This window comes from Stenotrophomonas sp. 82F1, from assembly GCF_056861525.1.
This window is the reverse complement of sequence record NZ_JBSPUD010000002.1, coordinates 259,434-315,256: the sequence shown is the minus strand read 5'-3', so window position 1 is coordinate 315,256 and position 55,823 is coordinate 259,434. Positions and strand designations below refer to the sequence as shown.

The 55,823-nt window shown below is 66.3% G+C and carries 55 protein-coding genes (2 of these 55 cut by a window edge); 26 read left to right on the top strand and 29 right to left on the bottom strand.

From position 1 onward, the window contains the following. Positions 1-1,388, bottom strand: the 5' portion of a protein-coding gene (gene proP, locus AC13GI_RS03810) for a glycine betaine/L-proline transporter ProP (protein ID WP_482995556.1). Its footprint begins 100 nt before the window's first position; the window shows 1,388 of its 1,488 coding nt (coding positions 1-1,388); its start codon is at positions 1,386-1,388; its stop codon lies beyond the left edge, outside the window. 596 nt (positions 1,389-1,984) lie between these two features. Between proP and AC13GI_RS03805 the strand changes: the two genes are divergently transcribed. Then, positions 1,985-2,401, top strand: a complete 417-nt coding sequence (locus AC13GI_RS03805) for a baeRF12 domain-containing protein (RefSeq protein ID WP_089235798.1) — start codon at positions 1,985-1,987, stop codon at positions 2,399-2,401. 4 nt (positions 2,402-2,405) lie between these two features. Beyond that, positions 2,406-2,729, top strand: a complete 324-nt coding sequence (locus AC13GI_RS03800) for a thioredoxin family protein (protein ID WP_482995555.1) — start codon at positions 2,406-2,408, stop codon at positions 2,727-2,729. Positions 2,730-2,827: 98 nt separating this feature from the next. On the opposite strand, the gene AC13GI_RS03795 is transcribed toward AC13GI_RS03800, so the two are convergent. Further along, positions 2,828-3,076 carry a hypothetical protein gene (locus tag AC13GI_RS03795; protein ID WP_099818616.1) on the bottom strand — a complete coding sequence of 83 codons (249 nt, stop codon included), beginning with the start codon at positions 3,074-3,076 and terminating at the stop codon, positions 2,828-2,830. A gap of 628 nt (positions 3,077-3,704) precedes the next feature. Between AC13GI_RS03795 and AC13GI_RS03790 the strand changes: the two genes are divergently transcribed. The 3 genes from AC13GI_RS03790 (at position 3,705) to AC13GI_RS03780 (ending at position 7,373) form a co-directional block, all read left to right on the top strand. Beyond that, positions 3,705-3,992: a hypothetical protein gene (locus AC13GI_RS03790; RefSeq protein WP_482995554.1), complete on the top strand. Its 288-nt coding sequence runs from the start codon at positions 3,705-3,707 to the stop codon at positions 3,990-3,992. Beyond that, on the top strand, positions 3,970-4,896 hold the full coding sequence (locus tag AC13GI_RS03785) for a hypothetical protein (protein ID WP_482995553.1): 927 nt from the start codon (positions 3,970-3,972) through the stop codon (positions 4,894-4,896). The genes AC13GI_RS03790 and AC13GI_RS03785 overlap by 23 nt, the downstream gene beginning before the upstream one ends. Positions 4,897-5,021: 125 nt before the next feature. After that, a complete protein-coding gene (locus AC13GI_RS03780) occupies positions 5,022-7,373 on the top strand; it encodes a GH92 family glycosyl hydrolase (protein ID WP_482995552.1) in 2,352 nt (783 codons plus the stop codon). 114 nt (positions 7,374-7,487) lie between these two features. On the opposite strand, the gene AC13GI_RS03775 is transcribed toward AC13GI_RS03780, so the two are convergent. Continuing rightward, complete coding sequence (locus AC13GI_RS03775; protein ID WP_099818614.1) at positions 7,488-8,231, bottom strand: SDR family oxidoreductase; 744 nt, start codon at positions 8,229-8,231, stop codon at positions 7,488-7,490. A 106-nt stretch (positions 8,232-8,337) separates the two neighbouring features. On the opposite strand from AC13GI_RS03775, the gene AC13GI_RS03770 reads away from it, so the two are divergent. Beyond that, on the top strand, positions 8,338-9,270 hold the full coding sequence (locus tag AC13GI_RS03770; RefSeq protein WP_482995551.1) for a LysR family transcriptional regulator: 933 nt from the start codon (positions 8,338-8,340) through the stop codon (positions 9,268-9,270). Here AC13GI_RS03770 and AC13GI_RS03765 read toward each other — a convergent pair. After that, a complete protein-coding gene (locus tag AC13GI_RS03765) occupies positions 9,262-10,101 on the bottom strand; it encodes a helix-turn-helix transcriptional regulator (RefSeq protein WP_482995550.1) in 840 nt (279 codons plus the stop codon). The genes AC13GI_RS03770 and AC13GI_RS03765 overlap by 9 nt on opposite strands. Positions 10,102-10,224: 123 nt before the next feature. Between AC13GI_RS03765 and AC13GI_RS03760 the strand changes: the two genes are divergently transcribed. Continuing rightward, positions 10,225-12,414 (top strand): TonB-dependent receptor, encoded by a 2,190-nt coding sequence (locus AC13GI_RS03760; RefSeq protein ID WP_482995549.1) that lies wholly within the window; start codon positions 10,225-10,227, stop codon positions 12,412-12,414. A 7-nt stretch (positions 12,415-12,421) separates the two neighbouring features. Here AC13GI_RS03760 and AC13GI_RS03755 read toward each other — a convergent pair whose 3' ends face one another. Then, entirely contained in the window at positions 12,422-12,898 is a 477-nt protein-coding gene (locus AC13GI_RS03755; RefSeq protein WP_482995548.1) for a MerC domain-containing protein, read from the bottom strand. Positions 12,899-12,930: 32 nt separating this feature from the next. Between AC13GI_RS03755 and AC13GI_RS03750 the strand changes: the two genes are divergently transcribed. The 8 genes from AC13GI_RS03750 (at position 12,931) to AC13GI_RS03715 (ending at position 19,560) form a co-directional block, all read left to right on the top strand. Further along, positions 12,931-13,464 (top strand): ZrgA family zinc uptake protein, encoded by a 534-nt coding sequence (locus tag AC13GI_RS03750; RefSeq protein ID WP_482995547.1) that lies wholly within the window; start codon positions 12,931-12,933, stop codon positions 13,462-13,464. Continuing rightward, the gene (locus AC13GI_RS03745) at positions 13,461-14,156 is read left to right on the top strand and encodes an ATP-binding cassette domain-containing protein (RefSeq protein ID WP_482995546.1); all 696 of its coding nucleotides are present in this window, start codon (positions 13,461-13,463) and stop codon (positions 14,154-14,156) included. The genes AC13GI_RS03750 and AC13GI_RS03745 overlap by 4 nt, the downstream gene beginning before the upstream one ends. Further along, positions 14,149-15,402, top strand: a complete 1,254-nt coding sequence (locus AC13GI_RS03740; protein ID WP_482995545.1) for an ABC transporter permease — start codon at positions 14,149-14,151, stop codon at positions 15,400-15,402. The genes AC13GI_RS03745 and AC13GI_RS03740 overlap by 8 nt, the downstream gene beginning before the upstream one ends. Beyond that, positions 15,399-15,953 (top strand): DUF3299 domain-containing protein, encoded by a 555-nt coding sequence (locus tag AC13GI_RS03735; RefSeq protein WP_482995544.1) that lies wholly within the window; start codon positions 15,399-15,401, stop codon positions 15,951-15,953. The genes AC13GI_RS03740 and AC13GI_RS03735 overlap by 4 nt, the downstream gene beginning before the upstream one ends. Further along, on the top strand, positions 15,943-16,569 hold the full coding sequence (locus AC13GI_RS03730; RefSeq protein ID WP_482995543.1) for a DUF3299 domain-containing protein: 627 nt from the start codon (positions 15,943-15,945) through the stop codon (positions 16,567-16,569). The genes AC13GI_RS03735 and AC13GI_RS03730 overlap by 11 nt, the downstream gene beginning before the upstream one ends. Before the next feature lie 46 nt (positions 16,570-16,615). Further along, on the top strand, positions 16,616-17,338 hold the full coding sequence (locus tag AC13GI_RS03725; RefSeq protein ID WP_482995609.1) for a hypothetical protein: 723 nt from the start codon (positions 16,616-16,618) through the stop codon (positions 17,336-17,338). 123 nt (positions 17,339-17,461) lie between these two features. Then, positions 17,462-18,994, top strand: a complete 1,533-nt coding sequence (locus tag AC13GI_RS03720; protein ID WP_482995542.1) for an MFS transporter — start codon at positions 17,462-17,464, stop codon at positions 18,992-18,994. A gap of 5 nt (positions 18,995-18,999) precedes the next feature. Continuing rightward, complete coding sequence (locus AC13GI_RS03715) at positions 19,000-19,560, top strand: TetR/AcrR family transcriptional regulator (protein ID WP_482995541.1); 561 nt, start codon at positions 19,000-19,002, stop codon at positions 19,558-19,560. A 7-nt stretch (positions 19,561-19,567) separates the two neighbouring features. Here AC13GI_RS03715 and AC13GI_RS03710 read toward each other — a convergent pair whose 3' ends face one another. Then, a complete protein-coding gene (locus AC13GI_RS03710) occupies positions 19,568-20,449 on the bottom strand; it encodes an AraC family transcriptional regulator (RefSeq protein WP_482995540.1) in 882 nt (293 codons plus the stop codon). A 106-nt stretch (positions 20,450-20,555) separates the two neighbouring features. On the opposite strand from AC13GI_RS03710, the gene AC13GI_RS03705 reads away from it, so the two are divergent. Beyond that, positions 20,556-21,092: a carboxymuconolactone decarboxylase family protein gene (locus tag AC13GI_RS03705; RefSeq protein ID WP_482995539.1), complete on the top strand. Its 537-nt coding sequence runs from the start codon at positions 20,556-20,558 to the stop codon at positions 21,090-21,092. A gap of 10 nt (positions 21,093-21,102) precedes the next feature. On the opposite strand, the gene fdhD is transcribed toward AC13GI_RS03705, so the two are convergent. Continuing rightward, positions 21,103-21,960 carry a formate dehydrogenase accessory sulfurtransferase FdhD gene (gene fdhD / locus AC13GI_RS03700; RefSeq protein ID WP_380651844.1) on the bottom strand — a complete coding sequence of 286 codons (858 nt, stop codon included), beginning with the start codon at positions 21,958-21,960 and terminating at the stop codon, positions 21,103-21,105. 212 nt (positions 21,961-22,172) lie between these two features. Here fdhD and AC13GI_RS03695 point away from each other — a divergent pair, with 212 nt between their 5' ends. Then, positions 22,173-24,458: an FdhF/YdeP family oxidoreductase gene (locus AC13GI_RS03695; protein ID WP_482995538.1), complete on the top strand. Its 2,286-nt coding sequence runs from the start codon at positions 22,173-22,175 to the stop codon at positions 24,456-24,458. Positions 24,459-24,468: 10 nt separating this feature from the next. Here the strand turns inward: AC13GI_RS03695 and AC13GI_RS03690 are convergent, their stop codons facing one another. Then, positions 24,469-24,903 (bottom strand): hypothetical protein, encoded by a 435-nt coding sequence (locus tag AC13GI_RS03690; protein ID WP_099818595.1) that lies wholly within the window; start codon positions 24,901-24,903, stop codon positions 24,469-24,471. An 80-nt stretch (positions 24,904-24,983) separates the two neighbouring features. On the opposite strand from AC13GI_RS03690, the gene AC13GI_RS03685 reads away from it, so the two are divergent. Continuing rightward, entirely contained in the window at positions 24,984-25,337 is a 354-nt protein-coding gene (locus AC13GI_RS03685) for a CopL family metal-binding regulatory protein (protein ID WP_099818594.1), read from the top strand. 121 nt (positions 25,338-25,458) lie between these two features. Next, on the top strand, positions 25,459-26,019 hold the full coding sequence (locus AC13GI_RS03680; protein WP_482995537.1) for a DUF411 domain-containing protein: 561 nt from the start codon (positions 25,459-25,461) through the stop codon (positions 26,017-26,019). A 268-nt stretch (positions 26,020-26,287) separates the two neighbouring features. Here the strand turns inward: AC13GI_RS03680 and blaL1 are convergent, their stop codons facing one another. Continuing rightward, positions 26,288-27,157: a L1 family subclass B3 metallo-beta-lactamase gene (gene blaL1 / locus AC13GI_RS03675; RefSeq protein ID WP_099818591.1), complete on the bottom strand. Its 870-nt coding sequence runs from the start codon at positions 27,155-27,157 to the stop codon at positions 26,288-26,290. Positions 27,158-27,406: 249 nt separating this feature from the next. Between blaL1 and AC13GI_RS03670 the strand changes: the two genes are divergently transcribed. From AC13GI_RS03670 to AC13GI_RS03655, 4 genes are all read left to right on the top strand, one after another. Then, positions 27,407-27,673, top strand: a complete 267-nt coding sequence (locus AC13GI_RS03670; protein ID WP_099818590.1) for a hypothetical protein — start codon at positions 27,407-27,409, stop codon at positions 27,671-27,673. Between the two features lie 14 nt (positions 27,674-27,687). After that, complete coding sequence (locus AC13GI_RS03665) at positions 27,688-28,860, top strand: low temperature requirement protein A (RefSeq protein WP_482995536.1); 1,173 nt, start codon at positions 27,688-27,690, stop codon at positions 28,858-28,860. Positions 28,861-28,946: 86 nt separating this feature from the next. Continuing rightward, entirely contained in the window at positions 28,947-29,381 is a 435-nt protein-coding gene (locus tag AC13GI_RS03660; RefSeq protein ID WP_100552615.1) for an EamA family transporter, read from the top strand. Positions 29,382-29,410: 29 nt separating this feature from the next. Continuing rightward, a complete protein-coding gene (locus AC13GI_RS03655; RefSeq protein ID WP_482995535.1) occupies positions 29,411-29,803 on the top strand; it encodes a DUF3224 domain-containing protein in 393 nt (130 codons plus the stop codon). Between the two features lie 22 nt (positions 29,804-29,825). On the opposite strand, the gene AC13GI_RS03650 is transcribed toward AC13GI_RS03655, so the two are convergent. From AC13GI_RS03650 to pip, 6 genes are all read right to left on the bottom strand, one after another. Beyond that, positions 29,826-30,467 (bottom strand): response regulator transcription factor, encoded by a 642-nt coding sequence (locus tag AC13GI_RS03650; protein WP_482995534.1) that lies wholly within the window; start codon positions 30,465-30,467, stop codon positions 29,826-29,828. Continuing rightward, positions 30,460-31,518, bottom strand: a complete 1,059-nt coding sequence (locus AC13GI_RS03645; RefSeq protein WP_380651895.1) for a sensor histidine kinase — start codon at positions 31,516-31,518, stop codon at positions 30,460-30,462. The genes AC13GI_RS03650 and AC13GI_RS03645 overlap by 8 nt, the downstream gene beginning before the upstream one ends. 214 nt (positions 31,519-31,732) lie before the next feature. Next, positions 31,733-32,470: an MgtC/SapB family protein gene (locus AC13GI_RS03640; RefSeq protein ID WP_099818571.1), complete on the bottom strand. Its 738-nt coding sequence runs from the start codon at positions 32,468-32,470 to the stop codon at positions 31,733-31,735. A gap of 25 nt (positions 32,471-32,495) precedes the next feature. Then, positions 32,496-35,255, bottom strand: coding sequence for a magnesium-translocating P-type ATPase (gene mgtA / locus AC13GI_RS03635; protein WP_482995533.1), 2,760 nt, complete (start codon positions 35,253-35,255; stop codon positions 32,496-32,498). A 63-nt stretch (positions 35,256-35,318) separates the two neighbouring features. Then, on the bottom strand, positions 35,319-35,618 hold the full coding sequence (locus AC13GI_RS03630) for a hypothetical protein (RefSeq protein ID WP_100552609.1): 300 nt from the start codon (positions 35,616-35,618) through the stop codon (positions 35,319-35,321). Between the two features lie 265 nt (positions 35,619-35,883). Beyond that, positions 35,884-36,831, bottom strand: a complete 948-nt coding sequence (gene pip, locus AC13GI_RS03625) for a prolyl aminopeptidase (protein ID WP_099818568.1) — start codon at positions 36,829-36,831, stop codon at positions 35,884-35,886. 148 nt (positions 36,832-36,979) lie between these two features. On the opposite strand from pip, the gene AC13GI_RS03620 reads away from it, so the two are divergent. Continuing rightward, positions 36,980-37,651: a TraX family protein gene (locus AC13GI_RS03620; RefSeq protein WP_482995532.1), complete on the top strand. Its 672-nt coding sequence runs from the start codon at positions 36,980-36,982 to the stop codon at positions 37,649-37,651. 10 nt (positions 37,652-37,661) lie between these two features. On the opposite strand, the gene AC13GI_RS03615 is transcribed toward AC13GI_RS03620, so the two are convergent. The 6 genes from AC13GI_RS03615 to AC13GI_RS03590 are packed head-to-tail and all read right to left on the bottom strand — an operon-like array spanning position 37,662 to position 44,916. Next, on the bottom strand, positions 37,662-39,017 hold the full coding sequence (locus tag AC13GI_RS03615) for an AMP-binding protein (protein WP_482995531.1): 1,356 nt from the start codon (positions 39,015-39,017) through the stop codon (positions 37,662-37,664). Further along, positions 39,014-39,595 carry a hypothetical protein gene (locus AC13GI_RS03610; RefSeq protein WP_482995530.1) on the bottom strand — a complete coding sequence of 194 codons (582 nt, stop codon included), beginning with the start codon at positions 39,593-39,595 and terminating at the stop codon, positions 39,014-39,016. The genes AC13GI_RS03615 and AC13GI_RS03610 overlap by 4 nt, the downstream gene beginning before the upstream one ends. Before the next feature lie 2 nt (positions 39,596-39,597). Further along, positions 39,598-40,563 (bottom strand): radical SAM protein, encoded by a 966-nt coding sequence (locus AC13GI_RS03605; RefSeq protein ID WP_482995529.1) that lies wholly within the window; start codon positions 40,561-40,563, stop codon positions 39,598-39,600. Next, positions 40,560-42,359, bottom strand: a complete 1,800-nt coding sequence (locus tag AC13GI_RS03600; RefSeq protein WP_482995528.1) for a hypothetical protein — start codon at positions 42,357-42,359, stop codon at positions 40,560-40,562. The genes AC13GI_RS03605 and AC13GI_RS03600 overlap by 4 nt, the downstream gene beginning before the upstream one ends. Next, a complete protein-coding gene (locus tag AC13GI_RS03595) occupies positions 42,356-43,333 on the bottom strand; it encodes a hypothetical protein (protein WP_482995527.1) in 978 nt (325 codons plus the stop codon). The genes AC13GI_RS03600 and AC13GI_RS03595 overlap by 4 nt, the downstream gene beginning before the upstream one ends. A gap of 2 nt (positions 43,334-43,335) precedes the next feature. Next, positions 43,336-44,916: an AAA family ATPase gene (locus tag AC13GI_RS03590; RefSeq protein WP_482995526.1), complete on the bottom strand. Its 1,581-nt coding sequence runs from the start codon at positions 44,914-44,916 to the stop codon at positions 43,336-43,338. A 101-nt stretch (positions 44,917-45,017) separates the two neighbouring features. Here AC13GI_RS03590 and AC13GI_RS03585 point away from each other — a divergent pair, with 101 nt between their 5' ends. After that, positions 45,018-46,130, top strand: a complete 1,113-nt coding sequence (locus AC13GI_RS03585) for a DNA glycosylase AlkZ-like family protein (RefSeq protein ID WP_482995525.1) — start codon at positions 45,018-45,020, stop codon at positions 46,128-46,130. Between the two features lie 89 nt (positions 46,131-46,219). Continuing rightward, positions 46,220-47,299, top strand: coding sequence for a YiiX/YebB-like N1pC/P60 family cysteine hydrolase (locus AC13GI_RS03580; protein WP_482995524.1), 1,080 nt, complete (start codon positions 46,220-46,222; stop codon positions 47,297-47,299). A 13-nt stretch (positions 47,300-47,312) separates the two neighbouring features. Here the strand turns inward: AC13GI_RS03580 and AC13GI_RS03575 are convergent, their stop codons facing one another. From AC13GI_RS03575 to AC13GI_RS03540, 8 genes are all read right to left on the bottom strand, one after another. After that, positions 47,313-49,025, bottom strand: coding sequence for a sensor domain-containing diguanylate cyclase (locus tag AC13GI_RS03575; RefSeq protein WP_482995523.1), 1,713 nt, complete (start codon positions 49,023-49,025; stop codon positions 47,313-47,315). 116 nt (positions 49,026-49,141) lie between these two features. Next, positions 49,142-49,804, bottom strand: a complete 663-nt coding sequence (locus tag AC13GI_RS03570; RefSeq protein ID WP_482995522.1) for a DNA-3-methyladenine glycosylase — start codon at positions 49,802-49,804, stop codon at positions 49,142-49,144. A 47-nt stretch (positions 49,805-49,851) separates the two neighbouring features. After that, on the bottom strand, positions 49,852-50,799 hold the full coding sequence (locus AC13GI_RS03565; RefSeq protein WP_482995521.1) for a cation diffusion facilitator family transporter: 948 nt from the start codon (positions 50,797-50,799) through the stop codon (positions 49,852-49,854). A gap of 96 nt (positions 50,800-50,895) precedes the next feature. Then, positions 50,896-52,122 carry a hypothetical protein gene (locus AC13GI_RS03560; RefSeq protein ID WP_482995520.1) on the bottom strand — a complete coding sequence of 409 codons (1,227 nt, stop codon included), beginning with the start codon at positions 52,120-52,122 and terminating at the stop codon, positions 50,896-50,898. A gap of 181 nt (positions 52,123-52,303) precedes the next feature. After that, complete coding sequence (locus AC13GI_RS03555; protein ID WP_482995519.1) at positions 52,304-53,968, bottom strand: tyrosinase family protein; 1,665 nt, start codon at positions 53,966-53,968, stop codon at positions 52,304-52,306. A gap of 219 nt (positions 53,969-54,187) precedes the next feature. After that, on the bottom strand, positions 54,188-54,448 hold the full coding sequence (locus tag AC13GI_RS03550; RefSeq protein WP_099818559.1) for a hypothetical protein: 261 nt from the start codon (positions 54,446-54,448) through the stop codon (positions 54,188-54,190). Continuing rightward, a complete protein-coding gene (locus AC13GI_RS03545; protein ID WP_380651925.1) occupies positions 54,445-55,794 on the bottom strand; it encodes a TFIIB-type zinc ribbon-containing protein in 1,350 nt (449 codons plus the stop codon). Before AC13GI_RS03545 ends, AC13GI_RS03550 begins: the two co-directional genes overlap by 4 nt. Positions 55,795-55,818: 24 nt before the next feature. Then, positions 55,819-55,823, bottom strand: the 3' end of a protein-coding gene (locus AC13GI_RS03540) for an SPFH domain-containing protein (RefSeq protein WP_482995518.1). 1,144 nt of this gene lie beyond the right edge of the window; 5 of the gene's 1,149 nt are visible here — the last part of the coding sequence; its start codon lies beyond the right edge, outside the window; it ends in the stop codon at positions 55,819-55,821.

Sequence of the window (55,823 nt, the reverse complement as noted above, 5' to 3'; positions counted from 1 at the left end):
TCCTTGTTGCAGCCCACGGCCGGCGGCGAACCGCGCAGCGGCAGGCCGGCGGTTTCCTTCACGAAGATCATCGTGATCAGGCCGATCACCGCGGCGCCCATCAGGTAGTAGGCCGGCACCAGCGGATCGCCGGTGCGCTCCACCAGCCAGGCGGTCACCAGTGGCGTGGTGCCACCGAACAGCGACACCGACACGTTGAACGCAATGGACAGCGCGCTGTAGCGCACCGGCGTATAGAACAGTGCCGGCAGCGTGGACGGCATCGAACTGGTGAAGCACACCAGCGCCAGGCCCAGCAGCATCAGCCCAAGGAAGATGAGCCAGTCGTTGCCGCTGCCCACCAGCAGCAGGCTCGGCACCGCCAGCACCAGCAGCGCGATGCAGGCGCCGATGATCATCGGGCGCCGGCCCAGCTTGTCGCTGAAAAGGCCACCGACGATGTTCAACGGCATCATCACCAGCATCACGATGATGATCAGCAGCAGGCCCTTGCTCTCGGCATAGCCCATGGTCACGCTCAGGTAGCTGGGCATGTAGGTCAGCAGCATGTAGTCGGTCACGTTGAACACCAGCACCAGGCTCATGCACACGATCAGCTGGCGACCGTGCACTCGCAGCAGCTCACCCAGGCCCGGACGTTCGTGGTCACGCTTCTCTGCTTCCTCTGCATAGGCACGGAACGCCGGCGTTTCCTCCAGCCGCATGCGCATGTACAGGCCCAGCAGGCCGAGTGGGCCGGCCACCAGGAACGGAATGCGCCAGCCCCAGTCCAGCATCTGTTCGCTGCTCAGCAGCATGTGCAGGGCGGTGACCGTACCGGCACCGGCGATGTAGCCGCCCAGCGTGCCGAACTCCAGCCAACTGCCCATCAGGCCGCGGTTGCGGTCGGTGGAGTACTCGGCGATGAACGTTGCCGCGCCGCCATACTCGCCACCGGTGGAGAAGCCCTGCACCACGCGCGCGAGCAGCAGCAGCACCGGTGCCCAGATGCCGATGCGTTCGTAAGAGGGAATCAGGCCGATGGCGAAGGTGCCCAGGGCCATCATGATCATGGTGAAGGCCAGTACCTTCTGGCGCCCGTAGCGGTCGCCCAAGGGCCCGAAGACCATGCCGCCCAGCGGGCGTACCAGGAAGGCCACGGTGAACGTGGCGAACGCAGCGATCACCTGCGCGGTGGGGTTGCTGGAGGGGAAGAACACCTGGCCAATGGTGACGGCAAGATAGCCATAGACACCGAAGTCGAACCATTCCATCGCATTGCCAAGTGCAGCGGCGCCCACGGCGCGCTTGAGCATGGGCTTGTCGACAACGGTAATCTCGTCGACCTTCAGATGGCGGCGGCGTTTGAACCAGCCGAAATGGGCATGGGCATCGGAGTTGTCCTGCATGGGGACTCCCTTGGAAGAATGGAAATGGAGTGGAATGGGCGGTACGGATGTCCCGAAAGTCGGAAACGGCGATGCTGGCGCAGCAGGCGCAGGGGCATCGAATGGAAGGCCCGGAACGGGGCGAAAGGTGTGTGCGATCAAACGCCGCGCACGCGACAAGCATTGCCCGCTGCCAGAACGCAGGACGACATGCAGGACGAACGGATGGGTCCGATTACGTGTCAGACCGCGTCAGTGCACGTGGGGTGGTGGCAGGCGCAGGGGGCAGGCGGGGCGGGGCCCGCAGGCGTCATCCGCCGGGATCCAGCGCGAGGCGATGGAAAGGCGAGGGGGATGCAATGATGGAAAGCGAAGCGCCGGTCGGCAGTGCTTCCCGCATGCCAGCAACAAGTGCTGACGCGCAGTGGGTCGTGTCGATCATGGGTTCATGATAACGGTTACAGTGTGAGCGTGCCGAGAATCGCGCTGGTACGAACGCAGCGTTCCATCTTGCCTGTTCATGCAGATGACCCACGCACATCGAATGAACATGTTGTGCTCACCTCGCTCACGCCGCGCCTTTTACGGTGGTTACGAACCAACGCAAGGAGTAACGCATGACCCGTCGCATTCCCGAAGGCACCCTGGTTATCGTCGCCGATGGTGGCTCGGCCCGCGTGTTCACCAACGTCGGCAGCGAGCAGAAGCTCACCTTGAAGCAGGAAGGCGAGCTGCGCCTGCAGGACATCAGCGAGCAGGGTGTGTCCGGACAGGGGCCGTCGGGCGCGGTACCCAAGGACATGTCGATCTCGCAGCTCAACGAAGCGACCTTCGCCAAGCAGGTGGCCGAGCAGCTCAACGAAGATGCGCTCAACAACCGCTATGCGCATCTGGTGCTGATCGCCGACCCCACCACGCTCGGCCGCATCCGTCCGTTGCTGCATAAGGAAACGCAGGCGCGGTTGCTGGTCGACATCGCCAAGGATCTGACCAACGCGCCGCTGGAAGACATTCAGCGCACGCTGCAGGCGTAACCGCATGCCCTTCATGCGTGATCACGTTGCAGCCGAACCGGCCCGCGCGGAGGTGGATGCGCAGGCCGGTTGGCTGCTGCTGGAATTCGGCGCGCCGTGGTGCGGCCATTGCCAGGCCGCGCAACCGGCGCTGCAGGCCTTCGTGGATGCGCATGATCTGCCGCACTGGAAGATCGAAGACGGCAAGGGAAAACCGCTGGGCCGCTCGTACCAGGTGAAGCTGTGGCCGACGGTGATCCTGTTGCGTGACGGCAAGGAAGTGGCGCGCGTGGTGCGGCCGGTGGCTGCGGCAGATCTCGCCACACTGCAAAGCGCGCTGCCGGATTGACCGGCCCGTGTAGAGCCGAGCCCATGCTCGGCGTGCTCCGTCACCAACCGTAGTGCTCGATCACACCAGAGTCGAGCATGGGCTCGGCTCTACACGCTTCAATGCAGCGTCACCCGCACATGCTGCTCGCGCAGTTCATGCAGCAACCGCCGGCCATGCTGGCTCAGTGCCATCATCGCTACAGTGATCTTCTGCAGGTTATAGCCCGGGCGCAGATGCGCCTGCGGGTCGGCCGGTTCGTTCTCGCCGATCATCATCGCCATGCCCTCGGCGGTGTTCAGGGCATGCTCGATGCGGAAGAACAGGGATTCCATTTCCGGGGTCAGGATGGGCGGTTCATGCGACATGCGATGGCTCCTTGAGGGGACGTGGCCACCGCAAGGGTGGCGGGCGGTGCGGGGTTGGAACTTCGGCTGAGCTACGAGAAAAGCCGGAGGGCCATGCGGCCGCCGCGCACCGCCCACCGTAGTCACGGCAAGCAGCTCTCGTAGCTCATTCCGGGGTTCCACGCCCGGCAGCGAGTGTGCGCTGCGGTGTCATCGTGCGCAGGTCGCGGGCCGGATTGCCAACCTGTAGAACCCTTGCCGCATTCGCGTGCTCGCCACCGGTAGCGTCGGCCGTGGCCTGACTTCATCTGTGTGGCTTCAATCGCGATATGCAGCGTCATCAAAGACCCTCCTGTTGTCGCCAACGGTTCGGAAAGGATCTCAGGCGAGCCGCGTGGTTTCCATGCAACGGCTTGTACTTCTGCAAGGCCATATGCGTCAGAGGCATGCCCTGGACGACGTCCTCCCGGGCACGGGCAGGCCGTGGCGTGATGCGGTATAACGGCGGGGCCGGCGCCGGGGAAGGCGTCGGTACCGAACCCGCAGGACCGTTGTCTGCCGTTGCAACTGCATCGATGGGCGGCTTGCCGCGCCCATTTGTCGATCATTGGACGAACAGGGGGTAACGATGAACAGGTTTCTGAGCAACATGATGATGCTTGCCGCGACGCTCTTAGTCAGCACGGCACACGCCGCCAACGTGGTGTACCCGGACGGAGAGAGGCAGCAGGCGCCCGATGCCATTTTCCTCGACCGCGCCGGCGATCTCTATCCGCCGTTCGGCGTGCCGGTTGATACCGCGGCGATGCTGGCCCTCGATCCGGACGTGGGTGCCGTAGCGCCACTGGAAGTGGTGACGCTGCGTGGCATGTACCGATGGCAGGCCAGTACCGGCGAGCCCGAATGGAAGAAGCATGCTTGCGCATGCGCAGGTTGAAGGCAGCAGCGATTTCGACCGTGATTGGGAGGCGGTGCAGGACGCGCTGCGAAGGACGGTAGTGAAGCAGTTGAATGCACAGAAGGGCGCGGACGTGCTGCTGGTGGTGCACGGGTTCAACAACGATTTCCGCGGCGCCAACAAGTGGCTCGTGCCCTTCGAAAAGGCGGTGTTGGAGGCTTATCCGCAAGTGCGCAGCACTCGCGTGTATTGGGATGGGCTGCTGGGAAACGACGCCGGCATCGGCATCTGGGGCGAGGCCCAGTACAACGGCCCGCGCGTGGGACAGCAACTGCGCCGTGTGCTGAATCAGCTGGATGCAGACCTGCGGGTGAGGATATTCACCCACAGCTCCGGGGCCTACGTGGTGACCAACGCGTTGGGCGATGGCAGTCACAGCTATCGCGGCTTCGAGGGGTCGGTACAGCTGAAGGAGCGTGCCGGGGCGCTTGATGGCGCCTACGCCGTGCCGAGGAACATCACGGACCTGCGAGTGGCCATGTTGATTCCGGCGCAGCCACTGAGCGCCTTCGACGGCTTCGCCCAGGGCACCAAAGGCGTAGTACCGACGCGCTTGATCCTCGGCACCAGCCCACGTGACAAAGCGGCCACCAAACTGGGTGTGTCATGCGCGATTGGCGGGAACACCTGCATGGCTGTGCGCACCGCCGAAGCATTCCAATGGTCACGCAAGGCGCTCGCACCGCAGGCCGGGCAACTGATGGTGATCGGCTTCCCGGTGCCGGCGACAGGCCACCATGAGCACGGCGTGGAGCGGTACATGGAGGACCGGGAGCAATGGCAGGCACTGCTCGGCCAGTTGTTGGGCGATGCCAGTGGATGCCCGGCGAGCGGCAAGACCTGGTGCCAGGCCAGTGATGGAAAGGAGCTGGCAGCCCGCTGATGATTCGGCCCGCCCTGTCGCCGCATCCTTCGTCCGGCAGGGCGGGTCGTCATGCATGACCGCAGCGCAGCATGCGACACCGCCACCCCGGTGCTAGGATCTGACCACCACCTGAATCGATCCAAATGCCGATGCCCACGCTGGACCGTCGTCTCCTGATCGCTGTCGCCGCCACGGCGATGTTCGCCTCCGGGCTGGCTGTGGCCGCCCCGGCCAAGACCGCTGCCGACAAGGCCTATGCCTCGGTCGATCCGTTCATCGGTACCGGCGGTGAGGGGCATACCTACCCCGGTGCGACGGTGCCGTTCGGCATGGTCCAGCTCAGCCCGGATACGCGCATCCAGCCGCGTGAGAAGGCCTATGGCTGGGCAGCGGGCTATCGCTATGACGACAGCAGCATCGTCGGCTTCTCGCACACGCATTTTTCCGGCACCGGCCATTCAGACCTGGGCGACATCCTGCTGATGCCGTTCACCGGCAGCCCGGGCCTGGAGCGCGGCGACCCGGAAAAGCCTCGCAGTGGTTACGCCTCGCGCTTCCGCCACGATGAAGAGAAGGCAGAGCCGGGCTACTACGCCGTTACCCTGGACGACTACAAGGTGCGCGCCGAGCTGACCACCAGTGCCCGCGTGGGCGTGCATCGCTATGCGTTCCCGAAGGGCACCGAGGCCAAGGTGCTGCTGGACATGCGTACCAGCATGTATGACTACCCGGGCAAGATCCTGTGGTCGCGGGTACGCGTGCGTGGCGATGGCACCATCACCGGTTTCCGCGAGACCCGCGGTTGGGCCGCTGGCCGCCAGCTGTATTTTGCGATGCGTTTCTCGCGGCCGCTGGCCAGCCACGAACTGCACAACACCGAACAGGACATCGTCTACAAGGGCTTTGCGCCCCCGGGCGAGAAAGACCCGAAGCAGCGCGCGCAGATCGAGGGGCGGCAGCTGGTAGGTACCTTCGACTTCGGCAAGCTGGAGGCGCCGCTGGTGGTGAAGGTGGCGATCTCGCCGGTCAGCGAGGCGGGCGCCATCGCCAACCTGGATGCCGAAGTGGCCGACTTCGATTTCGACCGCGTGCGCGCGCAGGCAAAGCAGGAGTGGACGCAGGCGTTGTCGGTGCTGGATATCGACGCGCCGGAGCATGCACGTCGCAGCGCCTACACCGCGCTGTACCACACGCTGCTGGGGCCGACGCTGTTCATGGATGCCGACGGCCAGTACCGCGGCGCCGACAATGCCGTGCACCAGGCAAAGGGCTATACGAACTATTCGACGTTCTCGCTGTGGGATACCTACCGTGCCCTGCACCCGCTGCTGACCCTGGTGCAGCCGGAGAAGCGCAACAGCGATTTCGTCAATTCCATGCTGGCCCATCATGAGCACAGCCCTTACGGCATGTTGCCGGTGTGGTCGTTCCATGGCCTGGAAGACTGGTGCATGATCGGCTACCACGCGGTGCCGGTGATCGCCGATGCCTACGTGAAGGGTATCCGTGGTTTCGACGCGGACAAGGCGCTGAAGGCGATGGTGGAGACCGCCAACTACGGTCCTTACGATGGCATCGCGCAGTATCGTGAGCTGGGCTACGTGCCGATCGACGAAGAAGGCGAAGCCGCCAGCAAGACGCTGGAATACGCGTTCGACGACTGGACCATCGCGCGCATGGCGCAGGCGATGGGCAAGGCCGATGTGGCGGCAACCTTCGACAAGCGTGCCGGCAACTGGCGCAATGCCTTCGACAAGGACACCGGCTTCATGCGTGCGCGCAAGCGCGATGGCAACTTCCGCACCCCGTTCGACCCCAGCGCCAGCGGCTACGGCACCGACTACACCGAGGGCAATGCCTGGCAGTACTCGTGGTACGTGCCGCAGGACGTGGCTGGTCTGGCCGCCGCGCACGGTGGCAGCGACAAGCTGCTGGCGCGCCTGGATGAAGTGTTCAATGCCAAGGTCGATCCGGCCATCTTCGAACACATGGAAGACATCACCGGCCTGATCGGCTGGTATGCGCATGGCAACGAACCCAGCCACCACGTGGCTTACCTGTACTCGTATGCCGGCCAGCCGTGGCGCACGCAGGCACGCCTGAAGCAGATCATGGACACCCAGTACGCCGATCGCCCCGATGGCCTGGCTGGCAACGATGACGTGGGCCAGATGTCGGCGTGGTATGTGTTCACCGCGCTGGGCTTCTACCCGGTGGCGCCGGGCTCGGGCGAGTACATCCTCGGCCGGCCGTTCCTGCCGAAGACCGCAATGCGGTTGCCGAACGGAAAGACCTTCACCATCGTGGCCGAAGGCCTGGACGACAAGCACACCTATGTCGGCAGCGTGACCCTCAACGGCAAGCCGTTGCAGCGCACCTTCCTGCGCCACGATGAGATCCTGGCCGGTGGCGAGCTGCACTTCACCATGCGGGCCGAACCGAACAAGGACTGGCCGGGGCAGGGCGCGCAGGCACCGTATTCGATGTCGCGGTAACACCCACGGTAGCGCCGGGCCATGCCCGGCGTTGATGGACGGCGCCAACCAAGGTTGGCGTCTACCGGAACCGCGCACACCGCTGGTGGATGCCAACCTTGGTTGGCATGCGATCTACACCATCCCACCATTGGCGCGCAGCACCTGGCCATTGATCCAGCCGCCATCGGCACCGGCCAGGAACGCCACCGCACCGGCGATGTCTTCCGGCGTACCCAGCCGCTCCAAAGGATTCGTCTTCGCCAGCCGATCAATCAGCTCCGGCGACTTCCCGTCCAGGAACAGATCGGTGGCGGTCGGCCCGGGTGCCACCGCGTTCACGGTGATGCCCCGCCCACGCAGCTCCTTGCTGAGGATCGCCCCCATCGTCTCCACCGCGGCCTTGCTGGCGGCATACACGCTGTAGTTTTCCAGCTTGATGCCCACCACGCTGGTGCTCAGGGTGACGATGCGGCCACCGTCGCGCACGCGGCGTGCAGCCTCGCGCAGCACGTTGAATGCGCCCTTGAGGTTGATGCCGATCACGCGGTCGAACAATGCATCATCGCTGTCGGCCAGTGCAGCCAACTGCAGCACGCCGGCACTGTTGACCACCACATCGATGCCACCGAAGCGCGCCTCGATCGCGTCGAACAGGGCATGCACGGCTTGCGGGTCGGCGACATCGGCCTGCAGGGCCACGGCCTGGCCGCCATGGGCGCTCAGTTCGGCAGCCAGGGCTTCGGCCTCGTCGCGGCGGCCGGCATAGTTGATCACCACGGCGTGGCCGTCGGCGGCCAGGCGGCGCGAGATCGCAGCGCCGATGCCACGGGAGCCGCCGGTGACCAGGGCGACAGGGCGGGAAGCGGGGGAGGTCATGGCACATTCCAGGAAGGCACGCCGGCATGGCGCAGGGCCATCTTCGTCTCTCCGCCGTCGCGGATAATCAGGGATAATCCGGAAACATCATCCGGCCAGTCGAACAATGGACCGATTCACCGCCCTGCGTGCTTTCGTGCGGATTGTCGAGCGCCGCAGCTTCAGCCGGGCCGCCGAAGACCTGGGGCTGCCGCGGGCCACGGTGACCGACGCGATCAAGGCATTGGAGCAGCGCCTGGGCGTGCGCCTGCTGCACCGGACCACGCGCGTGGTGGTGCCGACGCTGGAAGGGGAAGCCTTCTATGGCCGCTGCCTGCGCCTGATCGCGGACATGGACGATGCCGAAGCCGCGTTCCGTGACGTGCCACCGCGTGGGCCACTGCGCATCGAAGTGCACGGAACGCTGGGGCGTCACCTGCTGTTCCCGCACCTGCCGGATTTCCTGCAGCGTTACCCGGACATCGAACTGGAGGTCAGCGAGGGCGACCGCTATGTCGACCTGCTGCGCGAGGGCGTGGATGCGGCCATCCGCGTGGGCACCCTGGCCGACAGCGATCTGGCCGCGCGGCGCCTGGCGTTGCTGCGCGAGGTCACGGTGGCGTCGCCTGCCTACGTGCAGGCGCACGGGCAGCCGGAGAGCATCGCGTCGCTGGCGGCGGGACATCAGATGGTCGGCTACCGTTCCAGCGCCACCGGCCAGCTGATTCCGCTGGAGTTCGAGCACGGCGGCCAGGTGCGCCATGTGCCGTTGCCGGCACGCGTGCGGGTGTCCGGTGCCGACGCCTTCCTCGGTGCCGCGCTGGCCGGGCTGGGCATCATCCAGGCACCGCGTTACCGGATGGCCCCGTACATCGCGCGCGGGCGGTTGCTGGAGCTGTTGCCGGATATGCCGCCCACGCCGAGCCCGGTCAGCCTGGTCTATCCGCGCAACCGCACGCCGTCGCCACGGTTGCGGGTATTCATCGATTGGGTGGCGGGTGTGTTCGAGACGGAGCGCGCGCACGGCGGCCCATCCACGCATGGCGTGGATCTACGGTAGCCACTCTGACGGGAGGGTGCCGACAACGCGGCGGAAGGCAGCGCTGAACTTGCTGGGATTGGCGTAGCCGCAGGCCATGGCCACCTCGGTCACGCTGAGGCCGCGCTGCAGCGCCTGCTGCGCCCAGTGCATGCGGCGCTGGGTCAGGTAGGCATACGGTGGCGTGCCGGTGGCGGCGCGCAGCGCGCGGCTGAAGGTGGTTGGTTCCATGCCGAGTACGCCGGCCAGTGCTGCGACATCCAGCGGCTGGGAACGGTGTTCATCGATGAAGCCCTGCAGCTGGCGCAGCTGCCGCGATGACAGCGGTGCGGCCATGCGTGGCCGGGCGGGCGGATGGCCGGCAAGCTGGGCCAATCGCCGCACCACTACCTCTGCACCGTACTGCAGGAAGCCGGGCACGCAGGCGTCAACCTGCGCGCTGGACCATAGCGCCTGCAGCACGGAGGCGATGACCGGGTCGCGATGCAGCCGCAGGGAAAGGGAGGGGACGTCCGGGAAGCCGCCAGGCGCATCACGCCACTGCGCGGTATCGATGGCCATTCCCAGCAGCTCCGCGGCAGGGCTGGCGTAGTGTCCATGATCGCCCGGCAGTACCACGTTGAACTGGCCCGGATGCCACCGTGCCTGCAGGACCCCGCCAGTGGTGCGTTGGTACAGGTTGCCGCCACCGGCCAGCAGCAGGCCCAGCCGCAGCTGGTGCGGGTGCCCCATGGGGCCTTCGCTGGCCTGGAAGCCATGGTGCAGCAGAACGACCGAGCCATCCTCGCTGGTCACGGTTCCGGCCATGGGCTGGGCGACTTCCCGGTGCAACTGGTCGGCGAGGGCGGGCATGGCGGGTCCAGGAATGGAGCAGCGCTGACTGCAATGGAGTGGCGGCGAACGCGGAATGTTACAGGATAACAGTTTGCGCCAGCCGGCCCGCCAGGCGCGTTTCCGTTCCTTATGAGGTTGCCCTTGAAAGCCCCCGTTTCCTCCGTTGCCCTCGTCGCAGCGTCGTTGCTTGTTCCTGTTCTTCCCGCCCACGCCCAGTCCGCCGATGCCACCACCCTCGATGGCGTGGTGGTCACCGGCTCCAAGCGCGACACGCCCTACCTGAAGAGTGACCTGTCGGTGACCGTGCTTGACCGGCAGGCGCTGAAAGAAGCCGGTGTCACCGAGTTCCGTGACCTGGACAAGCTGGCCCCCAACGTGAAGTTCAACGTGATGGGCCAGCTGAGCAACATGTTCATTTCCATCCGCGGCATCGAATCCAATCCTTTCCTGGTCAACCGTGCGTCGGTGTACATCGATGGCATTCCGTTCCGCGAGCTGAGCAACGCGGTACTCAACCAAGTGGAATCGGTCGAGGTGCTGCGGGGGCCGCAGGGCACCCTGTACGGCGCCAACAGCGAATCCGGGCTGGTGCTGGTGCGCACGCGCGGGCCGGCCGATACCCGCGAGGGTGAGGTGAACGTGCGCGGCACCTGGTTCGGCAACGGCAACGGTACGGCCTTGGATGGCTTCCTGGCTGGCCCACTGAGCAAGGACGGCACGCTGTCGGGCTCGGTGGCGTTCATGGGCTCCGATGAGGATGCCCACCTGAAGAACCTGACCCCGTACGGCGCGCGCGGCGAAGTGAAAGAGGGCTACCTGCAGGGCAAGCTGCGCTGGCGCCCCAGCGATTACGTGACCGTCAACGCCTTGGCCTATCACCTGCGAACACGCGCACCGGGCATGTTCGAGTACGAGTACCTGCCGCTGGATACCGGCCTGTACAACCGCACCTATGGCGATCGCCTCAACGGTGGCCGCCATGCGGGTGATTTCACCTACATCAACGATGCGCCCAAGCGCACCGAAAAGGACGAGACCGTTGCCGGCCTCAGCGCGCAGTGGCAACTGCAGGCCGGCACCCTGGATGTTGCCGCCTCGTACCGCAGCGAGGAAACCACCTCGGCTGGCTATGATTTCGACATGACGGCCAGCTCCGCGTTGGCCGGCTACATCTACGACAGGAAGGATGCATGGAATGCCGAGGCGCGCTTCAGCTCGCCCAGCGACCAGGCGCTGACCTGGATGGCCGGTGTATCGACCTACCGCATCGACAAGGATTCGATCCAGGGCACCTTCGTCGGCCCGGCGCTGCGCGGCCTGGACAGTTACAACCTGGCACCGCGGCAGACCTCCAAGGGTGAGGACTACAGTGTGTTCGCCACCGCCAGCTACACGCTGCCGGCGTTGCCGAAGCTGACCGCCAGCCTCGGCATCCGCCACGAGCAGGCCCACCGTTCCACCGAACAGCGCGCCGGATTCCTCGACCTCGGTGCCGGGGGCCTGGTGCGCTACCGCGACGCCGCCCTGGCGCATACGTTCTCGGCGACGTTGCCGCGCGTCTCGCTGCGCTACGACGCCAGCGACAATCTGTCGTTCTATGCGGCCTCGGCCAAGGGCTACATCCCCGGTGGCTTCAACCTGGCCGCCGCGCAGAGCGATGTGATCAACGACAAGGTGCTGCGCTACGAATCCGAACGCATGTGGAGCCACGAAGTGGGCTTCAAGATGAACCTGGCGGGCGGCCGCGGCCATATCGGCGGCGCGCTGTTCCATATCAGCTCGGACAACTGGCAGGAAATCCAGGTGGCCACCGATGCCAACGGCCGGCCGATCTCCTCCGACTACGTGGGCTCGGATGCCTCGATACGTTCGCGCGGTGCAGAGCTGGAAGGGGTGTTTGAAGTCGCGCCGGGGTTCACGGTGATGGCCAATGTCGGCTATGTCGATGCGACGTACACCAAGCTGTGGGTCAGCCCGCAGGAGAACCTGCATGGCAAGCGGGTCAAGCTGACGCCGCACTACACCGGCTACCTGGCCGCGCGGTATCAGTTCGAGTCCGGCATCTATGCCCGGGTGGAATCGCAGTTCACCGGTTCCAGTGCGCTGGACGAGCGCAACCGCGCGTTCCAGCCGGCCGTGACGGTGCTGGGCGTGCAGCTGGGTTACGAGCGGGGCCCGTGGAGCACCCGCGTGTTCGTGCAGAACCTGACCGACAAGCGGCGCATCAACGGCCTGATCTTCGACAACCTGGCCTTCGGCCGCGATGGCAACTACTACGGTCCAGTGGACAGCCCGCGCATTGTCGGTGCCGAGGTCGGCTACCGGTTCTGAAGGAGCATCAGCCGGCGGACCGCAGGGCCCGCCGGTTGCGCAGATGTGCGACGGCCAGCATCACCCCTCCGCAGGCGGTAGCAGCGCCATGCCAGAGCAGCGATTCCTTCAACGGCAGGTACAGCGAGGCGGACAGCAGCAGGATCGCGCCTGCAAGGGCCACGCACAGCGGCAGTGCCCGCTGATGGCGGCGCCGGCCGGCGGCGGTGCTGAGCACGGCGATCGTCGAGGCCAGCAGCGCGAACAGCCATTCCCAGCGTGACATCACCAGCAGCGCGGTCATCGCCGCGTGGCCGGGGTGCTGGAACGAGCGCAGCGCCATCATCGCCGCGGGCGTGAAGGCCAGCAGCAGGGGCAGGGCCACGCAATGCGCGGCACAGGCCAGCGACAGCCAGGCGCCTGCCAGATCGAAGCGGGGATGCCAGCGTGCCGAAGCTGGCGGCTGGGCGCGGGCCCTTGCGGGCGAAGTCGGGATGTGGTCCATAATGTTACATAGTAACAATACGGAGTCGCCCCATGAAACGTTCTGCCGTCCTTCTGCTGCTGTTTGCTGCCCATTCTGCGAACGCCCACGACGTGCGCCATCACGATGCGCATGTCCATGGCCAGGCCGATGTCGATCTGGCCGTGGACCAGGGAACGCTGGAGCTGGCACTGCGTGCGCCGGGGATCGGCATCCTCGATTTCGAACGACCACCTGCCGACAGCCGCGAACAGGCCGCATTGGCGCGGGCGCGATCGATCCTGCAGAGCGGCAGCTGGGTCACGCTGCCGGGCGCTGCGCAGTGCCGGCTGGACCATGCCGAGGCGACTGCGGAGGGCTTTGCGCCAGTGGCGGTGGCAACGCAGCCCGGCCAGCACACGCACGCCGGATTCACCGCCGCACTGCGCTACCACTGCGCCAACCCGGCGGCGCTGCGTGGGCTGGTATTGCCGCTGCCGACGCTGTTTCCAGGTCTGCATGAGGTGATCGTCAATACCGCAACATCGACCGGGCAAGGCCGCAGCGTGGTGACCGCCGACAGCCTGCGGGTGCCGCTGGCGCCATGAACGAGGCCGCCATCATCGACCTGCAGGGCGTGCAGTTCGGCTACGCCGACCGAGCAGTGCTGGACATCGCACAGCTGCAGGTGAGCGCGGGCAGCAGCGTGCTGCTGCGCGGCACCAGCGGCTCGGGCAAGAGCACGCTGCTGGGCCTGCTGGCAGGCATCCTGCTGCCGGGCAGCGGCAGCATCCGTGTCGCCGGTCATGCGGTGAACACGTTGGGCGCCGCCGCGCGTGATCGTTTCCGCGCCGATCAGCTGGGCGTGATCTTCCAGCAGTTCAACCTGCTGCCGTTCCTGAGCGTGCGCAACAACATCGCCCTTGGCGTGCGTTTCTCGCCGCTGCGCAACGCGCGCATCGACGGTGGGCTGGATGCCGAAATCGCGAGGCTGCTGCGCGCGCTGCAGCTGGACCCGGCACTGATGCCGCGTGCGGCAGGCACGCTCAGCGTCGGCCAGCAGCAGCGCGTTGCCGCTGCCCGTGCCTTGATCGGCCGCCCCGCGGTACTGCTGGCCGACGAACCTACCTCGGCGCTGGACCCCGACGCGGCCACGGCCTTCCTGCAGCTGATGTCCGCGCAGTGCCGCGCCGCCGGCACCACCGCGCTGGTGGTCAGCCACGATGACCGCCTGCAGCCGTTGTTCGACCAGGTGCTGTCGCTGGGTGATCTGAACCGGGCAGGGGGTGCACATGTTTGAGTTGGCCTGGGCCAGCCTGCGCAGCCGCGCCCTGAGAGTGAGCCTGACCGTGCTGGTCATCACTCTGAGCGTGGTCCTGCTGCTGGGGGTGGAACGCATCCGCACGCAGGCCCACGAGGGCTTTGCCAGCACCGTCTCGGGCACGGACCTGATCGTCGGCGCACGCTCGGGGCCGGTGAACCTGCTGCTGTACTCGGTGTTCCATATCGGCGACCCGACCAACAACGTGTCCTGGCAGTCCTACCAGGAACTGTCCGCGCTGCCGCAGGTGAAGTGGGCAGTACCGCTGTCATTGGGCGATTCCTGGCGGGGCTATCGGGTGATCGGCACCACTGCCGGCTACTTCGAACATTACCGGCATGGCGCAGGGCATCCGCTGGCATTCGCACAGGGCAAGCCGTTCGACGACCTGTATGACGCGGTGGTGGGCGCGGAAGTCGCACAGGCAGCGCACATCGGCGTGGGCGCTGACATCGTGCTGGCCCACGGTACCGGTGCGGTAACGCTGGCCACGCATGCCGACAAGCCGTTCCGTGTGGTCGGCATCCTGCAGCGGACCGGCACGCCGGTGGATTCTTCCGTGCTGGTGTCACTGCCGGCGATCGAGGCGATCCATGTTGACTGGCGCTCCGGCGTGCAGCTTCGCAGCCAGCATGTCAGCGCCGAACAGGCACGCCAGCTCGACCTGACCCCGACCAGCATCACCGCCTTCATGCTCGGCCTGAACTCGCGCATCGCCACCTTCGGCGTGCAGCGCAGCATCAACGAGTATCCCGACGAAGCGCTGCAGGCCATCCTGCCCGGCGTGACCCTGCAGCAGCTGTGGCAGTCGCTGGGTACCGCCGAGCGCGCGCTGCAGTTGATCAGTGCAATGGTGGTGCTGCTGGGCATGGTTTCGCTGATGGCGCTGCTGGTATCGACGCTGCAGGAGCGCCGCCGAGAGATGGCGGTGCTGCGCGCTACCGGTGCGCGTCCGGCCTATGTGGCCTGCCTGCTGGTGGTTGAAGCCGTGGCTACCGCAGCGATGGCCTGCGCGCTGGCGCTGGCGGTGCTGACCTGCGCCAGCGTGGTGGGGCGCAGCTGGGCGCTGGCCAATTTCGGTCTGTCGATCACCCACGTCTGGCCGGACGCGCGCGAACTGGCCTGGGTGGGTGGCGTGCTGCTGATCAGCGCGGTCGCAGGCCTGCTGCCTGCGCTGCTGGCCTACCGGCGCACCCTGGCCGATGGCCTGGCGCCTGCGTCATGAGCACGGGCGTGCGCGGGTTGCTGCTGGCTGCGGCCATGCTGCTGGCTGCCTGCACGCGGCCGACCGATAGCGGTGTGCAGGCACTGCCTCCCTCGCCGGTGCAGGACAGTGCCGGCACCGAAAGCGAGCAGGAGCTGGACTGGTTGCAGATGCTGCCGGGCGATGAACTGGCCGCACTGGAGCGCGGTGAGGGGCCGGAGGTGCAGCACAGCGGCAACCGGCGCATGGCCCAGTTCGGTACCTTCCGTACCGTGGACGCGGTACTGGATCGCGCGGTGCGGTTGCCGGGCTATGTCGTGCCCTTGGCCAATGCGGCAGACGGTCGACTGCTCGAATTCCTGTTCGTGCCGTACTACGGCGCGTGCATCCACGTGCCACCGCCGCCACCGAACCAGATCGTGCACGTGGTGCTGCCGCAGCCGATCGCCATGCCCGACATGTACTCGCCGTTCTTCCTGGCCGGGGTGCTGCGTGCCGAGCGGGTGGACGATGATCTTGCCGGCTCGGCCTACAGCATGGCCGACGCCGAACTGAGGCCTTATGAACCGTAGCGCGAAGGTGCTTGCCGCTGTGCTTGCCGGTGTACTGCTGACCAGCTGTGGCCGGCCGCCCGTGGAGACCCCGCCACAGGCCAGCAACGCTGCCGCTTCGCCAGCGGCGCCGTCTGCAGTGATCGACCGCTGGGACGCGCTGATGCCCGGGGAGGACAGCTTCCAGCGTCCACCGCCGCAGATCGGGCTGTCGCGTGGCAACGGCATGGATGGGGTAGGCGGATTGATCGACGACACCGGTTCGGGCTCGCTGCCCGGGCAGGCCATCGATCATTCCAGCCCTCTTCGCGCGCAGCAGTTCGGCTCGTCGGCGGTGGTCGATGGCGTGGATGGACGGACGCTGGACCTGGATGGCTACGTGGTGCCGCTGGCGATGAACGACGCGGGGCAGGTGGACGAACTGCTGTTCGTGCCGTTCTATGGCGCGTGCATCCACGTACCGCCGCCACCGCCGAACCAGATCATCCATGTGACATTGGCCACCCCGATTACGATGGGCGCGTTGTGGGATCCCTACCGGCTGTCAGGGCGCCTGCAGGTGAAGCATTTCGAGGCGGATATCGCCAGCGCGTCCTATGACGCAGCCGCGGCGACGCTTTCAGCGATCCCCCGATGACGAACACCCGATGACGAAGCTCCGCGCACGCAGCGTGGCGCTGCTGATGGTGGTGCTGCTGCTGGCAGGGACCGGCGTGGCGCTGCTGTGGAACGCAACGCACGCGCCTTTGCCACCGGCAGTGGCATTTCCCGCACCGGCGGCGGAAGCGCAGGCACGCATCGAACATCACCTGGCTGCCGACAAAGCCTTTCGTGATGACCTGCTGTTCCTGCTGGTGGCGACGCTGCGCGACCGCTGTGAACCGGCGCAGGCGGGAGTGCTGGCACGCATGGCCAACCGTGCGTCGCTGCCGGTGCTGGCGGCGGTGAGCGCCGTGACCACGCAGGATGCGAGCCTGGACCGGCCGATCTACCAGTACATCCAGCACCGCGCCGATGCTACTGGCTGCGGGCAGCCACTGCGCCTGCCGGCAGGCGATGGCGGCAGGATCGAGGTGGATATCGAACAGTACGCACGCGCCTTCCCGGACAGCTACTTCGACCCGCAGCGCAGCAGTGCGCCGCGTGACTTCGGCGGGCGCCCGCTGCCAGAGCGCGCCGGCAACGCCTGCAACAGCGTGGTCTATTCGGTGCTGCCGCTGGGAGGGGTGGATTGGCGCTGCAGCACGCTGCGCAGCAACGCTCGTGCGCGGGTGCGTGCGCTGTGCGAAGACGTGATGCAGCGGCAGCACGGCCATCTGCGTGGCGAACTGGATGCTGCGGTGGGCCAGGCCATGCAGGACCCGGTCGTGCAGGCGGTCGCTGCATTGCCGGCGGAGTGCAGGTAGGCACAAGCTTTGTCGCAGCGGGCGTTGCGCCTCCCGGAAGCTGAATAACGTTCCCTGGAAGATCTATAACTATACAGGACGTCCTGTATAGTTATGAGCGTACCCCTTCCCATCCAGGTTCCCATGGCTCTCTCCCAGCCCTTGGACGGTGCTCCGTCCCTGTCGCGCGCCCGACGCTGGTCGCTGCTGTTCACCGTCGCCGCCGGCCTGCTGCTGGTCACGTTGGACAACTCGGTGCTGTACACGGCGCTGCCGACCCTGACTGAGGAGCTCTCGGCCAGTGCCGGGCAGGCGCTGTGGATCATCAACGCCTATCCGCTGGTGATGGCCGGCCTCCTGCTGGGTGCTGGCACCCTGGGTGACCGCATCGGCCACCGCCGGATGTTCCTGATCGGCCTGGTGGTGTTCGGCATCGCCTCGTTGGCGGCCGCGTTCTCTGCGACCGCCGCGCAGCTGATCGCAGCGCGTGCCTTCCTCGCCGTGGGTGCGGCGGCGATGATGCCGGCCACGTTGGCATTGATCGGGCTCAGCTTCCATGAAGAGCGCGAGCGCAACATCGCCATCGCGATCTGGGGTTCGGTGGCCATCGTCGGTGCGGCACTGGGGCCGATCATCGGTGGCTGGCTGCTGCAGCACTTCTGGTGGGGCTCGGTATTCCTGATCAACGTGCCGGTGGTGGTGGTCGCCTTCATCGCGACCCTGGTGCTGGCACCGGAAGGGCAGCGCGACCGCACGCGGCCGTGGGACCTGCTGTCCTCGTTGCTGGCACTGGCGGCGCTGTCCGGGCTGGTGCTGGCGATCAAGTCGCTGATCGCTACGCCGCCCTCGTACGGTGTCGGCGCGGTCTCGCTGCTGCTGGCGGTCATCGCCGGCTTCGCCTTCAGCCGCCGTCAGCAGCAGTTGCCCTATCCGCTGCTGGATTTCGCCATCTTCCGTAACCCGGCGTTCCTTGCAGGCACGCTGTCGGCAGTGTTCACCCTGTTTGCGATGGCCGGGCTGCAGCTGCTCACCACCCAGCGTTTCCAGCTGGTGGCCGGCCTCAGCCCATTGCAGGCGGGCCTGCTGGTATCGGTGGCGGCGCTGGGCAGCCTGCCCAGCGCGTTGCTGGGCGGCAGCGTGCTGCATCGCGTCGGCCTGCGCCCGCTGATCTGCGGCGGCCTTGCGGCCGGTGCGGTCGGTGTGGGCGTGGTGGCGCTGGGCTTCCCGCATGGGCTGGGCTGGGTGGTGGCCGGCATGGCGATCACCGGCTTCGGCATGGGCGCCGCGATCTCGGTAGCGTCCACCGCCATCCTCAACAACGTACCGCCGCATCGTGCGGGCATGGCCTCATCGGTGGAGGAGGTGTCCTACGAGTTCGGTGGCCTGCTGGCGGTCGCGCTGCTGGGCAGCCTGAGCGCTGCGATTTACGGCGCGTTCCTGCCAGAGTCGGCGGACATTCCGGCTGCCGCGCGCGAGGGGTTCACCCAGGCATTGCACGTGGCGCGTGAGGCGGGGCAGGGTGAGTGGTTCGCACTGGCAGCCGCGGCCTACGATCGCGGTTACCAGATCGTGCTGCTGGTGATCAGCGCTGTGCAGGCGGCCGGCGCGGTGATCATCGCGCGCCTGCTGCGTGGACGTGCCGGTGGCCGCGACGGCGCTGGCGATCGCGTAAAATAGCGGCAATGAGAACCAGCAAGCGCGAGCGCATCCTCGACGCCGCCGTCAGCGTGATCAACCGCGACGGCGTGCGTGCGGTCACCTTTGAATCGGTGGCGGCCGAGGCGCAGTTGACCCGTGGTGGCCTGCTGTACCACTTCCCGTCGCGCGAGGCGTTGCTGCGCGGCATCGACGAGCACCTGGTGCAGAGCTGGGAAGCATCGATGGAGGCGCTGCTGGGCAAGTCGGCCGGCGAGGCCACTGCGCTGGAGCGCTACCAGACGTTCGTGCGGGTTTCGGCGCAGAGTGCCACCCGCGCCGAGCTGATGTTCATGCTGGACTCGGTGGACCCGGAGTTCCCCAGCGACCGGCCGTGGGCACCGGTAGTGCAGCGCTGGGCACCTTCGCCACCGGCCGCCGGCAGCGACGACCCTGCGGCGCTGGACAATTTCGTGGCGCGGCTGGCCGCCGACGGCCTGTGGATCTACGAGGCCATGTACGAAGGCCAGCTGGACGAGAAGGTGCGCGAACAGGTAACCGAGCGCATCGGCGGGCTGCTCTCTCCCGAGCGGTCTTCGAAGGACTAGCCGCGCGCTACAGCGCCGCCAGCCACGCGCGGGGCGAGAGCCCCAGGCGCTTGCGGAACGCCTTGGACAATGACGCGGTATCGGCAAAGCCGACCTCGGTCGCCACCTGCTTGGCCGCTGCCCCCGCGCGCAGCTGGGTGCAGGCCAGGCTCAAGCGCCAATCCAGCAGGTAGCTGGCCGGTGTGGTCTGCATCACGTCCTTGAACACCGCCGCGAACGCGCTGCGCGACAGCCCGGCGATGGCCGCCATCTTCGGCAGGGTCCAGGCCTGCTGCGGCGACTGGTGCAGGGCCACCAGCGTGCGTGCCAGGCGCGCATCGGACAGCCCGCGCATCAACCCGTGGCTTACCCCCGCCGCATCGGGATGATCGATCACCCAGCGCAGTACCTGGATCAGGGCAACCTCGAACAGCCGGTTGGTCAGCAGGCGCGACCCGCAGCGCTGGCGGTCGGCTTCCGTGAACAGCAGGTGCAGGGTGCCGTCCAGTTCACCGATGGCCGACAGCGGCACCACCATCACCGGCGGCAGCGACTGGACGACCGGATTGCGTGCACCGCCGTCGAAATCGAGCGTGGCGCAGGTGAAATCAGGACCGTCCAGCGGCGCGTTGAGGAACACATGCCGCAGGGGCCGCGGGTACAGCAGCAAGCTGGGGGCGGTGACCTTCAACTGGCGCGTGATGCAGTCCGCGTCCGGGTGATGCACCTCCATCTCGCCCTTGCGCAGGATGTGCAGGAAGGCACGCCCCGGCTGCGGTTCGAACACGTGCCGTCCGCACAACCGGCCGGAATGGAACAGCGCTGCCTGTACCCGGAACCGTTCGAGCAGGGTAGACAGCCGGTCGGGCACGTCGTCGGATGGCCGGGCCGGAGGCGGGAGGGTGGTCATGGATGAATGGACAACATGTCTGGAGATAAATGCTCTATTCGTCCGGAGAGTTTACCTACGATGCGCCCATCGTCCAATCCCGGGCGCTATCGCAAGGAGTACTCCCATGTCCCGCATTCCCCTGATCGATCCGACCTCGACCACGCCCGAACGCCAGGCCCTGCTGGGCCAGGTCCACGCCGCCTTCGGCGCGACACCGGCGATGTTCCGTGCCGTAGCCAACTCGCCCGCCGCGCTGCAGAGCATGTGGGGCGCATTTGGCGCGCTCGGTGGCGGCCGTCTGTCGCCGCTGCTGGGTGAACAGATCGCGGTGGCCATCGCCAACCGCAATGCGTGCGAATACTGCCTGGCCGCGCACACGGCGCTGGGGCGCAAGGCCGGCGCCAGTGGCGAACAGATGGCCGCTGCGCAGATCGGCCAGTCCAGCGATCCGGCCACCGCCGCTGCCCTGGACTTCGCGCTGAAGGTGGTCGAGCAGCGTGCGCAGATTGCCGACGCTGACGTGCAGGCGCTGCGCGCGGCTGGTTTCGATGACGGGCAGATTGTGGAGATCCTGGCCCACGTAGCGCTCAATCTGTTCACCAACTACGTCAACGTGGCCTTTGACGTGCCGGTGGACTTCCCGAAGGTGGCGCTGCGCTGAGGCCGCCGCGTCAGGCAGGCGGATGGCCGTGCAGGCCATCCCCCTGCAGTTGCTCCGGGTGCGTATACACGTTGAAGCCCCCTTCGCGGGCGAACCCTACCAGGCACAGACCGGCACTGCGGGCCAGGTCGATGGCCAGCGCGGTGGGGGCCGAAACGGCAACCAGTACGCTGGCACCGGCGCGCGCTGCCTTGCTGACCATTTCGTAGCTGGCACGGCTGGACACCACCAGCAGGCCACCATCGATGCTGTGCTCGTTGTGGTGCAGCGCACCGATCAGCTTGTCCAGCGCGTTGTGACGGCCCACGTCTTCGCGCACCCAGCCGATGCGGCCACTGGCATCGGCCCAGGCCGCTGCATGGGTCGAACCACTGGCAGCATTCATCGGTTGCTGCGCGGCCAGCCCGGCCAGTGCCCGCTGCAGTGCAGCCGTCTGATACGTGCGGCGGTCCTTCACCGGCGGCAGCGGACGCAGCACGTCTTCCAGCTGACGCGCGCCGCACAACCCGCAACCGCCGCGACCAGGCAGCAGGCGCCCGTTGTCCAGATCCAGTGCGGCGCCAGGGGCGTCGGCGGACACGGTCATCTTCAGCTCGATGCCTTCCAGTTGTGGCTGCACCTCGGCGGACAGCAGCTGATCGGGCCGCTCGATCAATCCTTCGCTGAGCGAGAAACCCAAGGCGAAATCCTCCAGGTCGCACGGCGTGGCCATCATCACCGCGAAGGCGGCACCGTTGTAGCGCATCACCACCGGCACTTCTTCGGCGATCACGTCCACCTGATGCTCCTGCCCCGTGCTGCGCCAGCGCTGCAACGTGCGCAGTGCCGTGCCGGCGGGCGGAGGGGAGGGCGGCGTCGATCCGGGCATGCGGCACATCCTGGGCAAAGCAGAAGGGCAGGCTACGCCCGCAGAATAGCGCAGCCCTCCAGTGAAGACGTGGCGGTAACCCTTGCCATGACAGCCTGCTGTACCACGGCTGGGCTATGGCGCCGCGGTTGCCGGCGTGCTTGACTGGCCACGGCAGCCGGGCGCGGGCCCGGCACTGCAGGCAGGCACTCCACCAACGCAGGTTCCCGACCATGTCCGAACAGAAGCCGCCGCGTTACAAGCCCTACAACCAACCGGCAGGCGGCTGGGGGGCCGCCGGTGCGACCGCCAAGGTGCTGCTGCAGCAGAGCGTGATCGGCAAAGGATCGAAGGCATTGCTGGCGATGAACCAGCCGGGTGGCTTCAAGTGCCCCAGTTGCGCATTCCCCGATGCCGACCACCGCAAGAAGCTGGAATTCTGCGAGAACGGTGCCAAGGCCCTGGCCTGGGAAGCGACCCAGCACCGGGTGACCCGCGAGCTGTTCGCCCAGCACACCGTCACCGAGCTGATGGCGCAGACCGATTACTGGTTGGAGCTGCAGGGCCGACTGGCCGAGCCGATGCGCTACGACGCTGCCACCGACCACTACGTGCCCTGCGAATGGGACGAGGCGTTCGCGCTGATCGGCCGCCATCTGCAGGCGCTGGACCACCCCGACCAGGCCGAGTTCTACACCTCCGGCCGCACGCCCAACGAGGCAGCGTTCCTGTATTCGATCTTCGTGCGCGAGTTCGGCACCAACAACTTCCCGGACTGCTCGAACATGTGCCACGAGCCGACCAGCCGGGGCCTGCCGCCGGTGATCGGCGTGGGCAAGGGCACCATCGTGCTGGACGACTTCGAACACGCCGAGGCGATCTTCGTGATGGGCCAGAACACCGGCACCAACTCGCCGCGGATGATGAGCAACCTGGTGGAAGCACGCAAACGCGGCGTGCCGATCGTGGCAGTCAACCCGATGCCCGAGCGTGCGCTGATCCGCTTCACCGAACCGCAGGACGTGGTGCAGATGGCCACGTTCGGTTCCACCGAGATCACCAGCGAGTTCGTGCACGTGCGCATCGGCGGCGACCTGGCGCTGATCAAGGGCATGATGAAGGTGATGTTCGAGCGCGAAGCGCAGGGCGAGCAGGTGCTGGATCATGCCTTCCTGGCCGAGCATACCGTTGGCCTGGAGGCACTGCGCGAAGACGTGCTGGCGCAGGACTGGGATGAGATCGTGCGGGTGTCGGGCATCGCGCAGGAGCAGATACGGCGCTGCGCAGAGATCTACATCCGCTCGCGTGCGACAGTCATCTGCTATGGGATGGGCCTGACCCAGCACCAGCAGGGGTCGCGCCTGCTGCAGCAGGTGGCCAACCTGCTGTTGCTGCGCGGCAACTTCGGCAAGCCGGGCGCGGGCATCGGCCCGATCCGCGGGCATTCCAACGTGCAGGGCGATCGCACGGTCGGCATCGATGAGAAGCCCACGGCGCGCTACCTGGATCGCGTGCAGCAGGTGTTCGGTTTCGAGCCGCCGCGCGAACACGGTCACCATGTGGTCGAGTCGATCGCGGCGATGCTGGATGGCAGCGCCAAGGTGTTCATCGGCATGGGCGGTAATTTCATCCATGCGGTGCCCGATACCGAACGCGCCTACGAAGCCATGCGCAGGCTGGAACTGACCGTGGGCATCGCCACCAAGCTCAATCGAGGTCATCTTGTGCATGGCCGCGACGCGCTGATCCTTCCGGTGGTGGCGCGCTCGGAGTGGATACGCACGCCATTGGGGGAACAGTTCGTCACCATCGAAGATGCGATGTCCAACGTGACCGCGTCGCGCGGTGTGCTGGAGCCGGCCAGCGAGCACGTGCTGCCGGAGGTGGAGATCGTCTGCCGTATGGCGATGGCGGCGTTGCCGGACAGCAAGGTGGACTGGGCCGCGTACATGCATGATTACGGTCCGATCCGCGACCTGATCGCCGCCGTCTACCCGGACATCTACGCAGGCTTCAACGAACGCATCCAGGCACTGCACGGTTTCCACCTGGATATTCCACCGCGCCGGCGCGTGTGGCCGACGCCGAACGGCAAGGCCAACATCCTGGTCATGCCGGGCCTGGAAGTGAACGCGGTAGTCGATGACCCGGAGATGCTGCGGCTGGCCACGGTGCGTTCGCACGACCAGTACAACACCACCATCTACAGCTACAACGACCGCTACCGGGGCGTGTACAACGACCGCATGGTGGTGTTCATGAACATCGAGGACCGTCTGGCACGAGGGCTCGGCAAGGAAGCTCGGGTGAGCCTGGAAACGATCAGCGACGATGGCGTGACGCGGCGCATCGACGGCCTGACCGTGCTTGACTATCCGATGCCGCGCGGTGCACTGGCGGGCTACTACCCTGAGCTCAATCCGCTGCTGCCGCTGGACCACTACGATCGGATCAGCGGTACGCCGGCGGCGAAATCCATCCCGGTACGGATGCGCGCGCAGGTCGAGGTGCCCGCGTGAGACGCCGCACCTAAGGTTCCTCGTTGTCGCTCAGCACGATGCTGCCATCCAGCAGTACCGGCACCATCTGGGTCCAGCCCTTGGCGTTGTAGTCGAGGCTGACCAGGTACACCCAGCCTCGCGCTGCGTCTTCGGCAGGCGGCGCCGCGCCGGCGGTGAAGCGCTGCAGGCTGACCTCGGAGACCACGAAGTCGTCGCCCGGATAACGCAGGCGTGCGTGGGCCAGCGCTGCCGCCGTGGCTTGATGCACCGACAGCGGCGGCTCGGCGCGTGCCGGGTCGAAGGCGGGCAGTGTATGCAACCGCGTCGCGCTCACCTGCCAGCGCTCATGGGTGTCGTCAGTATCGCCGCTGGACAGCACGGTCCATTGCCGTTCGCCTGCCATGACCGGCAGGCTCAGCAACGCGGACAGCAGGAGGGCAGCAGAGGCGCAGCGGGCAGGCATGGAGAAGCTCCAATGAACGTCATCCATGATGACACCAGTCAGCGGCGACGGGTGCCTCGTGCGTCGGCTATCATCAAGCCGTGGATATATCCGGCCTGCTGCTGCGACTGATGCTGCTCCTGACCCTGGTGCTGAATGCACCGGCGCTGGCGCTTGCCTCGGGCGGCATCAACGGCCAGGCCAGCGAGGGTCATTGCAGTGCACCCCACGAGAGCGTTGACACTGTGATTTCTGCAGCGCCCGCCTGCTGCGATGACCAGGGCGCAGGCGCGTGCATCAGCGAGGGTTGTGAGTGTGTGCCGGCCAGTGTGGCCATGCTGCCGACAGCGGGAGGCCTTGCTGCATGGCCGCTGCGTGCAGTGCCCGGCGAGGCGCTGCGACCCGGTCATCCCGCGCCTGCGCTGCCGCAGCTGATCCGTCCGCCTATCGCCTGATCGCGCGCAGGCAGTGCATGCCTGCCGTCCTGCAGTATCCCCCTCATCAACCTGACCCACGCGCATCGGTCGTGTGGGTGGCAGGCGCTCGCGCCTGCGATTGCAAAGGACAACCTGACACATGAACCGCACGCTTTCCCTGAGCCTGTTGCTTACCACCGTTCTGCTGGGCAGCGCCTGCGCGCGCGCCTCCGAAGAGGTCGTGTCCTCGCCCGCCACGGCAACCGCAGCCGCAACCGCAACCGCAACCGCCTCGGCAGCGGCGGTGACGGCAGAGGCGACGATCGATCCCGAATTGCCGCTGGCGATCGTGCACAAGACGGCCAGTTGTGGTTGCTGTGGCGTGTGGGCCGACCACCTCAAGGCTGCCGGCTTCCCGGTTGAGATACGCGACACCGATGATATGCATCCGGTCAAGCAGCGCCTCGGCGTACCGGCCGGCAAGGCGTCCTGCCATACCGCCGAGATCGGTGGCTACGTGGTGGAAGGCCATATTCCGGCCGAGGACATCAAGCGGCTGCTGAAGGAACGGCCGACGGCGCGCGGGCTGGTGCTGCCCGGCATGCCGGCCGGCTCGCCGGGCATGGAAATGCCGGATGGCTACGTGCAGCCGTACACCGTCGAGCTGGTGCTGGCTGATGGCAGCACCGAGCCCTTCGCCCAGCACGGCCAGGGAGGCTGAGATTCAGTGGCAGTGCCGGTCGGTCTGACCGGCACCCTTCCACGCGGCCCGTGTAGAGCCGAGCCCACGCTCGGCTGCTTTCTGCCCGCAAGCCGAGCATCGGCTCGGCTCTACGGAATCAGCGGGCCCCGGCCGTTTGGCCAGCTGCGTGTCGAGCGCCCATTCGGCTGCATCCACGTAGTCCTTCTTCGGCGCGCCGTGTGTAGAGCCGAGCCCACGCTCGGCTGCTTTCGGCCGGCGAGCCGAGCATCGGCTCGGCTCTACAGGATCAGCGGGCCCCGGCCGCTTCCTTGGCCAGCTGCGCGTCGAACTTCTTCTCGGCCTCATCCGCATAGGCCTTGCAGCTCAGGGCCTTGGCACCGGCCTTGGCGCCAGCGCTGTAGTTCCAGTTGCTGGCACCAGGATGCGGGGTCAGCAGGATATCGCAGGGCAGGGCGCGCACCGTGGCAAAGCTGCGGCGGTAGTCGTCGATCAGGTGCGGGTAGCGCGGGTTGTCCTGCAGTTGATAGCCCGGTGCGCTCAGGCTGTCAGCGTAGGCGATGCGCACAGGCGTGCCATCGCGGGTGTCGGTCCAGGTCCAGGCGGTACTGCCCGGCGTATGTCCCGGCATGAAGTGGGCGGTGAAGTCGATGCCGCCCACCGTGACCACTTCGCCATCCATGATGATGCAGTCGGCGTTGGCCGGCGGATAGGTGATGCCGTCGCCGAAGTGCAGGTCGTGGCTGCCTCCGCGCGCCAGCAGCACCGCCGATTCGGCATTGGCCACGATCTGCGCGCCGGTACTGCGCTTGAGCGCTGCAACCGGGCCGGCGTGGTCGGCGTGGGCATGGCTGAGCAGGATCAGGCGCAGATCCTGAGGCGCAACACCGCGCGCTTTCATGTTGCGCAGCAGGTGGTCGGCCATCTGCGGCATGCCGCCATCGAGCAGCACCGCGCCCTGCGGCGTCTGCACCAGCAGCGCGGTCAGGTCTTCGGTGCCGATCTGCCAGGTGTGGTCGGCAATCTGCAGCGGCGCCATCGGCTGCAGCCAGGACGCATCCACGGTGTAGGCACGCAGCTGCGGCAGCTGCGGTTCGGCGGCATAAGCCGCAGCGGGAAGCAGGGCAGCGAGGGAGATGGCGAGGGTCTGCAGGCGCATGGGAGGACACCGATGAAAGAGGCCCAGAAACTAGCATGGGCCTCCTTCGTCGCGTCACGCATAGATTTCATGGCACCCATAAGGGCGCCATGGGCCCGTGCGGCAACGCCAGTGCAGCGTCATCCAGTGTGGCCCTGGTGACGGACAACGGCATTGTTCGCCGCTTCGGGAAAGTGAATCCACGATCACCCTCTGCCGCGCACACTCGGCCGCAGATAGGCTGCAGGGCAGCCATCGGGGAGAGTGACCATGCACGTGCTTCTGGTGATCGTCGGCGGGTTCCTGCTGCTGGGCGTCTTCGCCCTGTTCGGCAGGCTCTGGAGCACCGGCAGCTCGCAGCTGCCCACGGCGCTGTTGGCCTTCATCGGCACGTGGCTGCTGGTGTCGGTGGCCAATCTGTGGGTGGGGGTCAGCCGGGCGGGCTATACAGTGCGCGAGGAGTTGCCGATCCTGCTGCTGGTGTTTGCCGTTCCGGCGCTGGTGGCCGGTGTCATTTTCTGGCGGCTGGGCCGCTGAAGCGAGGATCCGCGATGCCGGCAACACCCCGTCTTCCTGCCCTGCGTCGCCGCGACGGCCATCATGCGCGGGTGACCTACGAAGAACTGTTCTTCGATCTGGTCTACGTGTTCGCCGTCACCCAGCTCAGCCACCACCTGCTGCACCACCTTGGCCTGCTGGGCGTGCTGCAGACCCTGGTGCTGTGGTTTGCGGTCTGGCTCGGCTGGCAGTACGCGTGCTGGGTCAGCAACTGGTTCGACCCGGAGGCGCCACGCATCCGCGGCCTGTTGTTCGTGACGATGCTGCTGGCGTTGCTGATGTCTTCGTCCATCCCCGAAGCCTTTGCCGGACGCGCATGGATCTTCGCCGGCGCGTACGCCACGATGCAGGTGGGGCGGACACTGTTCGTCCTGCTGGAAGTAGGGCGCGCGCATCCGCTGGCCGCCAATTTCAGGCGCATGCTGGCCTGGGTCAGCGTGTCGGCCTGCTTCTGGCTGGCCGGTGCGGCGGTCGAAGGCAATGCGCGGTTGGCGCTGTGGGCGCTGGCCGTCGCCTGCGAATACATCTCGCCGATGTTCGGCTTCGCGTTTCCTGGCCTCGGCCGTTCGCGGACCCGCGAGTGGACCATTGAAGGCGGGCATCTGGCCGAGCGCTGCCAGCTGTTCGTGATCGTCGCACTGGGTGAGACGCTGCTGGCAACCGGCGGCGTGCTGAGCGAAGTGGAGCACTGGAGTGGCGCGGTGGTTTCGGCGGTGCTGGCGACCTTCGCCGGTACGATCGCGATGTGGTGGCTGTACTTCGGCATCTCCAGCCGCGACGCCACCGACACCATCACCCGTTCCGACGACCCGGGTCGCATCGGCGCCTATTTCCACTACGTGCACGCGCTGCTGATCGCCGGCATCATCGCCACCGCCGTCGGCAATGACCTGGTGATGGACGAACCGGAAGCGGTGGTGACCCTGCCGTATGCCGCGATGCTGGCGGCGGGACCATTGATCTACCTGCTGGGCAGCGCGCTGTACAAGCGTGCGGTCTACGGCCACGTGCCGCGCTCGCATCTGCTGGGGGCAGCGGTGTTGGGCGTGCTGGGCGTGGTCCTGCCGCATACGCACTTGCTCGCAGCCGGCTGGTTGACCAGCGCTGTGCTGCTGGTTGTGGGGCTGATGGATACGCGGTTGCAGCGGCGCCTGCAAGGCGCCTGATTGCGGCCAGCGACTGGGTGCTTGCGGAACCCGGTGATGGGAGTAGCGTTGCGGATGTCGACCCTCTAATGCAGGAGTGGAGTGGCATGCAGAACATTCCGCAATGGCTGGTATGGGCCACGTTGTCAGCACTGTTTGCGGCGCTGACAGCCTTGTTCGTCAAAGCCGGGGTCAGGGATGTCGACTCGGATCTGGCGATGGCGATCCGCACCCTGGTAGTCGCTGCAGTAGTCCTGCCATTGGTTGTACTCAGCGGAAAATGGTCCAACCCGTTGCTGCTGCCGGGTCGCACCCAGTTGTTCCTGATGCTGTCTGCGCTGGCCACAGGTGCATCGTGGCTGTTTTATTTCCGCGCGCTGAAGAGTGGCGAACTGGCCAAGGTTGCGGTGGTCGACAAGTTCAGCGTGGTACTGGTCATCGTGCTGGCCTACCTCCTGTTGGGTGAACGGCCGAGCCTGCGTGAATGGAGCGGGATCGGCCTGGTGGTCGCCGGTGTGATCGTGCTGGCGACCAAGCGGTAGCATCAAGCCAATCGACAAGGGAGAGCAGGATGCAGGGCGAAGCAACCGGTACGTTCGAGGTCACGCTGTTGCCGATCGGCGGCAATAGCGGCCCGATCGGGGTGATGTCAATCGACAAGATCTTCCATGGCGACCTGCAGGGTGTCAGCGTTGGCCAGATGCTGGCATTCCGCAGCGCGATGCAGGGTTCAGCGGGCTACGTGGCGATGGAGCGGGTGACCGCCACGCTGGCCGGACGCCAGGGCGCGTTTACGCTGCAGCACACCGGCGTGATGACGCGCGGCACACCGAGCCTGAGCGTAGTGGTTGTGCCGGACTCAGGCACGGACGGACTGCTCGGGTTGAGCGGCACGCTGCAGATCACCATCAGCGATGGCCGTCACGACTACCGTCTGGCCTACAGCTTGCCCGACCCGGAGTAAGCCAGGATCAGGCAAGCAAGGTTCAGGCGAGGCCCGCCTGCAGCCGATCGTACATGCGCACCAGGTCCACCAGCGTGCGCGCGCCCATCTTGCGCATCACCTGCGCGCGTCGCACCTTCACCGTGATCTCGCTGACCCCAAGGTCAGCGGCGATCTGCTTGTTCAGGCGACCTCGCACCACGCCGTCGACCACCTCGCGCTCGCCGGTGTTCAAGGTGTCCCAACGCTGCTGCAACGCGCCCAGCACGTCGCCCTCGCGGCGCCGCTGGCGGTCGATCCCGATGCCCTTGTGGATGGCATCCAGCAGCTCCTGGTCACGGAAAGGCTTGGTCAGGAATTCGATGGCGCCTTCCTTGATGGCATTGACGCCCATGGCGATGTCGCCGTGCCCGGTGATGAACACCACCGGCAGGTGCAGGCCGTGGCTGGCCATGGTGCGATGGAAGTCCAGTCCGCTCTGGCCAGGCATGCGCACGTCCAGCACCAGGCAGGCCGGCGCGTCGTCCATCGCGTGGGCCAGGAATTCGGCGGTCGAGGCGAAGGCCCGTACCTGCAGGCCCATCGATGCCAGCAGATCTTCCAGCGCAGCACGCACCGATGCATCGTCGTCGATCACATAGACGATCGGTGCCGGTTCAACGGGCGTTGTCGTGGGTTTACGCATGCGTGTCCTCCGTGGCCGTGGGCAGCTCGAAGATGAAGCAGGCGCCACCGCCTGAGGGTCGCTCGGCGCGGATATGGCCACCATTGGCCTCGATCATCGAGCGACTCAGGCTGAGACCCAGGCCGAGGCCATTCGCCTTGGTGGTCCAGAATGCATCGAACACGCGGTCGGGCTGCTCCACCGGCAGGCCGATTCCGCGATCGCGCACGCTCAGGCTGACGTGGCCTTGCCCATCATGTGCGGTCAGCAGCGACAGCCTGCGCTCGCCCATGGGCGTTACGGCCATCGCGTCAACGGCGTTGAGGATGAGGTTGCCGATCACCTGCTGCACCTGCACGCGGTCGGCATGGGCGGGGGGCAGCTCGTTGCCCAGCAGCAGCGCGACCGTCACGCCATGCTGTTCCAGTTCGCTGCGCGACAACGCCAGCATTTCCTCCACGGCCAGGTTGAGGTCGAAGGCCTGGCGCTCGGGCGCGGCGCCCTGGGTCAGGCCGCGGATGCGGGCGATCACGTCACTGGCGCGATGGGCGTCGGCGACGATACGGGCGATGGTCTGCCGTGCCTTGTCCAGGTTCGGCGGATCCTGGGCCAACCAGCGCTGGCTGGCTTCGGCACTGCTGGCGATGGCCGCCAGCGGCTGGTTCACTTCATGCGCGATGGAGGTGGTCAGCTCGCCGACGGTGGAGGCGCGGGCCACCCGCAGCAGGCGCGCCTGTGCATCCTGCACCGCAGCCTTGGCCGCTTCCATCTTCAATGCCAGATACGTGGTGATGCCGATCACCAGCATGCCGATGGCCGAATTGACCAGGCCGATGCGGTAGGTGCCGAAACGGGTCAGGAAGAAACTGATGGCGGTCAATGCGATGCAGACTGCCGCAAGCGCGATGAGGCCGCGTGCGGGCAGCTGCCGCGACGCTGCCAGGATGACGGCAGCGTAGAAGCAGGCGGCGGCTACGGCGTAATCGGTAACCGTATCGACCAGGAAGATGGCCGCCATCACGATGATCAGGGCCAGCACGACCAGGGGGCGGCGGGGCGACAGCGATGGCATCGGGATGGCTCCCTGGCGTGGGTGGGAAGGATAGCAAAGGTGAGCCCATGCTCTCGAACGGCCGCGGGTGCCGCGGTGGGTGCCGACCGTTGGTCGGCACAGCAGCAGGAAGCCGGGGTATCTGAAGATCCGTGCCGACCAACGGTCGGCACCTACCGAAGCTTGGTGTGCACGCTCTTGCTGGTTGCCGGCCAGCAGCCGGCACTACCGGGCGTCATTCCTCCAGGCTGGCGTTCCAGAACCCCTGCAGCACACCAGGCGTGGCCGCCAACGTCGCCAGCACGGCATCCAGTTCGCCGCCATCGACCGTGGTGGCGTACAGCACCGCCTCGATCTCGACATCGCGCTCGCCGAACGGGCGCTGGTCGACCGCGCGCACCGGGTACTGTGCCTGTTCCAGCAACAGCAGAAGACGGTCCAGCACCTCGGCCTGCTGCTCACGCTGGCAGACCACGTTGATCGCGTAGGTTGCCTCGCTGAACGCTTCCGGCAGCGGTTGCCGCTGGATGCGGTTCACCACTGGCCGCAGCAGGGTGTTGGCGGCCAGCACGAACACCGCAGCCAGCACCGCCTCGGGCAGCAGCTTGATGCCGGCACAGGCGCCGACCGCCGCCGAGCCCCACAAGGTGGCTGCGGTGTTCAGGCCCGATACCTGTGCGCCATCCTTCATGATCGCGCCGGCACCGAGGAAGCCGACACCGGAGATCACGTAGGCCACCACGTGCAGCGGTGATGGCGGACCGCCGTACATGTCGTGGAAGCGCACGGCCAGGTCGACGAACACCGCGGCACCCACTGCCACCAGCGTGTTGGTGCGCAGGCCGGCGGTGCGCTGGCGGAACTGCCGCTCCAGGCCGATCAGCGCGCCCAGCACGAAGGCGACAGACAGGCTGATCAGCGAGCTGAGGGTGGCGCCGGCGTTGAACGCCGGCAGGTGGGGGTTGAAGTCCATGAGGGTTCTCCCTGCGCCGATGCGCTTACTGCCAACCGTAACGGCGGATGTAGAGCTTCTTCAGCAGGGTGGTCAGCACCGCATAGCCGAACAGGATCGCCACCAGGAACGGCCAGTAGCCGGCCGGCAGTGCCTGCAGCTTGAAGTAGCCGGCCAGCGGGCTCATCGGCAGGATCACGCCGATGGCCATGATCGCCCCGGTCATCAGCAGCAGCGGCGGCGCGGCGATGCTCTGCACGAATGGCACCTTGGGCGTACGGATCATGTGCACGATCAGGGTCTGGGTCAGCAGGCCGACCACGAACCAGCCGGACTGGAACAGGCTCTGGTCGGCCGGCGTGCGTGCATCGAACACGTACCACATCAAGGCGAAGCAGCTGAGGTCGAAGATCGAGCTGATCGGCCCGAAGAACACCATGAAGCGGCCGATGTCCGCCGGGTTCCACTTCAGCGGCCTGCGTACCAGCTCCTCATCGACGTTGTCGAACGGAATGGCGATCTGCGAGATGTCATACAGCAGGTTCTGCACCAGCAGCTGCAACGGCAGCATCGGCAGGAACGGCAGGAACGCCGAGGCCACCAGCACCGAGAACACATTGCCGAAATTGGAGCTGGCGGTCATGCGGATGTACTTGAGCATGTTGCTGAAGGTGCGCCGCCCCTGGATGACGCCTTCCTCCAGCACCATCAGGTTCTTCTCCAGCAGGATGATGTCGGCCGCCTCCTTGGCGATGTCCACCGCGCTGTCCACGCTGATGCCGATATCGGCCGCGCGCAGTGCGGGGGCATCGTTGATGCCATCGCCGAGGAAACCAACCACCTTGCCCTGTGCACGCAGCTCGCGCACCAGCCGTTCCTTGTGCAGCGGCGTGAGGCGGGCGAACACGCGGTGTTCCTGCAGTGCATGCGCCACGGCCGCACCGTCCATGCGCTCGATCTGCGGGCCGGTCACGATCGTGTCGGCATCCAGGCCGACCTGGGCACAGACGCGGGCGGTAACCAGCTCGTTGTCGCCGGTGAATACCTTTACTTCCACGCCGTGCGCGGCCAGCGCCTGCAGCGCCTGCGCGGCCGACTCCTTCGGCGGATCGAGGAAGGCGACGTAGCCCACCAGGGTCAGCTCGCGCTCGTCGGCCTGCGAGTACACGCTCTGGCTGGCCGCGGTCTCCTTCATCGCCACCGCCACCACACGCAGGCCCTGCTCGTTCAGTTCCTCGGTGGTCTGCCGCACGCGGGCCAGGCGCTGCTCATCCAGCGGCATGTCCTGGCCGTTCTCGCGCACGGTGCTGCACACCGCCAGCATCTCCTCCACCGCGCCCTTGCAGATCAGTTCGTGATGATCCTCGCGCTCGGATACCACCACCGACATGCGGCGGCGCTCGAAGTCGAACGGGATCTCATCAACCTTGCGGTAGTCCTGCGACAGACGCAGCGAGCTCTGCAGCTCCACATGCTCCAGCACCGCACGATCGAGCAGGTTGATCAGGCCGGTCTGGAAGTGGCTGTTGAGGTAGGCGAAGGTCAGCACATCCTCGGAATCCTGGCCGAACACATCGGTGTGCCGCTCCAGTGCGATCTTGTCCTGGGTGAGGGTGCCGGTCTTGTCGGTGCACAGCACCTCCATCGCGCCGAAGTTCTGGATCGCGTCCAGGCGCTTGACGATCACCTTGCGCCGCGACAGCAGCACCGCGCCCTTGGCGAGGGTGGAGGTGACGATCATCGGCAGCATTTCCGGGGTCAGGCCGACCGCCACCGACAGCGCGAACAGGAAGGCTTCGGTCCAGTCGCCCTTGGTCCAGCCATTGACCAGCAGCACGAACGGCACCATCACCAGGGCAAACCGGATCAGCAGCCAGCTGACGCTGTTGACGCCAGCCTGGAATGCCGTCGGCGCGCGATCGCTGGCACTGCTGCGCTGGGCGAGGGTGCCGAAGTAGCTGGTGTTGCCGGTCGCCAGCACCAGCGCGGTTGCCGTGCCGGACACCACATTGGTACCCATGAACAACAGGTTGGCCTGTTCCATCAGGCCAGCCTCGGCATTGCCCGGCTGCACGAACTTCTCCACCGGCAAGGATTCACCGGTCATCGCAGCCTGCGCGACGAACAGGTCCTTGGCCGCGAGCACGCGGCAATCGGCCGGGATCATGTCGCCGGCCGACAGCACGATATGGTCGCCCGGCACCAGATCACGGATCGGCAGATCCAGCAGCCGTGCCGGCCGCCGGCTGTGCAGCTGTGCGCCGAAATACTGGTCGGCCACCTCCGCCGCCTCGGTGCCCGCAGCGCGGCGGAGCACGCGTGCGGTATTGCCCACCAGCGCCTTCAGCCGTTCGGCAGCGCGGTTGGAGCGGCCCTCCTGCACGAAGCGGATCAAGGTGGACAGCACCACCATCGCGCCGATCACTACCGTCGCCTTGGCGTCTTCGGTCAGCCAGGACACCGCGGCCAGCACCGTCAGCAGCAGGTTGAACGGGTTGCGATAGCACTGCCACAGATGGCGCCACCACGGCAGCGGCTTCTCGTGGTCGACCTCGTTCGGGCCGAAACGCAGCAGGCGCTCTTCGGCCTCATGCGGGCTGAGACCGTCGACGTGCGACTGCAGGGTGGCCAGCGCATCGGCTTCGCTGCCCTGTGCCAGCGCGAGCAGTCCGGCGGTGAGCGCGGCCGGTGCGGCCTGCGTGCTGCCACGGCCGTAACCGGCTTCGGGCATGGCACGACGACCAAACAGGTTGGCCGCGCGTCGGCTGCGCAGGAAGGTATTGAACCAGGCGTTGAGCAGGCTCATGGGGGAGGTCCTCGTGGAACGGCGTCGGGCGGCGCCGGCGCGTGGAGCGGAAGGGGCAGGTCGTCAGGCGTGGCGCATGGCCAGCACCGCGGGCGACCAGGGCTGCATGCGCAGCCGCTGGCTGCCGCCGATGCACAGCGGCTTCATCGCATCGCGCAGCGGGTAGGGCAGGTGGCGCAGCACGTTGATGCGCTCGCTGATCGGCAGCAGCGACAGGGCGTCGGCCACCACCCGTGGCGAGCCGAGGGCCAGCGAACGGGCAAACAGGACAGGGCCGTGCTGCAGCAGCAGGCTGCGCAGGGCGGAAACATCGCGCTCACCGATCAGGCGGCGGACAGTGATGTAGAGAATCTTGTAGGACATGGGATTCCTCCGGGCAGGCGCTGCCCGGGGCTCCCATCGCTTACACGGACAGGAACCGGCCGTCAGTCGCCAGCAGTGAACAAGGGGGCAGGCAGGGGCGCGCGTTGCGCCCGGCAGGGTCGGGATCCATCTGCGTCTCCGCGTGGGGCGGCCAGTGGCTGGCCAGTGGCGCTATTGTCCGCGCTCGTATTCAGCAGGCCTAGAGGCCCGTGGGTTAGCCCGGCTATACCTTGGTATAGAAAAAGGGGCCGTTGGCCCCTTCTGTTCAGCTGCGGTCCGCGAAAGCGTCGGTGGCCCGCACCAAAGCATCGGTAGTGGCGGCTTCGTTGGCACTGTGGCCGGCGATGACCATCTGCAAGGTGGCTTCCGGCCAGGCCTTGGCCAGATCCCAGGCACTGCGTGGCGGGCAGATGATGTCGTAGCGCCCCTGCACGATGACGCCCGGCAGATGGCGGATGCGATCGATATCGCGCAGCAGCTGGCCGTGTTCCAGGAAGGTGTTGTGGCGGAAGTAATGCGCCTCGATGCGTGCCTTGGCCAGCGTATCGAGCGGATCGGTAGCGGACACCGCGTCGACCTCATGCAGCAGCGTGGCGGCATTGTCTTCCCAGCCCAGCCAGGCCTGTGCCGCTGCGATGCGGACGGCTTCGTCGGCATGGTCCAGGCGCTTCCAGTACGCTTCGAGCATGTTGCCGCGCTCGTCCTCCGGGATGTGCGCCTGGTAACGATCCCAGCGCTCCGGGAAGATCCAGCGGGCACCGCCATCGCGCTCGGCGAACCAGCGGTTCTCTTCCTCGCGACCGAGGAAGACGCCGCGCACGATCAGCCCGGTAGCGCGGTCGGGATGCGCCTGTGCATAGGCCAGCGACAGCGTCGAACCCCAGGAACCACCGTAGACCAGCCAGCGCTGGATGCCCAGGTGTTCGCGCACCTTCTCGATGTCGGCCACCAGGTCCTGGGTGGTGTTGTCACGCAGCTCGCCGAACGGCGTGGAGCGGCCGCTGCCGCGCTGATCGATCAGCACGATGCGGTAGCGCGTCGGGTCGAAGAAGCGGCGATGGGTGGGCGAGATGCCAGCGCCGGGGCCGCCATGCAGGTACACCACCGGAATGCCTTCAGGCGTGCCGCACTCTTCGACATGCAGGGTGTGCAGCGCGTCGACGGGTAGCGTGTGTTCGCGGTACGGGGTGATCGGTGGATACAGCGTGCGCATGGCGGTGCCTCACAAGCGGGGACTGCAAGGATAGCGGGGCACATCCGCCAGCGTCATCCGCGTCAGGTTCAAGTACTCTTTGCGTTCAAGGGGCAACGTCGTCGATTCCTGACGAGATGGACCCGGCAGGACGCAAAGGATGAATGACATGAGCGCGCAGGACGTCGCCGTACACGCCCCGCCGGCGCACGGCACCCTCAGCAGCGGCGCCCGCGAGCTGCTGAAGTGGATCGCGCTGCTGTCGATGACCGGCGATCACGTCGCCAAAGTGGTGTTCGGTGGCTATGTGCCGGTGGTCAGCGAGCTGGGGCGCATCGCCTTCCCGTTGTTCGCACTGGTGATGGCCTGCAACCTGGCGCAACCGGGCGCCGATCTGGGCAAGTCGATCCGGCGCTTGTCCGCTTGGGGCGTGGTCGCGCAGCCGCTGCACATGCTGGCCTTCGGCCACTGGCTGCCGCTGAACATCCTGCTGGCTTTCGGCCTGGCTGCGGTGGCGGTGCATGCGCTGACCAGCAACCGGCAGCTGTTGCTGCTGGTGGCAGGAGGCCTGCTGCCGTTCTTCGTGGACTACCAATGGGCGGGGGTGGCCCTGGTGGTGCTGGGCTGGATCGCGTTCCGCCACCGGGCGTACTGGCTGCTGGCGTTCGGATTCGGCGGGCTGTGCTGGGTCAATGGCAACGGATGGGCATTGCTGGCCATCCCGCTGGTGCTGGCGTTGGCCAGGGTGCCGTGGACGGTTCCGCGTTCACGCTGGGCGTTCTACGTGTACTACGTGGGGCACCTGGCGGCTCTGGCCGCCTATGCGCAGTGGCTGCGCTGAGCAACGGCGGTCATTGTGGCGGTGAGCCGTTTCCGGCCACGTCGCTGGTGTACTGCAGGACCTTGTCGTCACCCTGCAGGGCGATTGCCTCCACCGGTTGTCCGCGCAGCACGACGCGCAGGCGCCGGATCGCCTCGGCTGCATGACCCAGTTCCGCAGGCGGCAACGACAACGTGATGCGGCCATCGCTGTGCTGGTGAACCACATACCGCGACAATGGCAGCGCAGCGAGTGCATGGGTCAGGTCGATGTTGTTGATCCACTCCTGGTCGACGGTCAGGTAGCGCACCGGGCGCCGACCCTGCAGGCCGACGATCATCGGGGTATCGCCGGCCAGTGCGAGCGCTCCCCGGTCCCCGGTGCGATAGCGCAGCAGCGGCAGGCAGAAGTTGAAGCCGCCACTGAGAGTGATCTCCCCGGTTTCCCCCGGCGGCAACGGCGTACCGTCGGGACCGAGAACCTCCACATACATGCCCGGCTGCAGCAACACATGGCCGCCGGCTGCATCGTCATATACAGCCAGCGGACCTGCTTCGTTCATGGAGTACAGATCGAGCACCGCGCAACCAAAGCGCGCCGCCAGTGCCCCACGCAAGCCGGGAGACAGGGCCATCGATACCGAAAGCAGCGCCTGGGGGCGGTGCCGCACGGGCAGCTCCAGCAGTGCGGCGAAGGATATCGGGTCACCGGCAATCACCTCCGGCTGCATCTGGTCGATATAGCGGGCACGATCGTCTGGATGGCGCCAGTCATCAGGATGGAGGTTGATCTTGGCCAGGCCGGATTCATCCATCGTCGGTGTCACCGACACATAGGTGAAGCAACGCTGCTGCATGCCCAGCAGCATCACCCCCATCTGGCCACGGCCGTGCACCAGGGTGACGCCGAAGCGGCGCAGCGCGCGCTTGTGATGGGCCAGATAGCGTGCCGCCACCACTGGGTGCGATGGCAGTACCAGCGGATGGCCTGTGGTACCGGTGGTGCGGAAATTGATCATCCGTTGCAGGGGCACCGTGTCCGGCACGAAGCGGGCGATGTCGGCGGCGAGGTCGCCGCGGTGTACCGGTGTGATGTCGGTGAAAGTAGAGGGCTTAGGCTGCCCGCGGTAGTACGGTACCTGGGCAAGCACCTCGGCTACGTGAGTCTGCAGCCACGCAGGCGGCTGTTCGGGTGTCCAGTCGAAGCGCGCGTGGCCGATGTCCTGTTCATAGCCACGCAGTGCTTCGATCTCGTCGGGCAGCAGCCGGTTGCCACTGGCGTTGCGGAAGATCGGCGCTGACGGATGTTCGCGCATCAGCTGCAGCATCGCGCGCCCGGCCGGGCTCAGTGCAGGGTAACGATCGGCGTCGGTCGGCTCGTGGTTCACTCGCGTGTCCACTTGTCCGCGGATTCTTCGGCCGCCTTGCGGGCCAGCGCCTCGCGGATCGCACGGGCGCGCTCCTCGGTGGCACGGCTGGCATCCAGCAGGCGCTGTCGTTCCACACCGCTGACCCGGGCCAGGCGATCGGCGGCCTGCGCGGAGGTTTCCCCTTCGGGCAGCAGGTCCAGGCGGGCCACGACAGTGCGCACCAGTTCTTCGCGGCGCTCAGGATCGAATACGAACCGGTCCGCGGCGGCGCTGGCGGCCAGCGCCGGAACCGTTGCTGCGAACAGGGGCGTCCAAGCCTCGGCCGCGATGGGCAGGTCATTCCAGCACGCGTCGGCCATCAGCCATGCAGCCACCGCTGAAAGCGAGAGCTGGTTGGCATCCACCCCGGCCAGGTCACCGGACAGCGTTGCCCGCAGTGCTGGGGGCAGATGCAGTGAGCGCGCGGCAAATACATCGCCAACGACAGCGGCGACGTGCAGCCGGCCGCTGCCAGCGCGGCGCGGTGGCTCGAGGAAATCGGGCGGCATGTCCAGCAGGCGCCGCAGCAGTACATCAAGGGAGGGGCCGGAGGTCATGGTCAGGTTCCGAATTTGGCAAAGACCTGGGTGGAAGGGCAGTCCAGGCAGGCCTGCGGCGGCGCACCCCGGCGCGCCGCCGCCAGCTGTCCGCGTAGCGCCTGCACGTGGGCGATCGTCTGCACATCGCGGGTGGGAATGAAATGGTCGTCGTTGGTGAAGCTGCAAGCGCTGATGCGTGCGTGTTCGTCGATGAACAGGGTCGGTCGCCGGGCCTCGCAGTCGGTGACGGGCAGCAGGTGGCCCAACGCACTGGCCTGGAAGCGCGCCAGATAGGCGTCCCCAGCATGAAGGCGGACGTCGCGCTCGGCCAGGCGGGTCAGCAGTGACGGCAGCCGCGTGCGCAATGCCAGCACGTCGGCGGCGGTCAACGCATGCAGCCGATGGAACTCCGGCCGGTCGCGCCCGCCCAGCTGGTTCACGGTAATCTCGTCCACGCCCCAATCGGCAAGGCGCAGGCACAACGACTCGAACATCGGCAGGGTGTCGTGCATCAGCACGATATTGGCGCGCAGCAACGGGCGGCGCTCTTCGTCGCGTTGGGCGACCAGTGCACGAATCGCGTGCTGCACGCGCGCCGCGCCGCCGTCCCAGCCACGCAACGCATCGTGCGCATCGTCCAGCGCGTCGATGCTGAAGGTGATCTCATCGAACGCCGCTGCCAATGCCGACGCAGCACCCTGCTGCCAGGCACGGGTGCCATTGGTGGTCACGCTGATACGCAGCCCGTGTTCATGTCGCAGCCGCTGAGAAAGCTCCAGCAGGCCAGGCCACAACATCGGCTCGCCACCGAGCCAACTGAACAGCACCGGTTGCCCGATTGCCTGTTGGAAGCCAGCGAACAGTATGGCGAGGCGTTCCACTTCGGCTGCATCGGCATGCAGGCGCGGTTGCCGTACGCGGCGGTCATAGGCACAGAAGCCACAGGACAGATTGCACAGCGTGGTCAGGCGCCACAGCACGATCATCGCGGTGCTGCCACGCTGTCGGGCGCGTAGTGCTGCTGGCTGAAGGCGCGTGCGAACTGCAGCAGGTCGGCCATGTCGCGCACCACATGGATGTTCCATCCCTCATCGCGGGCGCGCAGCAGGTCATGGGTCCAACCCGCGTTGCCAGCGTCGGCGATGCTGGCCGGCAGCGGGCTGAACAGGTTGAGTGCCATGGTGCCGCCGCCGCGTGCTGTACGCAGCGCCTTGGCGGCGACGTCCCAGCCGCTGTTGCCATGCTCGTCCTTGTCGAACATGGTGGTGATGCCGTCGTCGGAGATGTGCAGGACATGCACCGCCCGCGCGTGCGCTGGACGGTCCGCATAGGTATCGCGCAGGCGATGGATCGGGAACGCAGTTGCGCCGCCGAAATAGCCGGTCAGCACCTTGAGGATGTCATCTTCCGAGCGCACGAAGCCCTCGGTATGCAGATGCTGCCGGGCACCACTCCACAGCGTGGCCTGCACGCGCGCGCCTACGCGCAACGCCGACAGGGCGATGATCGCGCCGGCCAGGGTCAGGAATGACGTCCACGCCTGTGGGTTGGGCATTGAACCGGAACTGTCCACATACAGGTCCAGGTCGACCGGCTCGGTGGCGGGTTCGCGGCCGGGAGTCTGCCCCTGCACGCGCTGCACGGTGGTCACTCCGGGAACAACGTAGGGCGACTGCAGTACCGATTGCAGCCAGTCCACCGCGTCCAGTGCATCGCCGGGCTCCCACGGTTCCAGACCTTCCGGCAGCGCCTCCAGCGACTGTGGCTGCGGGCGTGATGGAAAGCGGATCAAGTGTGGCAGGGCGCGCTCACGGTAGTAGCGCACGGCAATCTGATGGTCATCCAGATCGAGCCCGGCCGCACGAAGGATCTGCCCATACTCGAACGGCTCGCGCATCTGCCCGCCGGATCGCGTGGGCTGTCCAGCGTCGGGCTTCAGCGGCTTGCCGCTCCCGGGCTGCCCATCGGCTGTCCGCTCGTCGCCGGTGATGCGCGGATCGGACGCCGGATGCGGGGCGGGCTCCAGTTCGTCATCCTCCCGTTGCCCCAGGCCGACGGGCTGGCTTCCATGGCCGGCGTGCTGGGTATCCATCAACGCGTCGACCCGCGTGTCCGGCTGGGATTCCAGCAGCCAGGGGAGCAGCAGGGTGGCGAAGCGGCCTGCGCCGGTCATCCAGTCGTTGGCATAGACGCGCACCACGCGTGCGCCCAGCCAGGCGTCTCCCTGCAGTGCGCTGTCGTGGGTTGAACCGCCCAGTTCACCGCGTGGCTGTTGCCAGAGTTCTTCGTAGATGCCCATGTACAGCTGCCACACTGGCGAACTTGCCTGGGACGGCTGCGCGGCCAAGCGGCGATAGATCGCGTCCATGCGCAGGCCGTTCTGGCGCTGCAGGCGGTCGTTGATCAGCAGATCGGTGTAGAGGTTGGCGACCATCGGTGCATGCGCTTCCAGCGTCGGCAGCGCATGGCGGATGCGGGCCAGCAGCCGTGCGTGGTCGCTGGCCGTGGCCGGCGCCAGCACGTGGTGACCGATCTCATGGGCCAGGATCTCCAGCGCATACGGCTGTAACTGCAGGCGCTGGACCTTTTCCACATCGATGACGATGCGCTGATCGGCCAGACGGATCGCGGCGAAGCTGCCGGTCAGGCCCTGCGCGGCCGCCTGCATGTGCGAATGGCACAGCTGTGGGTCCTGCAGCCGGGTGAAACGGCTCCATGTGGCCAGTGCCTGCGGCCACGCCTCGCGCCACGGCTGCAGCGGATCAGCGACGGTGGCGTTCATTGCGGCGGCAACACATGGACATGGTGCGACCACGGCGAGAACAGGGCGATTCCCGCAGCGCCGGAGACGGCGCCGAGATTGTCCTTGGACAATGCCGGTGCCATCCATTGCACGCCCAGGCGTGCGATCACGCCCGGCGCCGGTCCACTGCCGCTGGCCGCCGTGTACTCGGCGAGGTCGGCAGGCAGCAGGACGGCACCAAAGGCATCGGCCAACAGGAGGAAGTACTGGCCTGCGCTTTCAACCACGAAGCCTTCGGCCGTCGCGCGAACCTGGGGTGGGGCGGGGAAGGTGCCATCCAGGCCGCTGAAACCACCGATGCGATGGCCGCTCGGATCGACGTTGCCAGTCCGTGGATTCCACCAGCGGTCCTGCTGCAGTTGAGCGTGGACCGAGGGCAGATCACCCGCAGCGATGCCCAGCACCGCGGCCACCGTATCCGTCGGCAGGGCATCGATGCAGGCAAGGGCGGGCGTGCGCAACTGCACCATGCCCGCCTGCCAGGCGCAGAGTGCGCCCAGGTCACGCAGTGCCGGCAGTGATGCGCAACCAACCGCATGGGCGGCCATCGCATCGATCCATTGAGCGACGCGGACACCGGGACTGCTGCCCAGTCGCACCAACGCATTGCTGATCGTGCCCAGCGTTTCGCGTGGATCGAGTACCAGTAACGGCGCAACGGCCGGAGCCAGTGACCGCCAGGCCAGATCGATCCAGGGTAGCCGGGCCTTCGGTCCGGCGTGGCCCTGCGCTACCAGTTCCAGGCCCAGTTCGAAAGCAGCCTCGACGATGCGCAACGTGGCGGACGGGTCGTGGCGCTGCGCGGCCTGGCACAGTGGATCGAGGGTGCCGCTGACGAAGCCGCTGAATGCGGCCATGTCGAGGCCGGGCCAACGGTGTCGCGCATCGGCCACGGCCTGGTTCAGCACGGGGCGGCGTGCGGCCAGCACATCCGCCAGAAGCGTGGAAACCACGGTCAGCGCGCCCGCAGCCAATGCAGGTAATTGGTGTAGCGTTGGTGCAGGTACTTCAGTTTCAGCAGGTCGTCATACAGATGACCGTACAGCTTGCGGCCCTTCACCCGATCCTCGACCAGGCGTTCGATGCGGGTCAGGCGCTTGCGGGTTTCGGTTTCGGTCATGCCGTCCAGACCCCGCTGGAACTGTGCCGAAAGCTCGCCCACCGGATCGTCGCGATCCAGATCCAGCCGGTCATACTCGGCATTGGACGCATCCAGCAGCCAGCGCAGCCAACTGAGCCGATCGGTGCGATAGGCGGCGTTCTCCGGCAGGGCGAAGAAGGGCGCATCCAGGTCCGGCTGCAGCTTGTCGTTCAGCACGAACGGCAGCACCTGGCGAACATCCTCCAAGGTTACAGAGGGGCTGCCACGGAAGTACGCCATGGCCTTGGCGAACACCAGAAGCGTCATCAGGTTGCGTACCGACAGGCCATTGCGGGTCTGGCAGCCAAGGTCCTTCATGCGATCGCGGCCACTGTCGGCAGCTGTCACCTGCGCCCATTCGGCACCGGCCAGGCGCGCGGTGTCCTTGGTCAGGTACTCGAACTGCGCACCGGCCGTCTCCATCAGTTCGAACTGGCTGCTGAAGAATTCGATGCGCCGACGCACGTCCTGCGGCACCTCGATCGCCCGGATCTCGTGCAACAGCTGGTCGCCCTCGGCCTCGCTGAAGATGATGTCGCGTGGCACCACCTCTTCCGGCCGGATGTCCTGCTCGATGCGCAGCAGCATCTCTTCCAGGAACCGCGGATTGAACGCCAACGCCTGCACTACCACGTCGATGCGGTCGCGCAGGGCTTCGATCACCTGGTAGGTGCCACCGCCGCGGTCATCGTTGGCGGTCAGGTACCACGCCGATTCAGGGCATTCGTAGACGTGGTTGAGAACCTCAGCGTAGTTGTCGCCCATCACCGTCAGCAGGGCGCTCTGGGTCCGGGTGGGAATGCGGTTGTACTCATCGATGATCTTTACCCGCATGCCCAGCCACGACCGCCAGGCGATGCGGATGTCCGCCATGTCCTGTGCGGCCACCAGGTCGGCGGGCAGGGGGTTGCCGAGCAGGTCGGCGATGGTCATCTGCGGGTGGCCGTGCTGCATCGCCCGGCGCACTTCGCGCACCGGATAGCCGGCCAGTACGCCCATCAGGATCGCGCTGGCGGTCTTGCCGCGCCCCGGTCCGCCGATGAACAGGCACTTCCGGCGAGTGGCGAAGGTCAGCAGCGGCAGCAGGACGTAGCTGGAATAGCTCTGTGCCGATGGCAGGGTCAGCGGCCGCCGGGTGTCGCCCACCGTGAACGAAGCCGACGGGCCTTCGTGGTACTCGATGTCGTAGTGCGGGCTGATGATCGCGTTGTTGACGATCCAGAAGTACGCTTGGCGCAGTTTCTCATCCAGTCGCAGCGGTGCGCTGGCGGCGTCATCCTGCAGGCGTACCGGGCCTTCGTACAGTTCGGCCACATCGAACGTACGTGATGAAGTCTCGGTGCGCGGATTGGTCGGTGCCTGCGACAGGCGCTGGAACAGGTTGAACGGTGGCACGCGATTCCTTTGGCAGTGGCCTCGGCGAATTGTAAAGGCGCGGCGCGCGGGTTGGGGGAGACCTGGCGTCTGCCGTACGCGTTCGGCTCTACAATCAGATCATGCCGTCCATGCCCACCCTCGACGATCTGCGTCGCTACGCCGTAGCCCGCACGCTGTTCACGCCCACCACGCTGCTGACCGCGATACGTCGCCTGGGCTTCGTGCAGGCCGACCCGATCCGAGCGCCCGCGCGCGCCCAGGACCTGACCCTGCGGCACCGGGTGAAGGGCTACCAGGCCGGGGATCTGGAACGTTGTTACAGCCGGTTGCCGATCGAGGAAGACTTCCTGGTGAACTACGGCTTCCTGCCGCGCGAACACCTGTCGTTGATGCATCCCCGGGTGTCCCGCAAACCGTGGGACGCCGGCACGCGGCGCAAGGCGGCGGAGGTGCTGGCGTTCGTGCAGGAGCGGGGTACGGTGCATCCGCGCGAGGTCGACCAGGCGTTCGCGCATGGTCGGGTGACCAACTACTGGGGCGGCACCAGCAATGCCAGCACCCATCTGCTGGACGGCATGCACTACCGCGGCCTGCTGCGCATCGCGCGTCGTGACAGTGGTACCCGCATCTACGCCGTTGCGGCACATGCACCCGCCGATGGCGGCAAGGCCGCACGCCTGCAGCGCGCCACGGCCCTGATCGATCTGGTGGTGCGCAAGTACGCACCGTTGCCTTCGGCGAGCCTGACCTATCTGGCGCGGCTGCTGGGCTATGGCGCGCCGCATCTGGCGGTGGAGATCCAGCAGGCGCTGCGGCTGGCGCGCGAGCAACTGGCGGGCTGCATCATCAACGGAACCACCTGGTACTGGCCAGCCGACGAGACTCCCCGTTCGCGGCGCTATCAGGCCGATGAGCAGGTGCGGCTGCTGGCACCGTTCGATCCCGTGGTGTGGGACCGGCGCCGTTTCGAACAGTTGTGGGGCTGGGTCTACAAGTTCGAGGCCTACACCCCGGCAGCCAAGCGCCGCTTCGGCTACTACGCGCTGCCGCTGCTGTGGCGTGAGCAGGTCATCGGCTGGGCCAATATCACCGCCAAGGATGGCGGGTTGTTGCCGGATATTGGTTTCGCCAGTGCCTCGCCCATGAAGGATGTTCTGTTCCGCAATGCGCTGGATGATGAACTGCAGCGTCTGGTGTGCTTCCTCGCAGGGCCAGGTGCTCTTGCTGGCTGAGTGTCGGAAGGTGGAGCCAACGCTCAATCCAGCGCCGCCTTGGCCGATATCGGCAGCAGAGTTTCGCTACTTCAAGGACGGTACGATCCATGCACTCGATCACTTCATTCCGGCGCGGCACACGGGTCAAGGACCATATCCTCGATCTCAGCGTGCTGGAGCCCGGCGATATCGTGCTTTCCACGACGGGCGGAGTGGTCAGCAGGTTCATCCGCTTCCTGACCAATTCCCGCTACAGCCATGCCATGCTCTACGTTGGCAACTCCCTGATCCATGCCGATGGCGGTGGCGTGTTCTCGGTGAATCCGCAGAGGAGGATCGTGGCCCAGGGCGAAATGGCGGTCTATCGGCCTCGCGAGCAGCTGGATGATGAGAGCATGGCCGTTGCCATCAATCACGTCCGCAATGAAGTCGGTAGCCTGTACTCGGTGCCGCACGCTCTGCTTGTTGGAGTGATGAAACTGCGCGGACGGGACCGGAGTGGCAAGCAGTTCTGCTCGCGGCTGGTTGCCCAAGCATACCATCAGGCGGGTCACTCGCTTGTCAGGAATGCAGACTACTGCTCACCCGGTGCGCTCGCACGCTCACCGCGGCTTGTGCAGGTCGAGCATGCGCTGCGACCGGTTACCGATGCAGATCTTCGTATTGCCGCTACCACCGATCAACTGCAGATTCATCAGAACCAGACCTTTGAATGGCTGCGCTGGGTGCGCAGTGCCGCTCGCAGGCGTAGACACAGGATCACGAACTTCACCAGCGCACTGGACTTCATCGAGAGGTACCCCGACGTGGACGAGGAGGCCGCCGGGCGCCTGCAGGCATGTGGCTATCTGCAGCACTACCTCGCAGATGTGTCAGCCAACCCGTACCGGTACAGCTGCGATGCGTTCATCGCTACCTGCGGGCCCACAGACAAAGCGATTGCGGATGAGCTGAAGATCTGCCAGTCCATGGCCGCGCGCGTGATCTCCGCGCATCGTGCTGCCGCGAAGCGACCCGCTACCACGACCTTCGCACTGCTGAGGCAACTTCATCACAACCGCGCGGCCAAGCTCATGCAGCGGCTGGACGTGATCGAGACCGTTGCTGCCACGCACGGCTTCCTGTTTCTGGCCCGGAGTGCAGGTGCGTGGCAGGTGCAGCTTCAGCATGCGATGAATCCCGTTTGAAGCTTCTGCTGCGCTAGGAGCGCTCCTGCGCACTGCTGCCCCGGCCACGCGCACGCGCCTGGTAGAGACCGATATCGGCGCGATGGATGGTGTCGGCGACCGTTTCCCCCACACTGCTGGCTGCGCTGCCCATCGAGAACGCCGTTGGAGAGCGCGCGCGGTGAGCGCTGTACCACTGCTCCAGCTGCTGCAGCCGGTTTGGCTCGGGGGAGATCAGCACCACCATGAATTCATCGCCGCCCAGCCGCACCACGGCTTCCTCGTCCATCAGCGGGGCACGCAGGAAGGCGGCGAACTCAACCAGCAACCCGTCGCCGCGCCGGTGACCCTCGGTATCGTTGATGCGCTTGAAGTCGTTCAGGTCGAACACCAGGCAGGCCCAGTGTCGTTCACCCAGGTCATCCAGCCGGTGCAGGTAGCGCCGGTTGTGGCATTGCGTGAGCGGGTCACGGAAGGACATCTCGCGCAGGCGCTGCTCCTGGATGCGCAGCGCGGTGACATCCTGTGCATGCCCGAGCACGAAGGGAGGGTCGGTCTCATTGTCCAGCACGTTGTGGTAGGCCCAGTAGCGACGTGTGCCATCGGCCGCGATGAGCTCGATGACGCCGGCATCGGTATGGTTCTCGCCGATGCGCGTCAGGTAGGCCTTGAACCCGTCGCGCTTCTCCGGGCGCATCAGGTCACACAGGCTGCGGCCCACCATCTGGCTCTCTTCGTATCCCAGCGACTGCACCGCGGCAGGATTGACCGAGGTCAGTGTGCCATCCAGCGTGTGGGTGCAGATCAGCCCCAGGCTGTAGTGGAACAGGCGCCGGTAGCGGACCTCGCTGGCTTCCAGTGCGTCGAGGGTCGCGCGTTCCTCGGTCACGTCCTGGATGGCGCCGACCAGGCGCGGATGCCCGTCCACCAGCTGCCGGCCACCCACCACCCGGGTCCAGATACCGCGACCGTCGGCGGTGGTCATCGGCAGTTGCACCTCCCACGCGGTGCCTTCATCCACGCAGCGTTGAACCGCTGCCCTGATGATGGTGCGACTGTCTTCGCGATAGAACGACAAGGCGCCCTCCAGGCTCGGCTGGTAGGTCGAACGCACCCCGTGGATCTGTTTGGTCTCACGGGTCCAGCGCACCTCGTTGGTTTCCAGGTCCAGTTCCCAACCGCCCACCTTGGCCGCCGAGTTGGTGCGCTGCAGAAAATCTTCGCTGCGTTTGAGTTCGGTGTGGAGGGCGCCCGCCTGTTCGATCTGGTGCAGCAGGGCGCTGCGCTGTTCCAACACCTGCGTGGTTACCCGCCCTAGGTGGACCATCAGTTCACGCTGCGAGGGCGACAGCACACCTGGCATCGGATCGAGCAAGCACAGCGTTCCGATACGCGCGCCGTGGGCAGTGACCAGCGGGATTCCGGCATAGTGGCGGACGCGCAGCCCGCCGGTCACCAGTGGATTGCTGCGGAAGCGCGGGTCCTGGAGGGCATCGGGGATCTCCAGCAACGCATCGTGCTCGATGGCGTGGGTGCAGAAGGAGATTTCACGGGGTGTTTCGGTGGCGTTCTCCAGGCCGATGTTCGCCTTGAACCATTGCCGGTGTTCGGCAACGATGGAAATGAGCCCGACCGGCATGCCGGTGGAGGTGCGCGCGGCCGCCACGATGGCGTCGAAGACCGGTTCGGGTGGAGTGTCCAATACTCCGAGACGTTCGATTTCGCAGAAACGGAAGGCTTCGTCCATGACCAGCACAGGGCTCGAAAGGGCAGGAGGGCACCGACCACGCTAGAGCGCGGTTTGTTAGCGATGCGCGTTCTGTGGTGACGCCGTTGTGATGCCCGGCGCAGACCTCCGGCGGATCAAGGGTTTCTGCTTTTCATGCTGCTGCCGGTAGCGCGCACAGAAACGTGACGGCTGTCGCGGACGTGCCAGCGCCAGGGAAAATCCACTGCGCGGGAGATGCCGATGCGCGGCCCCACCACCGGATCCGGTGGCGGTGGCATGCCGTCATCGACAATCGTGATGCCCAGCTGCGCAGTGACCAGATCTGCCCCGTCGAAGCCCCGGTCCAGACCGAAGGCCTGCGACAGCTTGCCAGGGCCGCTGGCGAGTTCGTGGTCACGACGTGCCGCCCGTCGCAGCGAGTACATCTGATCCAGCCCGGTGAGGGGCTCGGCGGCGCGCAGCAGTACCGCAACGCCTTCGCCCACTTCGCCGCACACCACGTTGCTGCCCCAGTGCATGCCATAGGTAAAGTAGACATAGAGGTGGCCAGCCTCGCCGAACATGCTGGCGTTGCGTGCGGTCCTGCCACGCCAGGAATGCGCGGCGGGGTCCTCGCTGCCTGCGTACGCCTCCACTTCGACAATTCGCGCGGCACGGCCATCCTCGCGCAGCAGCACCTTGTTGAGCAGTTCTGGTGCGACCACGGTTGGAGGGCGCTGGTAGAACGCGCGTGGCAGTGGTGCGGCGCCGTCGGGCAAGGCGTCAAACAGGGGGGAATGGCCGGTTTTCCTGTGCATGGCCGCCAGTGTCGCCTGCCCGGGGTGAAGCCATCGCCAGCATCGTATCAGTCCGTGCCGAGCGCGGCCCGTCGCGCAGCGAACACCTCAGGTGTCTGCGGTTTGATGAACAACGCGACCAGTTCGGGGAACTCGCCCTTCACCGCCTTCTCGATGCGGGTGATGCAGGCCTCGATCTGTGGCGTAGTGCGGTCGTCCTCGAATTCGGCACTGAGCATGGCCACGACCTGCGCCGGCCCCATCTGCAGGGTTGTGACCCCGTTGGCGCGGCGCAGATCGGGATCGGCACCGGCCACGGCCATGATCCGCTGCGCGACTGCAGGATGCGCCGGCTCACCGATCAGCAGTCCCTTGGTCTCGCGTGCCAGCAGGAAGGCGGTCAGCGCCAACACGCCAGCGATGCACAGCGAGGCCACCCCATCCAGCACCGGCATCTGCAGCCACTGCGCCGCGAGCAGGCCCAGCAGCGCAAACCCGAGGCCGAGCAGCGCGGCGCTGTCTTCCAGCAGCACGGTGAAAGTGGTCGGATCCTTGCTGCGGCGGAAGGCTTCGAAGTACCCCATTGCGCCTTTGCTGCGCCTGAACTCCCTCAGCGCGACCCACCACGAGGCGCCCTCGAACAGGATCGAGATGCCCAGCACCGTATAGCTGACCGCATGATGGGTGGCCGGCTGCGGATTGCGGATGTGCTGGATGCCCTCGTAGGCCGATACACCCGCACCGGCGGCAAACACCAGCAGCGCAATGATGAAACTCCAGAAGTACAGTTCACGGCCGTAGCCGAACGGGTGCAGGGTGTCGGGCGCTTTCTCGGCACGCCGCAGGCCATGCAGCAACAGCACTTCATTGAGCGTGTCGACCAGCGAGTGCACGCCCTCGCTGAGCATTGCCGAGCTGCCGGACACGGCGGCCGCGATGAACTTGGCCACGGCGATGGCGAGATTGCCCGCCAGGGCGGCGTAGATGACGAGGCGGGAGCCGGTGGGTCGGGACATGGCGGAGAGAAGGCAGCGCGGAAGACTGATGATCGCGTCCGCCTTGTCCGCGGCGTGTGCAGGGCAGACGCCATCCACACCGCCACCCCGCCTGGGTCAGCAGGCAGGAGCCCGTTGCCGAGGCTTTGGTTTGCGCACCGCACCGGAGGTCGCCTTCATCGGTGGCGGCGGCGTGACGGCGGCCGGCGCGGGAGGTGCCGCAGGCGGCGGGGCGGGCGCTGGAGTTTCGGGAGTCGTGTACCAGGTGAACACTTCGCTGCTGGGCACGGGGATCGACCGGGTTCGCTTCTTCGGCGTCCAGCCCGGCTCGGCGATGACGGTGTGGCTGCCAAGGCGATTGAGCACGAACACATCCCGGATCTCGTACAGCTCCTTCCCGGGGCCGTCGATTCTGCGGCAGTTGGTTGACACCCCGGATGCCCGAACCATTCTGCAGCCTTCGCTCGATACCACCACGCTCTGGTGGGGCAGCATCCCCAGCTGGAACGTGCTGGCAGCACGGTCGAGAGACTCGAACAGGGTGCCGGCAAAGAGCAGGATCTGGCCGATTACCAAGGCAAGTGCGATCACCCGGGACCAGGGCGGAAGTGTCCTCATGCTCAGGATGACCAAGTGAAGGAGCGGCAGCCCGAGGGAGACCAGGAGCACTTCCCAGCCGCTCATCGTGGCGGCTGACGAATGGATGCCGAAGACCACGACCGCGATCAAGGGCAGTGTGAACAGGTAAAGGCAGGCGGAAAGCAAAGTCAGCCTCAGTGCCCACCAGATCTTCTTTCTTCGTAGAACGCTGCCGACGGGCTCATCAATGGGTTTGCGTTTCATGCCCATCGGCGCGAAGGCACCAACGGCACCGATCAGGATGGGGGCTGCAAACACAATGGGCGCAGCGTCACCAAACGGAGTGAAAAGCCACACATACATCCAGCCTGTTGCCAGGGCCGCTCCCAGCATGGCCATACTCATGCTGAGGCCAGCGGACGCCAACCATTGCGTCTGAGATGTGCGGACGCTGCTTCTGTCGGTGATGAATCCTGACTTCTGCCACTCGACCAGCACAGCGGCCGGGAGCATGAGCGTAAGGATGACCACGATGACCATCACGACCGAAAAGAAGACGATCGCCGCCGCAACCAGAGCGATATCGGTCAATGCAAGGCTGGGCAGGTAGTGGATCCGCCAGAAGAAGACCACCATCGCAAGGGTGCCCGCCAGCGCGAACAGTGCCTTGTGGGCGTAGATGTCGGTCAGGACTTTGGATACTGCCGGCCAAGGCGAGCCGGAAGGAGGCGAAAGAGTTTCGGGGCGGGGGTCCTGCAACGGCATCGCGCATCGTCCATGAGTCGGGCTTCACCCCCAGGTATCGGCCGTTCGCGAAAGCGCTTGAATCGAAATCCAGATCCACACATATCCTTGACGATGGCACTCGCCTCCTGTGCAGTCCGCCTTCACCGGGGACTCCTGGGTGGCGTCGCGTCCACGCGACGCCACCCGAGGCGGGTGCCCGCTAGTTAGGTGACACCAGGATCGCAGCATCGAGCACCGGGAACGATTGCGGTGCCTGGCCCGACGAGGCGACCAGGCGGATCTCCAGCGTCGTCGAGCCGACGCCGGCAGCATCCGCGCGCAGCGCCCCCAGCGTCTGCGGCAATGGCACGGCGAACGTCGTTGGATGATCGTGGCCCATGGCCGCCATGCTCGGCCCGAAGAACGAGACCGTGCCGGCGTAGTACGGGCTGTCCGCGCTCACCGAGGTGACATCTGCCGGCGCATTGATCAACACGTCGAACTCGCGCGTGTTGTGCAGTCCATGGGGACGCTCGAGGGTAACCTCCGCAATCAGCACGCGCGGCCCGGTAGCCGCCAGATGTGCACGAACCGCTTCGTTGGGGACAGCCACTCGTACGGCGCCATCAGCCCGCTTGCCGCGCACCAGTCGCGCGGCCTTGGCGGTGGTGGGAGCCGTTGCGGCCTGCTCTGCCGCACGCACGCCGCTGCCATAGACATAGTCGTAGTCGTAGTCGAACGCGCTGGTGGAGAAGAACTCCCGGGCCGGGCGTGTGCCGACGTAACGCCCCTGCGCATTGACGAAGAAGCGGAACGGCTCTTCCATGAACTGCTTGTTCTCCGCAGGGTCGGTCGGCATGATCGGGCGGCCGAAGGCCTGTTGCCTGCGGGTCCACACATCCCACAGACGGTCCATGTTGGCGTGGTGCAGGTAGAAGATCGGGTCCAGTGGCGACAGGAAGTTGGTCATGTTGCCGTAGGGACCGGGATCGACGGCGCCGACACCGCCAATGCAGTTGTGCACCTTGTTATGCGGGAAGCCTTCCAGTACCGAGAACTTGGTGGCCCCATCGGGCTGCAGCACGTGCGAAGTGTTGCGCGAACTGGTGAAGCTGCGGCTGATGTCAGGGTTGTTGAACTCCACCGGTGACAGGCCGGCACGGATGGTGTCGGCGGACACGGCGGAGGCCGTCTTCGGGTCGAAGCCCGGGTGCTCCCGCCAGAGATAACGGGCGCCACAGGTCACCGCGTACGCCGCATTGCCGGAAATGCCGGTCTGCTCCTTGGCGTTGTAGCCGGTGACATCATTCCAGACGTCTTCGGCGCTGTTGTAACCCCGCAGTGACAGCTGCTGGCGCTGGCCGGTGTCCAGCGTATTCCAGTGGCGCTGCAACGCAGGCTTCATGAACTGGGTGAACACCGCCAGATTGCGGGTGTAGGGCGTATAGGCGGTGTGGGCCGGGGTCAGCAGGCCATCGAACATGGCTGGCGGAATCCTTGGAAGCTCGGTCCAGTCCCAGTAAGGCATGGCGAACTCGCGGTCGCCGCTGAGCTCGCGGATGGTCTGCTCGAAGTAGCCGACGTAGCCGCGGTGCCAGACATAGAACCACCAGTTGCCGTGCGGGCAATCCATCAGGTGCACGAACGCATTGCGGAACCAGTTGCGCGCGTCGTCAGCCGGCAACGCCAGCATTGCCTGGATGCCGCGCGCATAGCTGGCCAGCATCTGCTGTCCTTTCGCGCTGGTGACGTTGTAGCGGTGGAAACGCGCCACTGCAGTACCGTCGGCCGTGCTCTGGCCACTGGCCAGGGCACTGGGCGCGAACAGCGAGGCCAATGAGGCGGTGGCAGTGGTCGCTAGGAAATCACGGCGTGTGTAGCGCATAGCGTCCTCCTTGGTGATTGGTTCAACCGCGACGGGTTACGAATCACTGCAAGGGCCCGCGGCTGCTGCCACGGGCCGGACGGGGACATCCAGCCCCGCCGCCCGGATCGACGGCCGCGAACGCGCCGCCGCACCAGGCGGCAGCAGTATAGGCACGGCATTGCGCCCGGATCTGGGCAGTACGCCACAGTCATGGCCGGCCTTGGCCGGCCGGGTCGACTATTCCGGGCCGGTCTTCACCCGGGCCACCCGCTTTCGATACTCATACACGTTGTCACCGCGGATCCGCTTTTCCTGCGTTCCGCTGATGCTGTCCACGCGACGATCCGAGCCGGTCACCGGCTTGGCATCGATCTCGGTTTCGTGTTCGAACGAATGCGATTTGTCGGTGTTGCGGTAGAACCGGTACAGCGCCCAGTACAGCGCGGTCGCGCCGGCCGGGCCTGCAGCCAACAACCAAAGACCACTGTCATCACTCATGTGCTGGCCACCAGGAAGGCAATTGCGAGGGCTTCGATGATCGTGCCGGCGGTCAGCGCCGCCAGCAGCATCTTCCACTGCTGCACGGGTACGCTGCCCATGGTTTCACCGGTCCGGCCGTTCACCGCGATGTAGTGCAGCATGCCGCCGTTCTTGCCGGGCTGATGGTACGAGTACAGCCAGACCGGCAGGTACATGGCCACCCAGCGGGTGCCGTGCACCTCCAGCTGCTCCTGTTCCCAGCGCACGCCACGGTCGTAGCGGCGCACCGTGCCTTCCACCTGCGCGCGGGCGATCGACAGCAGCTGGTCTTCCAGCCGCGGCCGCAGCTTTTCGACGTCCAGGTTGCGCTTTTCCGAGGTGAAGCCCGCCAGGTAGGAGGCGTTCCACTTCACCGCGTTCTTGGTGTCGAACGGCAGAATCGTGTTGATGATGTTGTTGGTGTTGGCGCGCGTGTCCAGGTTGCCGCGCTCGGCTGACGATTCCAACGGCAGGTCGTCCACGGTGAAATCGACCTGGCGTTCCACCTGGTAGACATCCGCGTCGTAGTAGGTCTGCTTGTTCTTCTCGCTGCCACGGGTGTATTCGCGTGTCTTGATCTCGCCCTTGCCGGCCACCGCCGCACTGACATTGCCGTCGACGATCATGTACGGCAGGTACACACCCACCACGTTTTCCGGGGTGAACTGTTCCTTGAACGCCTTGAGCGCGAACATCCGGCGCTTGTCGACGAACTGGCGGATGCGCGCGACGGCATCCTCCTTCTTGATATGGAACGGCAGCACGGCGTCAGGCACGGCGCCATTGGCGATCTGTTCGTTCACGCCGAACACGTGCCGGCACCAGTGGCAGCGCGCCGTCATCGTGCTTTCGGTGTTGACCGTGACTTCGGCGCCGCAACCGGTGCACTTGAAGGTCATCAGTGCCGAGGTGTCGGCATCGATATCGCGTGCGCCCGATGCGATGACGGTGCCACGCAGCTGGTCGATGGCTTCACCCAGGCCGAATTCTTCTTCCACCCGTGCGCCATGCCATTCGTGACGGCAGTACAGGCAGACCAGGATATCGGTACCCAGCTTGGGCCGGATATCGGTAGCGCCGCACTTCGGGCAGCGGTTGAGGCCGTCTTTCAGTTCGTCAGCGGAGGTGTCGATGGCGACCGGGTCGGGCGCCTCGACCTCGTTGCGGATGGCCTCAGGCAGCGTCGAGGTATCGAGCGGGAAGCTGCCGGGCAGGGGAGGGACGTCCTGCGGCGAACCCGGCCCGTCCAGCACCGCCGCCGGCAGCGGCGGCGGTGCTGAAGCGGATCGGGGCAGCGGCGGCGGCGTGTTTCTGGGATCGGACATGGTGGTTGCGCGTCCTGCGTCTGCTTACA

Coding starts and splice junctions, on each gene's coding strand:
- AC13GI_RS03805 (WP_089235798.1), top strand. CDS start 1,985: ATGACCCGTCGCATTCCCGAAGGCACCCTGGTTATCGTCGCCGATGGT.
- AC13GI_RS03800 (WP_482995555.1), top strand. CDS start 2,406: ATGCCCTTCATGCGTGATCACGTTGCAGCCGAACCGGCCCGCGCGGAG.
- AC13GI_RS03795 (WP_099818616.1), bottom strand. CDS start 3,076: ATGTCGCATGAACCGCCCATCCTGACCCCGGAAATGGAATCCCTGTTC.
- AC13GI_RS03790 (WP_482995554.1), top strand. CDS start 3,705: ATGATGATGCTTGCCGCGACGCTCTTAGTCAGCACGGCACACGCCGCC.
- AC13GI_RS03785 (WP_482995553.1), top strand. CDS start 3,970: ATGCTTGCGCATGCGCAGGTTGAAGGCAGCAGCGATTTCGACCGTGAT.
- AC13GI_RS03780 (WP_482995552.1), top strand. CDS start 5,022: ATGCCGATGCCCACGCTGGACCGTCGTCTCCTGATCGCTGTCGCCGCC.
- AC13GI_RS03775 (WP_099818614.1), bottom strand. CDS start 8,231: ATGACCTCCCCCGCTTCCCGCCCTGTCGCCCTGGTCACCGGCGGCTCC.
- AC13GI_RS03770 (WP_482995551.1), top strand. CDS start 8,338: ATGGACCGATTCACCGCCCTGCGTGCTTTCGTGCGGATTGTCGAGCGC.
- AC13GI_RS03765 (WP_482995550.1), bottom strand. CDS start 10,101: ATGCCCGCCCTCGCCGACCAGTTGCACCGGGAAGTCGCCCAGCCCATG.
- AC13GI_RS03755 (WP_482995548.1), bottom strand. CDS start 12,898: ATGGACCACATCCCGACTTCGCCCGCAAGGGCCCGCGCCCAGCCGCCA.
- AC13GI_RS03750 (WP_482995547.1), top strand. CDS start 12,931: ATGAAACGTTCTGCCGTCCTTCTGCTGCTGTTTGCTGCCCATTCTGCG.
- AC13GI_RS03745 (WP_482995546.1), top strand. CDS start 13,461: ATGAACGAGGCCGCCATCATCGACCTGCAGGGCGTGCAGTTCGGCTAC.
- AC13GI_RS03740 (WP_482995545.1), top strand. CDS start 14,149: ATGTTTGAGTTGGCCTGGGCCAGCCTGCGCAGCCGCGCCCTGAGAGTG.
- AC13GI_RS03735 (WP_482995544.1), top strand. CDS start 15,399: ATGAGCACGGGCGTGCGCGGGTTGCTGCTGGCTGCGGCCATGCTGCTG.
- AC13GI_RS03730 (WP_482995543.1), top strand. CDS start 15,943: ATGAACCGTAGCGCGAAGGTGCTTGCCGCTGTGCTTGCCGGTGTACTG.
- AC13GI_RS03725 (WP_482995609.1), top strand. CDS start 16,616: ATGGTGGTGCTGCTGCTGGCAGGGACCGGCGTGGCGCTGCTGTGGAAC.
- AC13GI_RS03720 (WP_482995542.1), top strand. CDS start 17,462: ATGGCTCTCTCCCAGCCCTTGGACGGTGCTCCGTCCCTGTCGCGCGCC.
- AC13GI_RS03715 (WP_482995541.1), top strand. CDS start 19,000: ATGAGAACCAGCAAGCGCGAGCGCATCCTCGACGCCGCCGTCAGCGTG.
- AC13GI_RS03710 (WP_482995540.1), bottom strand. CDS start 20,449: ATGACCACCCTCCCGCCTCCGGCCCGGCCATCCGACGACGTGCCCGAC.
- AC13GI_RS03705 (WP_482995539.1), top strand. CDS start 20,556: ATGTCCCGCATTCCCCTGATCGATCCGACCTCGACCACGCCCGAACGC.
- fdhD (WP_380651844.1), bottom strand. CDS start 21,960: ATGCCCGGATCGACGCCGCCCTCCCCTCCGCCCGCCGGCACGGCACTG.
- AC13GI_RS03695 (WP_482995538.1), top strand. CDS start 22,173: ATGTCCGAACAGAAGCCGCCGCGTTACAAGCCCTACAACCAACCGGCA.
- AC13GI_RS03690 (WP_099818595.1), bottom strand. CDS start 24,903: ATGCCTGCCCGCTGCGCCTCTGCTGCCCTCCTGCTGTCCGCGTTGCTG.
- AC13GI_RS03680 (WP_482995537.1), top strand. CDS start 25,459: ATGAACCGCACGCTTTCCCTGAGCCTGTTGCTTACCACCGTTCTGCTG.
- blaL1 (WP_099818591.1), bottom strand. CDS start 27,157: ATGCGCCTGCAGACCCTCGCCATCTCCCTCGCTGCCCTGCTTCCCGCT.
- AC13GI_RS03670 (WP_099818590.1), top strand. CDS start 27,407: ATGCACGTGCTTCTGGTGATCGTCGGCGGGTTCCTGCTGCTGGGCGTC.
- AC13GI_RS03665 (WP_482995536.1), top strand. CDS start 27,688: ATGCCGGCAACACCCCGTCTTCCTGCCCTGCGTCGCCGCGACGGCCAT.
- AC13GI_RS03660 (WP_100552615.1), top strand. CDS start 28,947: ATGCAGAACATTCCGCAATGGCTGGTATGGGCCACGTTGTCAGCACTG.
- AC13GI_RS03655 (WP_482995535.1), top strand. CDS start 29,411: ATGCAGGGCGAAGCAACCGGTACGTTCGAGGTCACGCTGTTGCCGATC.
- AC13GI_RS03650 (WP_482995534.1), bottom strand. CDS start 30,467: ATGCGTAAACCCACGACAACGCCCGTTGAACCGGCACCGATCGTCTAT.
- AC13GI_RS03645 (WP_380651895.1), bottom strand. CDS start 31,518: ATGCCATCGCTGTCGCCCCGCCGCCCCCTGGTCGTGCTGGCCCTGATC.
- AC13GI_RS03640 (WP_099818571.1), bottom strand. CDS start 32,470: ATGGACTTCAACCCCCACCTGCCGGCGTTCAACGCCGGCGCCACCCTC.
- mgtA (WP_482995533.1), bottom strand. CDS start 35,255: ATGAGCCTGCTCAACGCCTGGTTCAATACCTTCCTGCGCAGCCGACGC.
- AC13GI_RS03630 (WP_100552609.1), bottom strand. CDS start 35,618: ATGTCCTACAAGATTCTCTACATCACTGTCCGCCGCCTGATCGGTGAG.
- pip (WP_099818568.1), bottom strand. CDS start 36,831: ATGCGCACGCTGTATCCACCGATCACCCCGTACCGCGAACACACGCTA.
- AC13GI_RS03620 (WP_482995532.1), top strand. CDS start 36,980: ATGAGCGCGCAGGACGTCGCCGTACACGCCCCGCCGGCGCACGGCACC.
- AC13GI_RS03610 (WP_482995530.1), bottom strand. CDS start 39,595: ATGACCTCCGGCCCCTCCCTTGATGTACTGCTGCGGCGCCTGCTGGAC.
- AC13GI_RS03605 (WP_482995529.1), bottom strand. CDS start 40,563: ATGATCGTGCTGTGGCGCCTGACCACGCTGTGCAATCTGTCCTGTGGC.
- AC13GI_RS03600 (WP_482995528.1), bottom strand. CDS start 42,359: ATGAACGCCACCGTCGCTGATCCGCTGCAGCCGTGGCGCGAGGCGTGG.
- AC13GI_RS03585 (WP_482995525.1), top strand. CDS start 45,018: ATGCCGTCCATGCCCACCCTCGACGATCTGCGTCGCTACGCCGTAGCC.
- AC13GI_RS03580 (WP_482995524.1), top strand. CDS start 46,220: ATGCACTCGATCACTTCATTCCGGCGCGGCACACGGGTCAAGGACCAT.
- AC13GI_RS03575 (WP_482995523.1), bottom strand. CDS start 49,025: ATGGACGAAGCCTTCCGTTTCTGCGAAATCGAACGTCTCGGAGTATTG.
- AC13GI_RS03570 (WP_482995522.1), bottom strand. CDS start 49,804: ATGCACAGGAAAACCGGCCATTCCCCCCTGTTTGACGCCTTGCCCGAC.
- AC13GI_RS03565 (WP_482995521.1), bottom strand. CDS start 50,799: ATGTCCCGACCCACCGGCTCCCGCCTCGTCATCTACGCCGCCCTGGCG.
- AC13GI_RS03560 (WP_482995520.1), bottom strand. CDS start 52,122: ATGCCGTTGCAGGACCCCCGCCCCGAAACTCTTTCGCCTCCTTCCGGC.
- AC13GI_RS03555 (WP_482995519.1), bottom strand. CDS start 53,968: ATGCGCTACACACGCCGTGATTTCCTAGCGACCACTGCCACCGCCTCA.
- AC13GI_RS03550 (WP_099818559.1), bottom strand. CDS start 54,448: ATGAGTGATGACAGTGGTCTTTGGTTGTTGGCTGCAGGCCCGGCCGGC.
- AC13GI_RS03545 (WP_380651925.1), bottom strand. CDS start 55,794: ATGTCCGATCCCAGAAACACGCCGCCGCCGCTGCCCCGATCCGCTTCA.